Source organism: Paenibacillus sp. EB106-06-01-XG199 (assembly GCF_058791575.1).
In genome coordinates this window covers 317806-375476 of sequence record NZ_JBYTDQ010000004.1, presented here as the reverse complement: position 1 = coordinate 375476, position 57671 = coordinate 317806, and the positions used below count along the sequence as shown (strand labels likewise).

51 protein-coding genes, 2 pseudogenes and 1 riboswitch (1 of these 54 running past the window's edge) are annotated in these 57671 nt (G+C 51.0%); of the genes and pseudogenes, 46 read left to right on the top strand and 7 right to left on the bottom strand.

The window, feature by feature from the left end; genetic code table 11:
* The 10 genes and pseudogenes from AC3WT9_RS16800 to AC3WT9_RS16755 form a co-directional block, all read left to right on the top strand.
* On the top strand, positions 1–1835 hold the 3' portion of the coding sequence (locus tag AC3WT9_RS16800) for a beta-galactosidase (RefSeq protein WP_341090969.1). Its footprint begins 178 nt before the window's first position; only the last 1835 of its 2013 coding nucleotides appear in the window; the start codon falls outside the window, past its left edge; the stop codon is at positions 1833–1835.
* Positions 1836–1914: 79 nt separating this feature from the next.
* A riboswitch (guanidine-I (ykkC/yxkD leader) is annotated at positions 1915–2022 on the top strand.
* A gap of 106 nt (positions 2023–2128) precedes the next feature.
* The gene (locus AC3WT9_RS16795; RefSeq protein ID WP_445745018.1) at positions 2129–2461 is read left to right on the top strand and encodes a DMT family transporter; all 333 of its coding nucleotides are present in this window, start codon (positions 2129–2131) and stop codon (positions 2459–2461) included.
* A gap of 1 nt (position 2462) precedes the next feature.
* Entirely contained in the window at positions 2463–2777 is a 315-nt protein-coding gene (locus AC3WT9_RS16790) for a DMT family transporter (RefSeq protein ID WP_341090972.1), read from the top strand.
* 107 nt (positions 2778–2884) lie between these two features.
* Positions 2885–3748, top strand: a complete 864-nt coding sequence (locus tag AC3WT9_RS16785) for an aldo/keto reductase (RefSeq protein WP_341090973.1) — start codon at positions 2885–2887, stop codon at positions 3746–3748.
* Between the two features lie 207 nt (positions 3749–3955).
* A pseudogene (locus AC3WT9_RS16780) lies at positions 3956–4079 on the top strand (DUF2975 domain-containing protein); the annotation flags it as partial.
* Positions 4080–4313: 234 nt separating this feature from the next.
* Positions 4314–6932, top strand: coding sequence for a phosphoenolpyruvate synthase (gene ppsA, locus AC3WT9_RS16775; protein ID WP_341090974.1), 2619 nt, complete (start codon positions 4314–4316; stop codon positions 6930–6932).
* A gap of 458 nt (positions 6933–7390) precedes the next feature.
* Positions 7391–8839 carry a PTS mannitol transporter subunit IIBC gene (locus AC3WT9_RS16770; RefSeq protein WP_341090975.1) on the top strand — a complete coding sequence of 483 codons (1449 nt, stop codon included), beginning with the start codon at positions 7391–7393 and terminating at the stop codon, positions 8837–8839.
* A gap of 96 nt (positions 8840–8935) precedes the next feature.
* The gene (locus tag AC3WT9_RS16765; RefSeq protein ID WP_341090978.1) at positions 8936–11002 is read left to right on the top strand and encodes a BglG family transcription antiterminator; all 2067 of its coding nucleotides are present in this window, start codon (positions 8936–8938) and stop codon (positions 11000–11002) included.
* A gap of 16 nt (positions 11003–11018) precedes the next feature.
* On the top strand, positions 11019–11453 hold the full coding sequence (locus tag AC3WT9_RS16760) for a PTS mannitol transporter subunit IIA (RefSeq protein ID WP_341090980.1): 435 nt from the start codon (positions 11019–11021) through the stop codon (positions 11451–11453).
* The gene (locus AC3WT9_RS16755; RefSeq protein ID WP_341097589.1) at positions 11453–12598 is read left to right on the top strand and encodes a mannitol-1-phosphate 5-dehydrogenase; all 1146 of its coding nucleotides are present in this window, start codon (positions 11453–11455) and stop codon (positions 12596–12598) included. Before AC3WT9_RS16760 ends, AC3WT9_RS16755 begins: the two co-directional genes overlap by 1 nt.
* A 66-nt stretch (positions 12599–12664) precedes the next feature.
* Here the strand turns inward: AC3WT9_RS16755 and AC3WT9_RS16750 are convergent, their stop codons facing one another.
* The gene (locus AC3WT9_RS16750; RefSeq protein ID WP_341090982.1) at positions 12665–13738 is read right to left on the bottom strand and encodes a M42 family metallopeptidase; all 1074 of its coding nucleotides are present in this window, start codon (positions 13736–13738) and stop codon (positions 12665–12667) included.
* A 152-nt stretch (positions 13739–13890) separates the two neighbouring features.
* Between AC3WT9_RS16750 and AC3WT9_RS16745 the strand changes: the two genes are divergently transcribed.
* From AC3WT9_RS16745 to AC3WT9_RS16670, 16 genes are all read left to right on the top strand, one after another.
* A complete protein-coding gene (locus tag AC3WT9_RS16745; protein ID WP_341090984.1) occupies positions 13891–14061 on the top strand; it encodes a hypothetical protein in 171 nt (56 codons plus the stop codon).
* A gap of 134 nt (positions 14062–14195) precedes the next feature.
* Entirely contained in the window at positions 14196–14693 is a 498-nt protein-coding gene (gene spoVAC / locus AC3WT9_RS16740) for a stage V sporulation protein AC (RefSeq protein WP_445744956.1), read from the top strand.
* 3 nt (positions 14694–14696) lie between these two features.
* Entirely contained in the window at positions 14697–15731 is a 1035-nt protein-coding gene (gene spoVAD, locus AC3WT9_RS16735) for a stage V sporulation protein AD (protein ID WP_341090985.1), read from the top strand.
* Entirely contained in the window at positions 15731–16087 is a 357-nt protein-coding gene (gene spoVAE, locus AC3WT9_RS16730) for a stage V sporulation protein AE (protein WP_341097591.1), read from the top strand. The genes spoVAD and spoVAE overlap by 1 nt, the downstream gene beginning before the upstream one ends.
* A gap of 255 nt (positions 16088–16342) precedes the next feature.
* Positions 16343–17299 carry an AAA family ATPase gene (locus AC3WT9_RS16725; RefSeq protein ID WP_038587881.1) on the top strand — a complete coding sequence of 319 codons (957 nt, stop codon included), beginning with the start codon at positions 16343–16345 and terminating at the stop codon, positions 17297–17299.
* Between the two features lie 2 nt (positions 17300–17301).
* Positions 17302–18549, top strand: a complete 1248-nt coding sequence (locus AC3WT9_RS16720; protein WP_341090987.1) for a DUF58 domain-containing protein — start codon at positions 17302–17304, stop codon at positions 18547–18549.
* Positions 18546–20780, top strand: a complete 2235-nt coding sequence (locus tag AC3WT9_RS16715) for a DUF4129 domain-containing transglutaminase family protein (RefSeq protein ID WP_341090988.1) — start codon at positions 18546–18548, stop codon at positions 20778–20780. Before AC3WT9_RS16720 ends, AC3WT9_RS16715 begins: the two co-directional genes overlap by 4 nt.
* 87 nt (positions 20781–20867) lie before the next feature.
* A complete protein-coding gene (locus AC3WT9_RS16710) occupies positions 20868–21395 on the top strand; it encodes a YqeG family HAD IIIA-type phosphatase (protein WP_038587886.1) in 528 nt (175 codons plus the stop codon).
* Positions 21392–22519, top strand: a complete 1128-nt coding sequence (gene yqeH / locus AC3WT9_RS16705; protein WP_038587889.1) for a ribosome biogenesis GTPase YqeH — start codon at positions 21392–21394, stop codon at positions 22517–22519. The genes AC3WT9_RS16710 and yqeH overlap by 4 nt, the downstream gene beginning before the upstream one ends.
* 20 nt (positions 22520–22539) lie before the next feature.
* Entirely contained in the window at positions 22540–23430 is an 891-nt protein-coding gene (gene aroE, locus AC3WT9_RS16700) for a shikimate dehydrogenase (RefSeq protein WP_341377733.1), read from the top strand.
* A 37-nt stretch (positions 23431–23467) separates the two neighbouring features.
* The gene (yhbY, locus tag AC3WT9_RS16695) at positions 23468–23761 is read left to right on the top strand and encodes a ribosome assembly RNA-binding protein YhbY (RefSeq protein ID WP_038587894.1); all 294 of its coding nucleotides are present in this window, start codon (positions 23468–23470) and stop codon (positions 23759–23761) included.
* Between the two features lie 75 nt (positions 23762–23836).
* Positions 23837–24439, top strand: a complete 603-nt coding sequence (locus tag AC3WT9_RS16690) for a nicotinate-nucleotide adenylyltransferase (protein WP_341090993.1) — start codon at positions 23837–23839, stop codon at positions 24437–24439.
* Positions 24411–24986, top strand: a complete 576-nt coding sequence (gene yqeK / locus AC3WT9_RS16685; protein WP_076110520.1) for a bis(5'-nucleosyl)-tetraphosphatase (symmetrical) YqeK — start codon at positions 24411–24413, stop codon at positions 24984–24986. Before AC3WT9_RS16690 ends, yqeK begins: the two co-directional genes overlap by 29 nt.
* Positions 24986–25333, top strand: coding sequence for a ribosome silencing factor (gene rsfS, locus AC3WT9_RS16680; RefSeq protein ID WP_038587902.1), 348 nt, complete (start codon positions 24986–24988; stop codon positions 25331–25333). Before yqeK ends, rsfS begins: the two co-directional genes overlap by 1 nt.
* Positions 25330–26262, top strand: coding sequence for a CvfB family protein (locus AC3WT9_RS16675; RefSeq protein ID WP_492407754.1), 933 nt, complete (start codon positions 25330–25332; stop codon positions 26260–26262). The genes rsfS and AC3WT9_RS16675 overlap by 4 nt, the downstream gene beginning before the upstream one ends.
* A 51-nt stretch (positions 26263–26313) precedes the next feature.
* Positions 26314–27084 (top strand): class I SAM-dependent DNA methyltransferase, encoded by a 771-nt coding sequence (locus AC3WT9_RS16670; protein WP_492407753.1) that lies wholly within the window; start codon positions 26314–26316, stop codon positions 27082–27084.
* A gap of 115 nt (positions 27085–27199) precedes the next feature.
* Here AC3WT9_RS16670 and AC3WT9_RS16665 read toward each other — a convergent pair whose 3' ends face one another.
* A complete protein-coding gene (locus tag AC3WT9_RS16665; protein WP_038587909.1) occupies positions 27200–27358 on the bottom strand; it encodes a hypothetical protein in 159 nt (52 codons plus the stop codon).
* Between the two features lie 141 nt (positions 27359–27499).
* A complete protein-coding gene (locus tag AC3WT9_RS16660; RefSeq protein ID WP_341090997.1) occupies positions 27500–28456 on the bottom strand; it encodes an ArsR/SmtB family transcription factor in 957 nt (318 codons plus the stop codon).
* A 359-nt stretch (positions 28457–28815) separates the two neighbouring features.
* On the opposite strand from AC3WT9_RS16660, the gene arfA reads away from it, so the two are divergent.
* From arfA to AC3WT9_RS16625, 7 genes are all read left to right on the top strand, one after another.
* Positions 28816–30333 (top strand): arabinosylfuranosidase ArfA, encoded by a 1518-nt coding sequence (gene arfA / locus AC3WT9_RS16655; protein ID WP_492407752.1) that lies wholly within the window; start codon positions 28816–28818, stop codon positions 30331–30333.
* A gap of 100 nt (positions 30334–30433) precedes the next feature.
* On the top strand, positions 30434–31681 hold the full coding sequence (locus AC3WT9_RS16650; protein ID WP_445744957.1) for an extracellular solute-binding protein: 1248 nt from the start codon (positions 30434–30436) through the stop codon (positions 31679–31681).
* An 82-nt stretch (positions 31682–31763) separates the two neighbouring features.
* Positions 31764–32642: a carbohydrate ABC transporter permease gene (locus AC3WT9_RS16645; RefSeq protein WP_038587920.1), complete on the top strand. Its 879-nt coding sequence runs from the start codon at positions 31764–31766 to the stop codon at positions 32640–32642.
* A gap of 78 nt (positions 32643–32720) precedes the next feature.
* Positions 32721–33611, top strand: coding sequence for a carbohydrate ABC transporter permease (locus tag AC3WT9_RS16640; RefSeq protein WP_144024305.1), 891 nt, complete (start codon positions 32721–32723; stop codon positions 33609–33611).
* Between the two features lie 32 nt (positions 33612–33643).
* Positions 33644–35122 (top strand): alpha-N-arabinofuranosidase, encoded by a 1479-nt coding sequence (locus tag AC3WT9_RS16635; protein ID WP_341377736.1) that lies wholly within the window; start codon positions 33644–33646, stop codon positions 35120–35122.
* A gap of 55 nt (positions 35123–35177) precedes the next feature.
* Positions 35178–36140 carry a glycoside hydrolase family 43 protein gene (locus AC3WT9_RS16630; RefSeq protein WP_076110527.1) on the top strand — a complete coding sequence of 321 codons (963 nt, stop codon included), beginning with the start codon at positions 35178–35180 and terminating at the stop codon, positions 36138–36140.
* 385 nt (positions 36141–36525) lie between these two features.
* Positions 36526–37092, top strand: coding sequence for a histidine phosphatase family protein (locus tag AC3WT9_RS16625; RefSeq protein WP_341091004.1), 567 nt, complete (start codon positions 36526–36528; stop codon positions 37090–37092).
* Between the two features lie 42 nt (positions 37093–37134).
* Here the strand turns inward: AC3WT9_RS16625 and AC3WT9_RS16620 are convergent, their stop codons facing one another.
* Positions 37135–38337, bottom strand: coding sequence for a chromate transporter (locus AC3WT9_RS16620; RefSeq protein ID WP_341377737.1), 1203 nt, complete (start codon positions 38335–38337; stop codon positions 37135–37137).
* Positions 38338–38884: 547 nt separating this feature from the next.
* Entirely contained in the window at positions 38885–39412 is a 528-nt protein-coding gene (locus AC3WT9_RS16615) for a hypothetical protein (RefSeq protein ID WP_341377739.1), read from the bottom strand.
* Positions 39413–39654: 242 nt separating this feature from the next.
* Between AC3WT9_RS16615 and AC3WT9_RS16610 the strand changes: the two are divergent.
* Positions 39655–39852: pseudogene (locus AC3WT9_RS16610) on the top strand (YhgE/Pip domain-containing protein); the annotation flags it as partial.
* Positions 39853–40246: 394 nt separating this feature from the next.
* Positions 40247–41644, top strand: coding sequence for a transcriptional regulator (locus AC3WT9_RS16605; protein WP_341377741.1), 1398 nt, complete (start codon positions 40247–40249; stop codon positions 41642–41644).
* A gap of 116 nt (positions 41645–41760) precedes the next feature.
* Here the strand turns inward: AC3WT9_RS16605 and AC3WT9_RS16600 are convergent, their stop codons facing one another.
* Positions 41761–42735 (bottom strand): aldo/keto reductase family protein, encoded by a 975-nt coding sequence (locus AC3WT9_RS16600; protein ID WP_341377742.1) that lies wholly within the window; start codon positions 42733–42735, stop codon positions 41761–41763.
* A gap of 147 nt (positions 42736–42882) precedes the next feature.
* Here AC3WT9_RS16600 and AC3WT9_RS16595 point away from each other — a divergent pair, with 147 nt between their 5' ends.
* The 10 genes from AC3WT9_RS16595 (at position 42883) to AC3WT9_RS16550 (ending at position 55442) form a co-directional block, all read left to right on the top strand.
* Positions 42883–43545, top strand: coding sequence for an SGNH/GDSL hydrolase family protein (locus tag AC3WT9_RS16595; RefSeq protein ID WP_341091012.1), 663 nt, complete (start codon positions 42883–42885; stop codon positions 43543–43545).
* Positions 43546–43925: 380 nt separating this feature from the next.
* Complete coding sequence (locus AC3WT9_RS16590) at positions 43926–44129, top strand: hypothetical protein (RefSeq protein WP_341091014.1); 204 nt, start codon at positions 43926–43928, stop codon at positions 44127–44129.
* Entirely contained in the window at positions 44072–44329 is a 258-nt protein-coding gene (locus tag AC3WT9_RS16585; protein WP_341091015.1) for a hypothetical protein, read from the top strand. The genes AC3WT9_RS16590 and AC3WT9_RS16585 overlap by 58 nt, the downstream gene beginning before the upstream one ends.
* Positions 44283–46109, top strand: coding sequence for a sensor histidine kinase (locus tag AC3WT9_RS16580; RefSeq protein ID WP_341377743.1), 1827 nt, complete (start codon positions 44283–44285; stop codon positions 46107–46109). The genes AC3WT9_RS16585 and AC3WT9_RS16580 overlap by 47 nt, the downstream gene beginning before the upstream one ends.
* Positions 46099–47727 (top strand): response regulator, encoded by a 1629-nt coding sequence (locus AC3WT9_RS16575; RefSeq protein WP_341377744.1) that lies wholly within the window; start codon positions 46099–46101, stop codon positions 47725–47727. Before AC3WT9_RS16580 ends, AC3WT9_RS16575 begins: the two co-directional genes overlap by 11 nt.
* A gap of 222 nt (positions 47728–47949) precedes the next feature.
* Entirely contained in the window at positions 47950–49323 is a 1374-nt protein-coding gene (locus AC3WT9_RS16570) for an ABC transporter substrate-binding protein (protein WP_341091020.1), read from the top strand.
* A 100-nt stretch (positions 49324–49423) separates the two neighbouring features.
* Positions 49424–50326 carry a carbohydrate ABC transporter permease gene (locus AC3WT9_RS16565; protein ID WP_341091021.1) on the top strand — a complete coding sequence of 301 codons (903 nt, stop codon included), beginning with the start codon at positions 49424–49426 and terminating at the stop codon, positions 50324–50326.
* A gap of 13 nt (positions 50327–50339) precedes the next feature.
* Entirely contained in the window at positions 50340–51176 is an 837-nt protein-coding gene (locus AC3WT9_RS16560) for a carbohydrate ABC transporter permease (protein WP_038587977.1), read from the top strand.
* Positions 51177–51277: 101 nt separating this feature from the next.
* Positions 51278–52279, top strand: a complete 1002-nt coding sequence (locus AC3WT9_RS16555; protein WP_038587980.1) for a glycoside hydrolase family 130 protein — start codon at positions 51278–51280, stop codon at positions 52277–52279.
* A 7-nt stretch (positions 52280–52286) separates the two neighbouring features.
* The gene (locus AC3WT9_RS16550; RefSeq protein ID WP_341377745.1) at positions 52287–55442 is read left to right on the top strand and encodes a glycosyl hydrolase; all 3156 of its coding nucleotides are present in this window, start codon (positions 52287–52289) and stop codon (positions 55440–55442) included.
* Here the strand turns inward: AC3WT9_RS16550 and AC3WT9_RS16545 are convergent.
* Entirely contained in the window at positions 55402–56217 is an 816-nt protein-coding gene (locus tag AC3WT9_RS16545; RefSeq protein ID WP_341091025.1) for an AraC family transcriptional regulator, read from the bottom strand. The genes AC3WT9_RS16550 and AC3WT9_RS16545 overlap by 41 nt on opposite strands.
* A 143-nt stretch (positions 56218–56360) precedes the next feature.
* Here AC3WT9_RS16545 and AC3WT9_RS16540 point away from each other — a divergent pair, with 143 nt between their 5' ends.
* Positions 56361–57647, top strand: coding sequence for a Gfo/Idh/MocA family protein (locus tag AC3WT9_RS16540; protein ID WP_341377746.1), 1287 nt, complete (start codon positions 56361–56363; stop codon positions 57645–57647).
* Positions 57648–57671: the final 24 nt, after the last annotated feature.

Here is a 57671-nt window from a genome sequence, read left to right as displayed (position 1 = left end):
TGCTGGATGCGATGCATGCCGCAGGAATCTCCGTAATTGTCGGGACACCAACCTATGCCGTTCCCACATGGCTGGTCAAAGAGCATCCCGGAGTGCTGGCTGTAACGGCGGACGGTCCCGGCCGGTATGGCGCACGGCAGATCATGGATATAACGAACCCGGTCTACCTGTTCCATGCGGAGCGGATCATCCGCAAGCTGATCGGCAGGGTCAGCAAGCATCCGGCGGTCATCGGCTACCAGACAGACAACGAGACGAAGCACTATGGGACAGCCGGAGAGAATGTGCAGCTGCTGTTTGTTAAGCATATGCGGCAGAAGTATGGAACACTGGATGAGATCAATGACCGGTTCGGGCTGGATTACTGGAGCAACCGGATTAACAGCTGGGAGGACTTTCCGTCCGCTGTCGGCACAATCAACGGCAGCCTGGGTGCGGAATTCGCCCGTTTCCAGCGTGGTCTGGTGAAAGCGTTTCTTGCCTGGCAGGTGTCGCTGGTGAACGAGTACAAGCAGCCGGGACAATTCGTCACACAGAATTTTGATTTTGAATGGCGCGGCTATTCGTATGGCGTACAGCCGTCCGTGGATCATTTTGCCGCGGCTGAAGCCTTCGACATCGCCGGAGTGGATATTTACCATCCCTCGCAGCATGAGCTGACCGGAACGGAAATCTCCTTCGGAGGGGATATCGCCCGTTCCCTGAAGCGCAGCAATTATCTTGTACTGGAGACGCAGGCCCAGGCATTTCCCCACTGGACACCCTATCCGGGCCAGCTGCGGCTCCAGGCCTTCAGCCATCTCGCCTCCGGGGCAAATATGGTGGCTTACTGGCATTGGCATTCCATTCATAATTCGTTTGAGACCTACTGGAAAGGGCTGCTCAGCCACGACTTCAAGCCGAATCCGGTATACAACGAGGCCAAGACTATCGGCCGGGATTTTGCCCGCTTAAGTCAGGCGCTGGTGGACCTGCGCAAGGATAACAAGGCTGCGGTAATGGTCAGCAATGAAGCCCTGACTGCGATGGAATGGTTCAAGCTGCCGGATGGCAGGAACTACAATGATGTGGTTCGCTGGCTTTACGATGAGCTGTACCGGATGAATATTGAATGCGACTTCATTCAGCCCGGCTGTACCGAGCTTTCGAGGTATAGCCTCATCATTGTTCCGGCACTTTATGCGGTTCCGGATGAAGCGCTGCTGCGCTTAAATGAATATGTGCGTGAGGGAGGCCATGCCGTCTATTCCTTCAAATCCGGCTTCGCGGATGAAGCTCTCAAAGTGCGCACGGCGGTGCAGCCGGGCATCATCAGCGAGGCCTGCGGAATCAGCTACAGCATGTTTGTGACTCCGCATGAGGTGACACTGCGCAGCGAAGCTTTGGATACCGGTGCGGCAGATCCAGCGGTGAATACATGGATGGAGCTGATTACACCAGATACGGCGGAGGTGCTGCTCCGTTATGAGCATCCTCATTGGAGCGAATATGCGGCCGTCACCCGCAACAGGTTCGGAAACGGTACGGCAACCTATATCGGCTGCATGACAAGCAGCGGGCTGGCGGGCAGCATCCTGAAATCCGCTGCCCAGGAGGCCGGACTATGGGGGCCCGATCAGGAGCTTGCTTTTCCGCTGATTGTCAAGACAGGAGTGAACCGGCAGCAGCAGAGGGTGCGCTATTATTTCAATTACAGCGATGAGCCGGTGTCTATGGTGTACCGGCATGGCCCGGCAGCAGAGCTGTTGTCCGGAAAAGAGCTTCACCCTGAGGAAAGGGTTGAGCTTGAGCCTTGGGGTGTGCGCATCCTGCTGGAGCATTCAAGCGGACAATGAGACCGGACGCGGCCCCGGGAATAATAGAGGGTTGCTTTTATCGGCGGTATTTGCTAGTATTCAATGTAACTTAATCAGATGTTTTGTTTTCTAGGGTTCCGCAGTTGCTACAGGCTGGTCTGGTCCGAGGGAAAACGCATGTACAACGATGTACATGTCTACACGGAGGGATAAAAGCCCGGGAGGTATCGTCAATTAGACGATGGCCTTCCGGGCTTATTTTGTTTCCGCGGTTAAGAGTTTTGTATCATAACTATTTAGGGGAAGAGGAGGGAATGGCAGTGAATAATAGTATGGCATGGATTAAGATTGCAGGCGCTGCCTGCTTCGAGGTCGTGTGGGTCATCGGGCTCAAGCACGCTTCGGCTCCGTGGGAGTGGCTCGTTACGGCAGTGGCCATTATCATCAGTTTCTATACGATCATCTCGGCGAGCAGCAAGCTGCCCGTAGGTACGGTCTATTCTGTATTTGTCGGACTCGGCACAGCCGGGACCGTCCTGGCGGATATCCTCTGGTTTGGTGAGCCGTTCAAGCCGCTGAAGCTGGTACTGGTGCTGATTCTGCTGGCGGGGGTTATCGGGCTGAAGCTTGTGACCGGTGATTCTAAAGAGAAGGAGGTGTCCTAAAATGGCTTGGTTAATGCTGATTGCTGCCGGGTGCTGTGAAATGTTCGGTGTGGCAATGATAGGGAGGCTACACCGGGACCGCAATTGGCAGGCGGTTGCCCTGCTGGTTCTCGGATTCGGAGGCAGCTTTCTGCTGCTGTCGCTGGCCATGGAAAGTCTCCCGATGGGTACGGCCTATGCGGTATGGACAGGGATCGGTGCTTCCGGTGGAGCGATTCTGGGCATGCTGCTTTATGGTGAAGCCCGGGATTTGCGGCGGATTATGTGTATTATTCTGATTCTCGGAGCTGCAGTCGGCCTGAAACTGGTAGGCTGACGACGCTGATATGTTAAAGAAATAGACACCTGTACGATGTTTCGAATGATGTAACATGGTAAGTATAGTAAGTAGTACTTAATCCATCGTATAAGGAGACTTCCACTATGAATGAAAATATCCCCGGGCGGATTAAACTTCCGGACGGAACAGACTTGCCGAGAATCGGGCAGGGAACCTGGTGTATGGGTGATGATGCTTCCAGACGTTCCGAGGAGATAGCTGCACTGAGGCATGGGGTAGAGTTAGGCCTTAGTGTGATAGATACGGCAGAAATGTACGGGGACGGCCGATCGGAAGAGCTTGTCGGCGAAGCGATCCGGGGGATCCGTGACAGCGTATTTCTGGTCTCCAAGGTGTATCCGCAAAACGCAGGCAAGAATCAGCTGGCCCGCAGCTGTGAGGATAGTCTGAAGCGGCTCGGTACGGATCATCTGGATCTGTATCTGCTGCACTGGCGGGGGAAGATTCCGCTGGAGGAGACCGTGGAAGGTATGGAGGAACTGGTGGCTGCCGGAAAAATAGCCCGCTGGGGCGTGTCCAATCTGGACACGGACGATATGCGGGAATTGCTGCGCATCCCCGGAGGCAACCGCTGCGCTGTCAATCAGGTTCTCTACCACCTGGGTTCCAGAGGTATTGAGCATGAACTGCTGTCCTGGCAGCGGAGCCACAAAATACCCGTAATGGCCTACTCTCCGCTGGCACAGGCAGGCACGTTGAGAAAAGGGCTGACGGAGAATGCTGCGGTGCAGGAGGTTGCCCTTAGACACGGAGCGACACCGCTGCAAATTTTGCTGGCCTGGAGCATCCGGGAAGGCGACGTAATCGCTATTCCTAAAGCATCGACCCCTCAGCATGTGGCCGAGAATGCGGCAGCAGGGGAAATCAAGCTCAGCACCGATGAGCTGTGGCAGCTGGACGAGGCTTTTCCGCAGCCGGCTTGGAGAGTTCCACTGGATATGATCTGAAACCATCTAAAGGGGCTGCCCCGAAAGCGGATATCCTACGAGCGGAGACAGCTCACATTCTTTCTCAAAACCGTAATAGTCAACAGAGCAGCGATCCTCCTGTTATTGGAGGATCGCTGCTTTGCGGTGCGCCTCATCGTTTGTTGAATAAGTTGTTAATTTAACATTTTAAAGTAAAGCATTTCTTAGTAATGAGAAATTACCTTCACAATCGGTACCTTGTACCTGATAGGTATGCCACTCTACTATCTCATGGGAAGGAGAGTTGATCCGCCAAAGACTTTTACAAGAAGCTATTAATATTAAATCAGAAAATGATTTAACGGTCTGAAGTGGGCATAGGGTTCAACTGAACACAAAAAGAGATGACCCTGATAATTTCAAGGATCATCTCTTTTTTAGAGAAAACAATTGAACACAAAAAAACACTATGATATAATCGATAGCGTTATTGACAAATTACAAAAAACAAAATAATTAATTATTAACCTTACTTTTATAGTACATCTAGAACTTTGATTTGTCAATGATTTTTTTCTGAACTAATGGTTAGGAGAGATGTTGAATGAATTCACTGGTTCTCGATTTTCAAGAAATGGATAACACTCAGCTTTTGCTTGTTGGCGGAAAAGGGCTGCAATTAGGGGTATTATCCAAAATGGAAGGAATACAAGTGCCAGAAGGGTTTTGTGTTACAACAGTGGGATATCAAAAAGCCATCGAACAAAACGAAAGGGTTCATGCTTTGTTAGATCGGCTAACTACGCTTAAAGTAGAAGATCGGGAACAGATTGATGAAATCAGCAAGAAGATTCGACAGGCCATTATGGAAGTAGCCATTCCTTCCGATGTTGTGAATGCAGTTGTTTACTATCTCTCCAAGTTTGGCGATGAATATGCTTATGCCGTGCGTTCTAGTGCGACTGCTGAGGATTTGCCGTATGCTTCTTTTGCTGGTCAACAAGACACCTATTTAAATATTATCGGCAAAGAATCCATCTTGGAGCATATCCGCAAATGTTGGGCTTCTTTATTTACGCAACGCGCGGTAATTTACCGAATGCAGAATGGATTTGATCACAGCCAAGTTTATTTATCTGTTATCGTTCAAAGGATGGTGTTCCCGCAGGCTTCTGGGATTTTATTTACCGCTGATCCCATTACCTGCAACCGGAAGCTGCTCTCTATCGATGCCAGTTTCGGACTTGGAGAAGCGCTGGTCTCCGGCTTGGTATCTGCCGATTGTTATCAAGTACAGGATGGGGTAGTCGTCAGCAAGAGAATAGAAACCAAAAAAATGGCTATTTATGGACGAAAAGAAGGCGGTACAGAGACCAAGCAGCTCGATCCTGATCAGCAAAAGACGCAAACCCTTACGGATCAACAAACTTTGCAGCTGGCACGCATTGGAAGACAGATCGAAGAACATTTCGGCTGCCCCCAAGACATCGAATGGTGTTTGGCTGAGGATACATTTTATATTGTCCAGAGCCGGCCGATCACCACTTTATATCCCATTCCTGAAGCAAATGACCAGGAGAATCATGTGTATGTATCTGTCGGCCATCAGCAAATGATGACTGATCCTATTAAACCGCTGGGGATATCTGTTTGGAAGTTAACAGGTAACGCACCCATGTTTAGAACTGGTGGTGGAAGGCTGTTTGTGGATATCACGAAGGGCCTGGCTTCACCGGCTGGCAGGCAAAATTTATTGGATGTTCTAGGGCACTCCGATCCGCTCATAAAAGACGCGCTTATTACCATCATAGAGCGGGGAGATTTTATTAAATCAGACCCATATGACAAAAGCGAACCGGGGCCCGTTAAAAGCCATAAGGGGATGTCATCTGCGGATATTCTAGAAGAAGCAGGAAATAACCCGGGAATTGTTGCTGTTTTGATTAAGAGCAGTGAGACATCGATATCAGCGTTAAAACATAATATCCAAACGAAATCAGGATTGGATGTATTTGATTGTATCCTGGAAGATATGCAGCAACGGAGGCAGCGAGCGTCCGATCTGAAGAATTTGAATGTGGTTATGGCCGGCATGCATGCTTCAGCATGGATCAATGAAAAAATGAATGAATGGTTAGGTGAAAAAAACGTAGCAGACACACTTTCCCTGTCTGTGCCTAACAACGTCACTTCTGAAATGGGTATGGAGTTACTGGATGTTGCAGATGTGATTCGTCCCTATCCGAAAATAATTGAGTATTTACAGCAGGTAAAGGATGATAACTTTTTGGATAAACTGGTTCAATTCGAAGGTGGGCAGCAGGTGCGTGATGTTATTGCAGCTTTTCTCGACAAATATGGAATGCGATGTGCCGGGGAGATCGATATTACAAGAACACGCTGGAGTGAAAAACCAAATATACTGGTACCTATGATCCTCAGTAATATCAAAAACCTTGAACCTGGCGCCAGTAAACGGAAATTTGAGCAAGGGCGACAGGAAGCGTTGAAAAAAGAACAGGACTTATTAGCCCGATTGAAACAATTACCGGGTGGTGAACAAAAAGCCGAAGAGACAAAACAAATTATCGGCCAGATCCGGAATTTTATCGGTTATCGTGAATATCCGAAATACGACATTGTTAGTCGCTACTTCATTTATAAACAGGCTTTACTAAAGGAAGCGGAACGACTCGTGCAAGCCAACCTTCTTCATGAAAAAGAAGATATTTATTATCTCTCTTTTGAAGAATTGCAGGAAACCATACGCACAAATAAACTGGATTACCAAATCATTGACAAACGAAAAGAGGAGTACAGATTATATGAAAAACTAACTCCGCCACGTGTTATCACCTCTGATGGTGAAATCATTACGGGTCAGTACAAACGAGAAAATATCCCCGCCGAAGCTGTTGTGGGCCTCGCTGTTTCTTCAGGCGTTGTAGAGGGGCGGGCACGTGTAATTCTGAGTATAGAAGAGGCTGATCTGGAGGATGGCGATATACTAGTCACCGCTTTTACCGACCCCAGCTGGACTCCATTGTTTTTATCCATCAAAGGCTTGGTTACGGAGGTGGGCGGGCTGATGACCCATGGAGCCGTTATCGCACGTGAATATGGCCTGCCAGCCGTTGTGGGAGTGGAGAATGCGACCAAATTGATAAAAGATGGGCAACAAATTCGCGTGCATGGAACAGAGGGGTATATAGAACTTTTGTAACACATACAGAGCTGAAATATAACCATATAGTTAGGGCTCAGTATGCATGCTAAAGCTTTTATTGGTATCAGAATATGATCGGAAACAACGGATTGGAAATCTAAATAAAGCACACCCTAAACGGGAGTCTTGCAGCTGATGCAGACTTCCGTTTTTTTTGTAAATATAAGGATGTTTAGGCTTCACGCCATAAATTATTTTTGAATTTGCTAAAGAAATGGACCCCATCCCCTGAGGATGGCAGGGCCGTTTTTTTCTTGTGTCCATAAGCCGGATGCATGTCCAAAAGCCTGTAGCAGCAGCTCTTAAATGTTGTCAACAACGTTCATGACGAAACCGTGTTTTCAATTTGATGACAAAGAAAGCGCTTTGATTTACGCTGTGTGCATAGGGGATTACCTTTAAAGAAATCTTAAATAAAGGCATCCCATTTAATTTATATTAAGGGGGCATTTTAAATGGCCACAACGGCAACGACACAAACTTCATCCGGCGGTACAAGGGTGAGAGTTCAACAATTCGGCCGCATGCTCAGCGGTATGGTTATGCCGAATATCGGCGCTTTTATCGCATGGGGTTTAATCACGGCTTTATTCATTCCAACAGGCTGGTTTCCAAATGAAAGTCTTGCAGCTCTAGTAGATCCAATGATTAAATTTCTGCTTCCGCTGCTCATCGGGTATACGGGCGGACAGATGGTACACGGCAAACGCGGCGGTGTTATCGGGGCAGTAGTCACGATGGGGGTTATCGTCGGTTCTTCTATTCCGATGTTCCTCGGCGCTATGATCGTCGGCCCGCTGGCCGGCTGGGTCCTGAAGCAATTCGACCGTGCGGTTGACGGCAAGATCAAAGCCGGGTTCGAAATGCTTGTCAACAACTTCTCGCTCGGCATCATCGGCGGCGGCTTGTCCATTGCTGCGCTGAAGGGAATCGGACCACTGGTCGAAGGCTTGACCAATATCCTCTCGAATGGTGTGGAGTTTCTGGTTAACCATAACCTGCTGCCGCTCGTCAACATCATCATTGAGCCGGCAAAGGTATTGTTCCTGAACAATGCCATCAACCACGGCGTACTCGGACCGATTGCGCTGGAAGAATCACAGAGACTGGGACAGTCGGTACTGTTCATGCTGGAATCGAATCCAGGACCGGGGCTGGGTATCCTGCTTGCTTACTGGCTGGTAGGACGCGGTTCGGCGAAGGCTTCCGCACCAGGTGCAGTTATCATTCACTTCCTGGGGGGGATTCATGAAATTTACTTCCCGTACATTCTGATGAATCCACGACTGATCCTGGCTGTTATCGGCGGCGGCGTGTCTGGAACGTTCACATTGCAATTGCTGGGAGCAGGTCTGGTAGCTTCTCCATCGCCAGGCAGTATCTTTGCTTACTTCGCCATGACACCTAAGGGCGGATATGTGCCAATGCTTGCCGGTGTCATTGTTGCCACAGCTGTATCCTTTGTGCTGGCTACACTGCTCCTTAAGACTGTGAAGAAGAACAACGAAGAAGAGATGAATCTGGAAGAAGCTGCGGCAAAATTGAAAGACATGAAGTCGGCAGGGACTGCAGCGCAAACCGCTGCTGCTGCCGCAACTGTAACTACAGCGGCAAATGTCCGCGGCAAGGCTGATGTGAACAAAATCGTCTTCGCTTGTGATGCAGGTATGGGGTCCAGCGCGATGGGCGCATCCGTGCTAAGAAAAAAACTGCAGGCTGCCGGAGTCAATATTACGGTTGTCAATTCCGCAGTCAGCGAAATTCCTGCGGATGCTGATATCGTGGTTACCCAGAAAACACTGACGGACCGGGCGGTTGCCAGCAATCCGAAAGCAGAGCATATCTCCATCGACAATTTCCTGAAGAGCCCTAAATATGATGAGCTTGTGGAACGTTTAAAGTAAATGGAACAAGCATAGAAATGATGTATAACGCTAACTCAGGAGACGCTGGCCCGCAAAGCCGGCGTTTGTCTCCATTTAGGGCGGGGGTACACGGTTATGAGAAAAGTTACCGCGAGGCAGCGTCAAATCATCTGGCTTCTCTTAGGGGTCAGTGAAGAGATTACTGCCGCCGAAATCGCCGAGAGCACCGGTGTGAGTGTAAGAACGGTTCACCGGGAGATGGAGGACATCGAGCTTACGCTGGCGGATTTCGGTCTGGATTTGATCCGTAAATCAGGAAAAGGAATTCAGTTGAGCGGCCCGGCGGCCGGTCTTACCGAGCTGCGCCTGTTTTTACGGGAAGAGAAGCCAGCGGAACATTCCAGCGAGGACCGCAAGGTGTATGAGCTCTGCTCCTTGCTGGAGGCAGAAGAGCCAGTGAAGCTGTTCACACTGGCCCACTGGCTCAAAGTTACGGTGGCTACAGTGAGCTATGACTTGGATGAACTTGAGCCTTGGGTCCGCAAGTTCGGCCTGCAGCTGGTCCGCAGGCGGGGCTATGGTGTTGAGATTACCGGCAGCGAGATTGATAAGCGCAGGGCGATTGGCCGGCTGGCCGCTGAGCATCTGGATCTTTCAGATCTGGTGGGGCATAATCCGCAGCCCGCGAGCAGTCCGGTTTTCCGGATTCTTCTGGATGCGGTAGGCAAAACCAATCTGATGGATGTGGAGAACACGCTGTGGGATATGGAATGGAAATGGACGGCGGAACTGCCGGAAATCGTTTATATGGAAATGCTGCTTGGCCTCGCGGTAACCACCAGACGGATTGAGATTGGCCGGAGTATCGACAACGGCGGGGAAGCAGGATATCCCCGAATGTCCGATCACCGCCATATTGCCGCCGCCGAGCAATTTGGGCAGCGGCTGGGCCAGGCACTGGGAGCTGAGATACCGCGGGCAGAGGTTCTATATATAGCCGGTCTGTTCGACAGGGTCCAGGAATCATTCTCCTCAGCCGGATTCGCCTACGGTGATATTGAGCTGATGGAGATTGTATATAAGCTGACGGAGAACGTGGTCAAACGGACGGGAGTTCCGTTTCAAAGCGACCGCTCCCTGCGGGAAGGGTTGCTGGAGCATATGGATCCGGCTTTCAAGCGGCTCCGGGAGGGAACCCGTATCCGCAATCCGCTGCTGGGTCCCATCCGTAAGGATTATGAATATTTGTTCCAGATTGTGAGGGCCGCGGTGGAGGAGCTGGAGCTGGAGCTGGACATCCCCGATGAGGAAATTGGATTTCTGGTCATGCATTTCGGCGCTTCTGTCGAACGTCTGAATCAGCTCAGGCGGGGCGTCCGGGCAATTCTGGTCTGCGCCAGCGGTCTCAGTTCTTCCCGGCTGCTGGCTACCCGGCTGGCCAAAGAAATGCCGCAGATTGAAATTCTCGGCAATATTTCCTGGTACGAAGCGGCGCGGCTGCCTGAGGTTGACTACGATCTGATTATTTCAACGATTGATTTGCCGCTCGACAAAGACCGCTATATCAAAATTAGTCCTCTGTTGACAGGGGAAGAAATAGAAAAACTGCTGAGTTATATCCAGAACACCACGCTGAGAGAACGGGATAGTGTTCCGCAAGGCGAGTACGACAGAACAGCGAGTGAAGAGCATTCCCTGGAGCGGTTGAAAAGCTACCAGGGCATGCTGGATGAAACGGTCAGCCTGCTGGAGCGGTTCCGCTTCTATCCGCTTGATAATAGCGGGATAACGCTTCCCGCAACGATTTCGGCGATGCTCGATTTTCTGGATGGCAGCGGGGTGGTCGGTGATGCAGATATCCTGCTGGAGCGGCTGCTGGAACGGGAAAGGATGGCCAGCCAGGTCATTCCGGACACTGGGCTTGCGCTGTTTCATGCAAGAAGCAGCCACATCCTGATGTCTTCCCTGACGCTGTACCGTCTGCGGCAGCCGGTTGTTCTGGATGGGGGTACCGAGGTCAGGGTCATCCTGCTGATGCTTGCACCGCGCAAGCTGTCCAAGGAAAGCCTGGAAGTGCTGAGTGAAATCAGTGCAATGCTGCTTAATTCCGAGCTGGTGAAGCTGCTTGAGGAGCGCACGGAGTCCGAGATCAGGCGATATCTGTCGTCAGAGCTGCTGCGTTTTTTCGAAAATAAAATGTGAAAGCGAGAGAAACCATATGAGTATACTGTCAGAGAATAAAGTGATTATGAACGGTGCTGCCAAAGATAAATACGAGGCGATCACCATGGCCGGAAGACTGCTTGTGGATGCCGGACATGTAACGGAAGAATATGTGCCGAAGATGCTTGAGCGCGAAGAGGTCGTTTCCACTTATATGGGCGAAGGACTGGCCATTCCCCACGGAACCAAAGAAGCCAGACCCTTCATTAAATCTACCGGATTATCCATTATCCGCTTTCCGGATGGTGTTGATTTTGGCGGAGATGAGCCGGCCTTTGTTGTGATCGGCATTGCAGCGGCAGGTGACGGGCACATGGAGATATTGACGAATGTGGCGATGATCTTCTCGGAAGAGGATGCTATTGAGCGGGTCATGAATGCGCCAACCCCGGCCGATGTGATCGCCATCTTTGAAGGAGGCCTGGAATGATGAAGGCTGTTCATTTCGGTGCCGGCAATATCGGCAGAGGTTTTATCGGTCTGCTTCTGTCGCAGGCAGGCTATGAGGTCACCTTCGTCGATGTGAATGAAGCCTTCGTCACACAGCTTCAAGAACGCGGGGAATATCCGGTGATGCTGGCCAGCGAGGGTCGGGAAACGGTGATCGTGACGAACGTGACTGCACTAAGCAGTGTAACCCATGCCGAAGAAGTTGCCGCGGCCATTGCCGGAGCGGATCTTGTTACGACAGCGGTTGGAGTATCCATCCTGAAGCATATTGCAGGGGTGCTGGCTGAGGGGATCGGCAGACGGCTTGCAGGTTCCACCGCTCCGCTGCATGTCATCGCCTGCGAGAACGCCATCGGCGGCAGTGCGCAATTGAAAGAGCTCGTATACGCCAAGCTTGATTCAGAAGTCCAGGCCAAAGCGGATATATCCGTAGCTTTTCCGAATGCGGCTGTAGACCGGATTGTTCCTTTGCAGCAGCATGAGGATATCCTCAAGGTAGTGGTAGAGCCATTCTATGAGTGGGTGGTAGAGTCTTCTCAGATGCTTCCGGGTTACCGTCCGGTAGAAGGTGTTCACTATGTAGATAATCTTGAGCCTTATATTGAACGCAAATTGTTTACGGTGAATACCGGGCACTGCTCGGCAGCGTATCTCGGGTACCTGCGCGGATACGGGACGATCCAGCAGGCCATGGCGGATGAGGGTTTGACCGGGCTTGTGCGCGAAGTGTTGGAGGAGACAGGGGCGGTGCTGGTTCAGAAGCACGGGTTCGACGCGGAGCAGCATAGCAAGTATATCGACAAAATACTGGAGCGCTTCCGCAATCCGGCTCTGACGGATGAAGTTAGCCGTGTAGGACGTTCACCGATCCGCAAGCTGTCGCCGAATGACCGGCTGGTATCGCCGGCGCTCCAGGCTTTTGACAGAGGGCTTGAATACACGGCCCTGACCCGCTCCATGGCGGCAGCACTGCTGTTCAACGTGAGCGATGATCCGGAAGCGGTTGAGCTTCAGGCGGCTGTCGCGGAGCTTGGTGCGGCAGCGGCAGTTACGAAATATACCGGTCTGGCCGCAGATCATGCGGTGCACCGGTCGGTGATGGCAGAGTATGACAAACTGAAATAACGATGAGGGCATCATAAAAAGCCGCAGGGGAGGTCATATCCCCTGCGGCTCTTCGTCTAACTTAGCTTAGCTGTTCTCAATAATGGTCTGCAGCGTTGTGCGGTCCAGTCCTTCCACAAGCTTGATCAGCAGCTCTTTGGCGGCATCATAATCATCGCTGTGAATGATGGAAGAGGACGTGTGGATGTAGCGTGAGCAGATTCCAATCACTGTGGACGGCACGCCAATTCCGCTGACATGCACCTGTCCGGCATCGGTTCCGCCTTGGGAGACAAAATACTGGTATTTGATCCGGTGGGTATCTGCCGTATCCTGAACGTATTCGAGCAGGCCGCGGTGGGTTATCATCGTCGGATCGTAAATGCGCAGCAGCGCGCCTTGGCCCAACTGGCCGAAGGCCTGGCGGTCGCCGGTCATGTCGGCGGCGGCACTGGCATCCAGGCCGAAGAAGATGTCCGGCGACAGCAGGTTAGCTGCTGTGCGGGCACCGCGCAGGCCTACCTCTTCCTGGACCGTAGCGCCGGCGAAGACGGTGTTCGGCAGTTTTCTGCCGTGCAGCGCTTTGACCAGCTCAATGGCAAGGCCTAAGCCATAGCGGTTGTCCCACGCTTTGGCCATGATTTTCTTCGGATTGGCCAGCGGGGTGAACGGGCAGATCGGCAGAATCTGCTGCCCCAGAGCTACGCCATAGCTCTGGGCTTCTTCCCGGCTGTCTGCACCGATATCTATGTACATTCTGCGGATGTCACCGGTTTTGTTCCGTTCGTCCTCACTCAGCAGATGGATTGGCGTACTGCCGACAACGCCGGTCAAAGTCCCTTTCGGTGTAATGATCTGCAGCCGCTGTGCAGCTACGGCTGAAGCCAGCCAGCCGCCAAGCGGCTGAAAGCGGATCATTCCGTTGTCCGTGATGCCGGTGACCATAAAGCCCACCTCATCAAAGTGTCCGGCTACCATAATCTTGGGGCCGTTCTCTTCACCGCGCAGGACTCCGAACAGGCTGCCGAGGCGGTCCTGGACGAACTCTTCGGTATACGGTGTCATAGCATCCTTGACAAAGGCACGCAACTCGCGCTCAAAGCCCGGAGCTGCGGGGAATTCAGTCAATGTTTTGAACAGATTGGTCGTTTCTTGATTCATATACATATCGCTCCTTTACTATTGTCTAGTATGAACATTGTCGCGCTACTTGTCCATGTCTTCAAAGGGGTAAATGAACACTGGGCGCCACCTTTGCGAATAATATGCAGTAATGGCTCTGCAGGCAGGAGCCGGGAAAGGGAGCGAGGAAGATGAGGGTGGCAGAAAGCAGGTCAGCGGACAACCCGCAGGGCTTCTACGGTAAAGTGAATGCCCGCGGGGTGCCGAGAAGATACCTCCGCCGGTATGGGCCGGAGCGCGAAGCTGTGCTGATTTTGATTCTGTTTATATTGCTGATTGTAATACTGTTGTATTTTACCTGAACTGGGGAGACATAACGAAGCCGCTTACGGCGAACAATAAGGAAAAACTTCTAAGCGAAGAAAAGTCCGAGGGGAAATGTCCGCACTCACTGGTTCAGCCCTCCCCTCGCATACATTCCAGGAGGTGTCCTCATTTGCCGGCCAAAACTCGAAAGTCCGGTGTCAAGCTCCGGCTTGACACCATGACCCCACAGGATTATGAGAAATTGTCCAAGCCGTATGTGCCCAGTCGTCCTGTGTTCAAAAACTGCATCCGGGCTTTTCTGTCGGGCGGTTTGATCTGCGTAATCGGACAAGGCATCACGGAGGCTTTTATGGCGATATTCGATATGACCTCCAGGGAAGCCTCAAGCCCTACCGTTGCGGTTTTGATCCTTATCTCCGTAATCCTGACCAGCTTCGGTGTATACGACAAAATAGCTCAATGGGCAGGAGCGGGTTCTGCAGTTCCGGTCACCGGCTTTGCCAACAGCATGTGTTCTGCCGCGCTTGAACACCGTGCGGAAGGACTTGTGCTCGGGGTCGGCGGCAACATGTTCAAGCTGGCTGGTTCTGTTATTGTATTCGGTGTCGTCGCGGCCTTTGTGGTCGGGGTAGTTTATGCCATTATGGGCTGGGGAGGTTCTCACTAAACTATGAAGCAGCTTGGCAGCCAGACCTGGCAATTTACTACCCGTCCTGTCATTCTCGGTTCTTCCGCAGTAGTAGGGCCGGAAGAAGGGGAAGGCCCTTTAGTTTCCGATTTTGATTTTATCTATGACTCGCTCAAAATGGGTGAACAGACATGGGAGAAGGCAGAACGAGCCCTCTTCGAGAAATCGTCCAAGCTGGCGCTGATGCATGCGGGACTCGAGCAGGAGAAGCTGGAGTTCTTCGTCGGCGGGGATTTAATGAATCAGATTATCAGCAGCTCGTTCGCAGCCCGAAAGCTCGGTGTACCCTATCTTGGCGTCTTTGGCGCATGCTCCACTTCCATGGAGAGTCTCGCCATCGCTTCGATGATCGTGGATTCCGGCGGGGGCAAATACGCGCTCGCGGGAACTTCCAGCCATAACTGTACCGTGGAGAAGCAATTCCGCTATCCAGTCGAATACGGCTCCCAAAAGCCGCCGACGGCCCAGTATACCGTAACCGGTTCGGGCTGTGCCATTGTCGGCCGCAATGACGGCTCCGCTGCGGGCCCTTATGTTGTTTCGGCAACCCTTGGACGCATTATGGATATGGGGCTGACGGACCCTTTTAATATGGGCACAGCCATGGCTCCGGCCGCCGCGGATACGATAACTGCACATTTTCGCGATACGGGCTTGTCCCCGGGCCATTACGATTTAATTGTAACCGGCGATCTGGCTTCCGTCGGTTTGCCTATTGCCAAAGATTTGCTGGCCAAAGAAGGCATTCCCATGGAGCAGACGACATTTGATGACTGCGGGCTGCTCATTTATGATCGCGACAAGCAGAAATATGTCATCGCCGGAGGGAGCGGCTGCGGCTGTTCGGCGGTGGTCACCTATGGACATATTCTCAAACGGATGAAAAAAGGCGAGCTGAAGCGGGTGCTGATCGTGGCAACCGGAGCGCTGCTTTCGCCGCTGTCCTATCAGCAGGGAGAAAGCATACCGTGCGTGGCACATGCTGTAGCGCTGGAGAGCGGAGGTGAAGGAGCATGATGATTTATGTATGGGCATTTTTGATTGGAGGCGCCATCTGTGTCATCGGGCAGCTTATGTTCGATGTGCTGAAGCTGACACCGGCTCACACGATGAGTACGCTTGTCGTGTCTGGAGCGATCGCTGACGCGTTTGGACTGTATGACCCGCTGGTGAAATTTGCCGGAGCGGGGGCTAGCGTCCCTATTACCAGCTTTGGTAACTCGCTGGTGCACGGAGCACTAACGGAACTTGAGCGGGACGGCTGGGTCGGCGTGGTGACGGGGATTTTCGATGTGACCAGTGCGGGGATTTCATCAGCTATTGTATTCTCATTTCTGGCAGCCGTGCTTGTACGGCCTAAGGGGACGCATTGATCAGCTGAAAACTATAGGTTTTCTTTTCCGGCCGCCACATTGGCGGTCTTTTTTTGGTCTGTCTGAATAGAAAAACGGATTCGGTTTATAATCATTTCTATAGGAACAATATTTTTCCTTCTATATAATAGAGAGATTTCCTTGTCCATGGTTTGGTGTATCTTTAATTTCCGGGCTGCAATAATGTACTTTGGGACCCATAATCATGTAAAATATATGTATTGCGCTTATTCTGACATAGGAGGTTTACTATATATGCCCGTACGTCAAGAATCAATTCACATCATGAAGGCTGTCCGCCATAATTTGGAATCCTGTATACTCGGCAAAACATTTGAAATAGAGCTACTGCTTACGGCGCTGCTGGCCGGTGGGCATGTCCTGATCGAGGATGTTCCGGGAACGGGTAAAACCCAGCTCATTCGGGCGCTCTCCAGATCAATGTCCGGGGAGTACCGCCGGATTCAGTGCAATCCCGATATTCTCCCTAGTGATATAACGGGGGTATCGGTCTATCATCCGCGAGATGAGATGTTTCATTTCCGTCCCGGTCCCGTGATGACGAATATTCTGCTCGCTGACGAGATCAACCGTGCCACAACCAAGACGCAATCTGCGCTGCTTGAAGTAATGGAAGAACGGAATGTAACCGTCGACGGAGAGACGTATCCGCTGCCGCATCCGTTTATGCTCTGTGCGACTCAGAACCCGATTGATTTCGAAGGCACCTACACGCTGCCCGAAGCACAGCTTGACCGTTTCATGCTGCGTATCAGCCTTGGCTATCCCGATGCGGTTACCGAGAAGAATCTTCTGATGAGCCATCAGGAGGGACAGCCGGTGGACAGGCTTACCCCGGTAACAGGCATGGAACAAATTGCGGCTATCCAGGAAGAAATCCGCGAAATTTATATCAGCGATCCTGTGCTGAACTATTTGCTGGATATTGTCCGCCAGACCAGAGAGCATCCGCTAGTCCTGCTTGGTGCCAGCCCCCGTGCTTCGCTTTCATTCATGATGGCCTGCAAAGCCTATGCTTTCCTGCAGGAGCGCGATTATGTCCTTCCTGATGATGTGAAGATTCTTGCTCCGTATGCGCTGGGACACCGCATTCTGCTGCGTCCGGAGTCGCGGCTGGATAATATCAGCGTAGATTCCTTGCTTCAGAAGCTGCTGCAGAGCATACATGTGCCTGTGACGATGAGGCAATAATGATGAAAAGGTATTTGTCCGGAGCGGCAGCTGTCATTCAGCCGGGGAAATTCGCCGGCATCCTTGCGATCTGGGGCATCACGCTGCTCTACGTACTGTTTCAGGGCGGCAAAACATCATTCATGCTGTTTATAATGGTATCTGTACTAATGATATATCTGATGATAGGAGGCTTAGGCGGAGTACGGCGGGCCAAAGGCACGCGCAGCCTGTATTCCGAATTGGACAAGCCTGATCTGCTCTATGCGGGGGGCTTTCTGCGGGTAAAGCTGGACGTTACAATTCCAGGCTTTTTGCCTCTGCCGTATGTGGTGGTGAGAGAGATTCTGAAGCGCCATAACGGCGAATCCTGGGTATTTGAGGAGAGCATGGTTCCCAGCCTGAGAGGGCAGGGGGAGCTGCTGTTTCAGACGCCGGCACTGGAGCGCGGCCGCTATACGTTCGAAGGAACGGATATCCTGAGTGAGGATATCTTTGGCCTGGTGGAGCATAAGGGCACCTTTATGGCCGAAGGGCAATTCCGCGTACTGCCCCGTGCGGTATTCGTGCCGCGCTGGCAGCTTTATGAGCGGAAGTCACGGCTGGCGGGGCAGCAAGCCTCGCTGCTCCATTCCCGGAGAGAGACAACGCAGATCAACGGGGTCCGCGATTACGTCTATGGCGACCGGTTGACGCGAATCCACTGGAATGCAACCGCCAAGACGGGTAACTGGAAATCCAAGGAATTCGAGCATGAATCCGTACCCAAGACGATGATTGTGCTGGACGGCAGCGCCATGGTATATGCCGGCTCGAACCAGTTTGAGCTGGCGGTGTCCATTGCCGCCTCCCTGCTCGGCTTTGGGATCCGCGACCGGATCGGCATCGGTTTATGCTGTCTGGACAAGAACACCAAGATTTTCATGCCTGCCGAGGGCGCTGCGGAGCGGCAGAAGATGATCCAATATTTGATTGACATTAATGCGGAAGGCCGGGGGCCGCTGGTTCCCAGGCTGGACAAAGGACACCGTATGTTTCCCAAAGGTTCCTATCTGGTATTGATCAGTCCGCAGAGCGGACAGCCTGTACTGGATGTGATGCGCTGGGCGGAGAGCCGGGGAATGACGCCTTCCCATATTCATGTGCGCAATCCTGCAGCGGTCAACCGCGGCGTAGAATGGATGGATGTGCTGAAATCCCGCGGGGCAACCGGCTATAGCGTAAGTTCGCTTCAGGAGCTGCCCTCAGTGCTCGGAGGTGATAAAGTATGATGAGACGCTGGTGGAGCGGGATGAAGTCCTCATGGCATTACTCCTTCAGTCTGCTATGGCTGATGGTTATCGCCCTGCAGTGGCTCACTTATACAGAGCCCATCTGGCTGAAGGCGACCACTGCCGCCGTACTGCTGACCTTGGCTGCGGCGGGGGTTATTGAAATTCTTTTACCTGTTAAACGGGGATACCGGCTGATTCTTGAAGTTTGCGCCATGCTATATTTCGTGTACAGGGTAATTCTGCGCTACGAACTCTATGTTCCTGATCCCTGGCTGCCTTCGCTGCGCGACCGTCTGTCTGACATCGCCATAAATATGGTTCCATATCTATGGTTTGCTGCGGGTGCGCTGGCCTTGCTGCTCCTGTCATCGTGGTGGGTCTCCTCCAAGGCGCGGATTCTGCTGTTTATCACCACGAATATTGTAGCCTTTGCGGCACTGGATTCCTTCACTTCGGCCGTACTCTGGCAGGAGGTCGCCTGGACGGTGTTCGCGGGGATGGGCTGGCTTGTTACCCAGCATTTGAGAAGCTTTCAATTGCATTATCCCCGCGGCTGGACTTATCTGCTGAAATATCCTTTCAAGATCTTCATTAATATCGCCATCATTTTCTCCTTTGTCATTATTACAGGTGTGAACATGCCAGAGGTGCGGCCGACACTGACAGATCCTTATACCGCCTGGCATAAATGGAACGGCACCGGATTATCGGCAAGCTCCGGCACATCGGGAACAACAAATGCCGGAACCAGTGATGCTTCTGCAGGAAGGACTACTTCGGGTTATAGTATGAACGACGATAATCTGGGCGGGGGCTTTAACTATGATTATTCGCCAGTCATGACAGTGACCTCGGATATACGTTCCTACATGCGGGGGGAAACCCGCAGCGTATATTCCGGAAAAGGATGGAGTGATGACGACCGGCTTACACGCGGTCCGCTGTCCGGGGCAGCCGTAGGCAAAGAGCTGGACAGGGAACCCGGCTCCAAGGTGGAGACGCAGACCCTGCAGCAGACGGTAAAGCTGCTTGGGAACATTGATTATCCGGTATTGTTCGGAGCCTATTCCATTGCGAAGGTCGATTCCATAGACGGCAAGGAACAGAGCAGCCGCTTATTATGGAGAAGCACAGACAGTGAAATGCTGTGGGATACGGATGGGAACAGCGGAAACTATCCCCAGACTTATGTGCTTACTTCGGAGGTCCCAGTCGTATCCGTGCAGGAGCTGAGCAAACAGACCTTCGATCAGCTGTACACCGGCCAGAATAATACGCAATACCTGCAACTGCCCGACAATTTTCCAGAGCGGGTCACAGAGCTGGCAGAGACAATAACCGCAAGCGCGAAGACCCCTTATGACAAAATTGTGCTGCTCCAGCAATATCTGCAGCAAACCTATCCCTACTCGAATCAGCCGGATCTGTCACGCGGCAAAAGCAAGGATTTCGTGGAGAGTTTCCTGTTCGAGATTATGGAAGGCTACTGCGACTACTATTCCACCGCACTCGTGACCATGGCGCGTTCGCTGGATATTCCGGCACGCTGGGTCAAGGGATATGCACCCGGTGAACAGGCACAGCTGCCGGACAGTCTGGCCCAGCAGGGATTATCCAATAATAATTATACGATTACGAATGCCGATGCCCATTCCTGGGCGGAAATCTATTTCGGTGAATACGGCTGGATTCCGGTCGAAGCGACCCCGGGCTTTAATGTCCCTCTTCTGACACAGAGCGAAGAGCCTGAGAGTAAGGAAGATATACAGCCGGAAGAGGATAAACCTGAGCCTGAACAAGAGGTGGCAGATCCCGGCAAAGCCGGTGGAAGCCTTCATGTGGGCGTATGGGCCGTATCGGCCGCTGCGGCAGTGCTGCTGCTGTGGGGAGGTTATCTGCTCTGGCATTACCGCTTCAGTCTCCGGTTCCTGCTTGGGCGGCTGCGCAACGGCAAACCGTTGTCTCCGGTGCAGAAAGTTGTGGCTGAAACCGAGCGGTGGGTAAAGTATGCCCGCAGAAAGGGCATGCTTAAAGAAGAGCACGAAACGCTTCGTGAATCGGTGGCCCGCTGGAGCCGTGAACGTCCGGCAGCTGCAGAAAGTCTGGCGTCGCTGCTGCAAATGTTCGAGAAGGCGAAGTACAGCCCGGATGTTATAGAAGACAAAGATTGGCGCAGCGTGTATACTGAAGCTTTGCGGCTGCACAGTCTCTTGAAATCAGATAAATAAACGTGGCAGTCCTAACATCGTCGCAGATTCATTTGCGAAGCGCAAAGAGTATGATATAGTTTTTCGTATGAAATCGAGGTGAACGTATTGTTTGAAAGGTTGGTTCCAAAACTCCGGGTGAATACGGTATTTGATATTGGGCTGGAAGAGCTGTACAGCCGGGGATACCGTGGTATCATTACGGATCTGGATAACACGCTAGTCGGCGCCAAAGCGCCTCTGGCCACTCCGGAGCTGCTGTTATGGTTCGAGAAGGTGAAAGAGCTGGGCTTCAAGCTGATCATTGTGTCGAACAATAACATGGACCGGGTGTCACGCTTTGCAACGCCGCTTAATATTGAATTTGTACATCAGGCCCGCAAGCCGATCAATACGCCTTTCGTGAAGGCGATGAAGCTGATGGATCTGAAGCCGGAACAGACGATCGTAGTTGGCGATCAGATGCTTACGGATGTATTCGGCGGCAACCGGCTCGGCCTGTATACGGTACTGGTGCTGCCCATCTCCGTGAAGGATGAAGGTATTGGAACTAGAATTAACCGCCGGATCGAGCAGATTGCCCTGACACGGCTTCGCAAGCAAGGATTGTGGCATGAGGAGGATAAACCCCAATGAATCAACAGAATGAAACACAGCGCCCTGTAAAATGCAGCGGCTGCGGCATTAAGCTGCAGACCGAAAAGAAGGATCTCCCGGGTTATATTCCGGAGGTTGCATTTGAACGGGAACCGGTTATCTGCCAGCGCTGTTTCCGCATCAAAAACTATAATGAAGCTTCTTCGGTATCCGTCGACCAGGATGAATTTCTTCACCTGCTCAGCGGAGTGGGCGAGAAGAACGCGCTTGTTGTGCATATTGTCGATCTCTTCGATTTCGAAGGCAGCCTGATTTCCGGCCTGCAGCGTTTTGTCGGCAATAATCCGGTTATTCTTGCAGTGAACAAATGTGATTTGCTGCCCAAGGTAACGAACTGGAACAAGCTGCGTAACTGGATGCAGCAGCGCTGCAAGGAGCATGGACTGCGGACTGCGGAGATTATACTCTGCAGCGCGAAGCGCAATCAAGGGTTCGAACGTTTGCTGGAAGCAGTGAATGAGCTTCGCGGACAGCGTGATGTCTATGTCGTTGGGGCAACCAACGTAGGCAAATCCACGCTAATTAACCGGCTTATTTCCGATTACAGCGATCTCGAGCAGGAACTGACGACCTCGCGTTATCCGGGAACGACTCTCGATACGGTCAAAATCCCGCTGGATGACGGCCACTATATCATTGATACTCCGGGAATTGTATATCCTTGGCGGTACAGTGAACTGGTGGAGCGCAAGGACCTCGGTGCCGTTATGCCGGAAAATCCGCTCAAACCTGCGGTATATCAGCTGAATGAAGGCCAGACGCTGTTCTTCGGCGGTCTGGGGCGTTTTGATTTCATTCAGGGTGCCCGGCAATCCTTCACCTGCTTCATCAGCACTACGCTCAAGATTCACCGTACGAAGCTGGAACGTGCGGATTCCCTGTATCAGGATCACCGTGGTGTGATGCTGGCTCCACCGGTAACTGCCGACATGGACAAGCTGCCGCAGTGGCAGCGTCATGAATTCCGAATCAGCCGGGGCAGCCAGACCGATCTGTTCATCTCCGGCTTGGGCTGGATCAAGGTGAACGGAACCGAAGGTGCCGTTGTGGCCGTTCACGTTCCGCGCGGCGTGAAGGTGGTTACCCGCCCTTCGCTGATCTGACGAAGGGTGGGGGATTGCCTGTGACAAGTGCAAACGGAAATGACAGAAATACGGATCTGCTGCTGGGGGTTATGGGTGATCCGATTGCCCAGTCTAAATCCCCGATCATGCACGGGGCCGCGCTGAAAGCGCTGGGCATACAAGGGGCTTATGTCCCCTTGCATATTACCGGAGATCAGCTTGGCGATGCGGTGCAGGCCATCAAGATCCTCGGCTTTCGCGGAGTCAACGTAACCATACCGCATAAGGTTGCGGTGATGGAGTATCTGGACAAGCTGGATGAAAGTGCGGTTGCTGTAGGTGCAGTGAATACAATTGTCAATGACAACGGGGTACTTACCGGATTCAATACGGACGGCATCGGTTATGTCCGTTCGCTGAAGGCGGAAGCTGTTCCCGATCTGTCCGGAACCCGTATTCTGGTAATCGGTGCCGGGGGCGCGGCGAGAGGGATTGTCAGCGCTCTGCTGTCCGAAAAGCCATATTCGGTTAAGATCGCTAACCGTACTGCCGGGAAGGCCGGGGAACTGGCGGCATTATTCCAGGGCCGGGGCAAGGTTGCCGGAGTGGGCATGGATGAAATCACGGAAGCGGCTAAGGATGCGGATATTGTAATCAATACCACATCTGTTGGAATGTATCCTCATCCGGATGACCTGCCGATGGATCCCGGACTGCTGCGTGAAGGAATGGTCGTAAGTGATCTTATCTACAATCCGCTGCGTACCCGGCTGCTGCTCGAGGGCTTGAATCGGGGCTGCACAATCCATGGGGGGCTGGGAATGTTCGTATATCAGGGAGCCTATGCGCTGGAGTATTGGACAGGGAAGGCTGCACCCGTGGATATTATGCGGCAGACGATTATCGACTGCCTCGGCGGCAGTGCCAGTGAAATAGATCCGCAAGTTTAGGGTAATAATATATGTTAATTAAGGGGTTTGTTCATTTATGTTAACTGGAAAACAAAAACGCTATCTCCGCTCTTTGGCTCATCATCTTGACGCTGTCTTTCAGGTCGGCAAAGGCGGTGTGAACGACCACCTGGTCCGTCACATAGAAGAAGCTATTGAAAAACGCGAGCTGATGAAGATCAGCGTGCTTAACAATAATGCGGATGACCCGAAGGAAATCGGTGCTGCTCTGGCTGAGCAGTCCGGCTCCGAGCTGGTGCAGGTTATCGGCAAGACCATCGTTCTTTACAAAGAGTCACGCGACAACAAAACGATTGAGCTTCCACGCTAGGCAAGCTGCGCCTTGCGGCTGTCTTGCAGTCACATGGAGTCATTTCGCAGGAAGATAAGAGGAGGTAGGCCTCTCTTGAAAATTGGAATAATGGGAGGAACCTTTGATCCTCTTCACATAGGACATATGATGGCGGCGGAAGCTGCGAGGGACACCTATTTGCTGGAAGAGGTCTGGTTTATGCCTTCGCATATCCCGCCCCATAAGCATGAAGCCGGAGCTTCGGGTACAGACCGGCTGGCGATGGTGCAGTGTGCGGTCGAGGACAATGAGTCTTTCCGCACGCTGGATTGGGAAGTCCTCAGAGGCGGCGTTTCCTATACACTCGAGACCGTGCGCAGCTTGCAGCAGGAATACCCGGACCATGAGTTTTATTTCATCATTGGTGCGGATATGGTGCAATATTTGCCGAAATGGCAGGGGATTGAAGAACTTGTGCAGCGTCTGGCCTTTATCGGTGTGGGCCGTCCGGGCACTCCGCTGGATCTGGCAGCGCTGCCCGGCTATATCGCTGACAAGGTGCTGCTGGCGGACATGCCGCTGGTGGATATTTCGTCCACGATGCTCCGGGCGCGCTCCGCTGAAGGAAAATCAATCCGTTATATGGTACCGGACAAGGTTTTCGATTATGTGCAAAGGAGTGGATTGTATGGCCTACAGCCGGGAAGCGCTGATTGAAGCGGTCTCTTCGCAGATGCCAGATAAGCGCTGGCAGCATACCCTTGGCGTAATGGAATCCTCAGTGAAGCTGGCTGAGCGCTATGGAGCTGATCCTGCCCGTGCGGAGACAGCAGCGATTCTGCATGATGTAGCCAAATATTGGCCTGTGGAGAGAATGAAGGAAATTATAGAGCAGAATGGTCTGCCCTCCGAGCTGTTATCCTACGATAAGCAGCTGTGGCATGCGGAAGTGGGGGCATTTGTAGCGGAACGGGATTATGAAATTACCGATGCCGAAGTGCTGGGAGCCATACGCTATCATACTTCGGGCCGTGAAGGCATGAGCCTGCTCGAGAAGATTGTCTGTCTGGCCGATTATATCGAGCCCGGACGGGATTTTCCCGGTGTGGACGAAATACGCAGGCTTTCCAAAGTAAGTCTGGAGGAAGGGCTGATAGCCGGATTTGATTCGACGATCAGCCTGCTGCTGCAGAAACGCCGGATTGTGTTTCCGTTAACGGTGCTGGCGCGTAATGATCTAGTAAGAATACTGGAGGATAAATAATGAGTGTACAATCAAGCAAGCTGCTGGAACTGACTTTAAAAGCTGTGGAAGATAAAAAAGCGATGAATGTTGTTGCGTTGGATCTGCGCAATGTTTCCCCAATCAGTGATTATTTTGTGATCTGTCATGGTAATTCCGATACCCAGGTGCAAGCGATTGCCACCGAAGTACGCAAGGTTGTTCATGAAGCAGGCGGTATGATCCGCGGAATCGAAGGTATGGACGCGGCACGCTGGGTGCTGATGGATCTTGGTGATGTTGTTGTGCATGTGTTCCACCGCGATGAACGCGAATATTACAACATTGAGCGCCTGTGGTCTGACGCCAAGATTGTGGAGAACGTATGAGTCTGATTGCCGGAACTGTAGTTAAACTGGATGTACTCCGGGAAGTATCGCCTTACGGCTACTTCCTGGGTGCCGGTGATCAGGATGTTATGCTGCATTATACGGAGCTGGTTGGCAGCAAGCCCAAGTCGGGCGATAAAGTGGAAGTATTCATCTTCTTCGATACGGAAGACCGGCTTGCGGCAACAATGAAGAAGCCTTTTCTGACACTTGGTGAAATGGCACTGCTGGAAGTCGCGGATATTCATCCCCGTCTTGGCTGCTTTCTGGAAATGGGACTTGGACGCCAGCTTCTGCTGCCGATCCGCGAGCTTCCTGAACTGATCGAGCTGCGCCCTCAGGTTGGTGACAAAGTATTTGTTATGATGGAGCACGACAAACAGGGGCGTCTCCGCGCCAAGCTGGCCGGTGAACAGGAGCTTGCTCCGCTGGCGCTTCCTGCGCCAACCTCATGGATGGGGCAAATGGTAACCGCAAGAGTGTACAAGCCGCTGCAAATGGGCACCTTCGTGCTTGTGGACGGCGGAGTGTTGGGCTTCGGCATTATCGGAATGGTTCATTCCTCGGAACGCAGCCGTCTGCTGCGTCTGGGCGAGCAGTTTGAAGCCCGGGTCTCACATATCCGCGAGGATGGCCGGGTCAACCTTTCCATGACCCACCGCAAGGAAGTGGGACGTGATGTGGATTCCGCTGCCTTGCTGGACTTTCTGAATTCCCGCCCGGGCGGTGCCATGCCGTATTCGGATTCTACGCCTCCGGATATTATCAAGCAGCGCTTCGGCATCAGCAAGTCGGCCTTCAAACGGGCGATGGGCAAGCTGATGAAGGAAGGCCTTATTACCCAGAAGGAGAATTGGACCTACCTTGCAGGCAAGGAAGACACAGCTCCGGATGAGAATCAGGGCGATGAAGGAACAACGGAGAAATAAGCGGTTATGACAGTATTTGATTACAGGTAATTATAGAAAGCGGTGTGCGCAGTGTCTTCCTATGGGAAATTTGCATATGTATACGACGAGCTTATGGCCGATATGCCATATCCGGATTGGCTGGAGTTTGCGGAAACCGCCTGGAAGCTGCACGGAAAGCCGCTCACCGTGGCCGAACTCGGCTGCGGAACCGGCAGCATTACCATTCCGCTTGCCGCATCAGGGTATCATATGACGGGCATTGATCTCTCTTCTGACATGCTGTCTGTGGCGCAAAAGAAGCTGGAGGAGCATCCGCAGGGCCGCAGGTTCCTGCGGGAGGGCAGTGTGCGCTGGGTAAGGCAAAATATGAAGGAATGGGAGCTGCCGGAACCGGTGGAATCCGTTATTTCTTTCTGTGATTGCCTCAACTATGTGCTGGAAGAGCAGGACGTTCAAGCGGTTTTCGCCAGTACCTTTGCCGGTCTTAAGCCGGGAGGAACCTTTCTGTTTGACGTGCATCATCCCAATACATTGATCCGTTACGAGGAAGAGCAGCCCTTTTTCATGAATGAGCCCTCCATATCGTATATTTGGACCAGTGAGCTGGATGTGCCGCGGCGGGAAATTGAGCATCATCTGTCTATCTTTGTTCGTGAAGAGGAACGGGGTAATCTGTACCGCCGCTTTGAGGAGACTCATGTGCAGCGGGCTTATGATCCGGAGTGGATGACAGCGGAACTGCTGAAAGCCGGGTTCAGTGATGTGAAGACCTATGCCGACTTCGAATGGGTAGAGGCGGATGACAGTGCCCAGCGGCTGTTTTATGTAGCAGTGAAATAAACCATATGCTTATGTGGGTCCTTGCCCGGAGGGTGAGGGCCTTTTTGCGCTAAATCCGGTTGTTCCTATAAGGAACCGGCCCGTACATAAGCAAGGGCCGGCATCTTCCAACCTTTTACCGGTGCTCAAACAAATCGATCGCGCCTAAGACAATATGCGCCAGACCAAAGCCAAGCACGCCGGTTGCGGCCAGCTTGTATTTGCTTCCCAGAAAAGCTGCGCCGGAAGCGGAAACTACGGTACCAAGAACGGCAGGGATCAGACCTTCACGCATATGAAACACTCCTTCTCGGTGGTATGGGAGACATCGGTTAGTGTGGGTTAAGCCGATAACAATTATACAGGCAAAAAATGCTCACATAGACATAAAAAAAGACCATCTTCTGGCTAGCCGCCGGGGATGGTCCTTATGTGCTTACTCGCTTGTTGTCATGGAAACACAGCTGCCAACTTCTTCAACCTCATGTACATTATAAAGCACGCGGGCCATCAGATCCTGGCTGTAATTGCCGAAATGCTTGCCGTAAATGGTCAGTCCGCGTTTGTTGACCGGCTTGTCGGTAACGGCAATGCGGAAGGTCAGCTCGCTTTTGTAGTCCAGCTTAATATCATCAAGGGTAATATCCGAAATGCGGCAGCCGTCGATAAAGCTTCCTTCATTGTTAATCCGGATCAGCTTGAGCATCCCGTATTGATTCAGGTGAGGAGGCCACCAGTCTGGATTAAAGGTACCGCGCTGATCCCCGAAGTCTCCGGGACTGGTCCAGTAACCGATTTCGATGCCGTTTACATAAAAGTAGAGGTCTGAAGGATAGTTATCGCTGAAACCGGGGGCCTCTGAGCCAATTTCCATGGAGAACTGAATTTCACGGAAGGTCTGATTGGCCTTAAGATAGTTCGGAATGCGGTATTCCAGGAATCCTTCAGCCATCCAGATAATCTCCGAATCAATCCGTTGGGGATCTGCGAAATAGCGCGGCTCGTCGAAGTCACCGATAATGCTGTCCTTGGTGGCCAGCCCGCAGGTAGGAACAGCCTGATAGTTGCTGTAATGGCCAACCTGAATCTCAACTTCATACAGGTTGTCGACATCCTTGCTGCGGAGATCAACCATCAGCTTATCTTTATTAAGGTAACAGACTTTCTGAATGCCATGTTTGCCTACAGAAGTATTAATTTCGATCAGGCCGCTTTCTTCCAGCTTCTTGATATGCATCGTGATGGCGCCATTGCTGAGATTCAGCTTCTTGGCGATTTCATTCAGGTTAAGTGCTTGATTGGTGGCAAGCAGCTCAAGGATCTGGATGCGAATCTCGGAGCTCAGTGCCTTGAAAATATCAATGCCACTCATTAAATCTTTAATATAAATCATTGTACAATACCTTCCTCCGCGGACGTCATGAAAGACTATTTTATAAAATTATAAACTAATTGAGGTAAAAAGGAAAGACTTCTTCCTTTATTTGTGTAATACAATTAAATTTAAGTCATTTTTTAAGCTAATTAGTCCTTTGATTCACATATTCATAAAGGTACTTTAGTGATATAAGATGAAAAAGACCTATTATTTTCTGAAAGTAGCCTTTAATTGATTTTATTTTGGATACATATAAAAAGGTTTATACTTTTATGTTTACATGAGGGCTTATATATGTTATTTTATATCTGTAAGCGAATACATTCAAATGTTTTTTAATTAATTAATAAAAATGTGAAATGGAAGTGATGAGATTGTCGGCAGACACACTAAGAGCGACGCTTATCGCCGATAAGTCCTTTGTTATCGCTGAAGTGGATAAACGGATTTACGGCTCCTTTATTGAACATTTAGGCCGTGCAGTATATGGCGGAATTTATGAGCCTGGTCATCCCAGCTCCAATTCTCGTGGCTTCAGAGGTGATGTGAAATCACTGGTCAAGGAACTGGGTGTACCGATTATCCGTTATCCCGGAGGGAATTTTGTATCCGGCTACAATTGGGAAGATGGCGTAGGTCCTGTAGAACAGCGTCCGAAGCGGCTGGAGCTGGCCTGGAGAACTATTGAACCTAATGAGGTAGGTACGAATGAATTCATGAGCTGGGCCAAGGAAGTAGGCTCAGAGGTGATGATGGCTGTCAATTTGGGTACGAGAGGTATTGATGCCGCACGTAACTTGCTGGAGTACTGCAATCATCCCGGCGGAACCTACTGGAGTGATTTGCGCCGCAATCATGGTGTGGAGCAGCCGCATAAGATCAGAACCTGGTGCCTCGGCAATGAAATGGATGGACCCTGGCAGATCGGCCAGAAGACAGCTGTAGAATATGGCAGGCTGGCTTATGAAACCGGCAAGGCGATGCGCTTGATAGATCCGGATATTGAGCTGGTTTCCTGTGGAAGCTCAAGCTCAGCGATGCCGACCTTCCCGGAATGGGAAGCGGTAACTTTAGAACATACTTATGAAGTAGCCGATTATGTTTCCCTTCATCAATATTATGGGAACCGGGACAACGATTCTGCCAATTTCCTGGCACGCAGCATGGACCTGGAGCATTTCATCCGCACCGTAACGGCCACCTGTGATTACATCAAAGCCAAGAAGCGCAGCAAGAAAACGATGTATCTCAGTTTTGACGAATGGAATGTCTGGTACCACTCCAATGAGTCGGATACGAAGATTGAGCCTTGGACAGTAGGTCCGCCGCAGCTTGAGGATCATTATAATTTTGAAGATGCCCTGCTGATCGGCAGTATGCTTATTACCTTCCTCAGACATGCGGACCGTGTGAAGATGGCTTGTCTGGCACAGCTTGTAAATGTAATTGCACCCATTATGACAGAAGCGGGTGGAGCAGCCTGGAAGCAGACAATCTTCTATCCATACTTGCATACCTCCAAATACGGGCGCGGCGTTTCGCTTCAGCCGATTGTCAATTCGCCGAAATATGACGCTCAGGACTATACCGATGTTCCATATCTCGACAGTGCCCTTGTGTATAATGAGGAAGCCGATGAGCTAACGATCTTCGCCATTAACCGGCATTTGGAAGAAGCCCTGCATTTAAAATGCGATGTGCGCGGATTTGAGGGCTACCGGTTAATCGAGCATATTGAGCTCCATCATGAGGATCTGAAAGCGGTTAATACAGCCAAGGAAGAGCATGTGAAACCAAGACAAGCAACCGGAACCGAATGCAAGGATGGTTTTGTAGAGACTCTGCTGTCCAAGGCCTCATGGAATGTGATTCGTTTAGGCAAGGTGAACTGATTTGGGATTTTGGAGTTCCCTGACAGGCTACAAACTGAGTTCATTGTTTGCAAAAACATTTTTGTAGATGATTTACTAATTTAATTATTAGGAGGAGAAAGTGTTGAAGAAAAAGTGGGGTTTTTCGGCATTAGCACTTGTTCTATCATTATCGACGGTATTGGCAGGCTGCGGGAAGGATGATTCAAAGACAATAACCTTCTGGACGCCGCTGACCGGTGATGACGGTGCCTATATGGACCAGCTTGTTAAAGATTACAATGCTACCAATCCAGAGATAAAGGTGAAGCATGTAATTACCGCGGATATGTATACCAAAATTTCGACGGTTCTGAACTCCGGAAAAGGCGTGCCTGACTTGGCCATTATCCACGCTGACCGTGTACCGGGTTATGTGAAGCAAGGAACACTGGAGCCAATGACTGCAGTAACAGCAGCTCAGCCTGAAATTAAACAAGACAATTACCTGCCGCAAGCGTGGTCAACAGGTACAATAGATGGAACTCAATATACAGTGCCTCTCGATATTCACAGTAATGTTATGTACTACAATAAAGATTTGCTTAAGAAATATGGTGCGGAATCCTTCCTCGACGACAATGTGGTGACGATAGATGAAATGCTGTCGCTGAAAGGCAAATTGGCTGAAGGCGACTTTGTGGTCAACGATGCCCTGCTGGGCTGGGTTATCCTCGGGCAAGTTCAGAACCTTGGCGGAGATATCCAGGAGAACGGAAAACCTGCTGTAAACACACCGGTGATGAAGCAAGCTTTTGAAAATGTTAAAAAGATCAACGATGCCGGTCTGATGACACCGTTTGGTGAAGACGGATACCTGATGTTCCAATCGGGCAATGTATTGTTCTCCACAGACGGCACATGGAGCTCCACAGCGCATGCCGGAGTTGAAGGCCTTAATTTCGGAGTAACCAACGTATATTCCAACACGGCTGACAAGTTCACGAACAGATCCTCTTCGCACTTGTTCTCCATGTTCAAGAATAAAGACAGATCTGAAGAAAAGGTAGCCGGAATCGGTAATTTCCTGGAGTTCATCCGTCAGAATTCCATTGAATGGGCCAAAGCCGGACAGACCGTAGCAAGTAAAAAAGTTATTGAGAGCCCTGAGTATAAGGATTACATGCAGTCCTTCTTTACTTCGAATGAGAAAGAGATTGAATCCCTCTACATCTACACTTATGAATACTACCCATATATCGCAGAAGCAGTGGATACGTATTGCGGAGATATCGTCCGCGGCAATGTAGATATTGATGAAACTCTTCAGACCATGCAGAAATTTGTAGAAGATAAAATCGCTGAAGGCACAAGCGGAGCAGCGAAGTAACAAAAGGAAGCGGAAATGAATGCATAAAGCAATGTGCCGGAATACGGCACATTGCTTTATGCCAAAGGAGAAAAGAATGCCTATGAAAAAGAAACTTAATTTGGCGCCTGTTTTCTTTGTAGGTCCACATGTCATCTTATTTGCTGTATTTATTTTACTGCCCACGATCTACGGGATTTACGCTTCCTTTACCAAATGGAATCTAATGAATGATCCGGTCTGGGTAGGTTTAGACAACTACAAGACCATTTTGTTTGACAACAGTTCCACCTTTCATACCCAATTCAACAACGGGCTTAAGAACACATTGATTTTTGTGCTGCTCAGTGTTCCGCTGTTGATTGTGATTCCGCTGCTTGTTGCCGTTGCACTGGAACATAAGAAAGTCAAAGGGAAAAGCCTGATCCAGTCCATCATCTACATTCCGGGCCTTATTTCCATATCTGCAGGCGCGCTGATCTGGCTGCTGCTCTTTAACAAGCAGCTCGGAATGGCGGGGAATGTGTTCGGCTCAGACGTATCCTGGCCGGCCAATCAGCCATATGCGTGGATTATCATTATTATCATTACAGTCTGGGGCGGCGTCGGGGGCAATATGATTATTTACCGTGCCTCCATAAGCGGTGTGGCACAGGATCTGTATGAATCGGCGGAAATAGACGGGGCAGGACCTGTCCGCAGATTCACGAGTATTACATTGCCTTCCATTCGTTTTCCGCTCATCTATACCTTTGTCATGACTACTGCCGGAGCCTTTAACGTATTCGGGCAGCCGCTCATGATGACCGACGGCGGACCACGGCAGAGCACGCATGTACTCATGATGTATATTCGTCAACTGGCGTTCGGCAACGGGGAATCCATTGCGGGAATGGCATCGGCGATGGCGGTGTTGCTGGGACTTATAATCCTGGTCATCTCGGCTCTGCAATATTATGTGATGAACCGGAATGCAGCTTAACACTCGATAAGACAATGGACCAGCAATGGAAATTGAAAAGGCAGGTGTACCCGTATGTCAAACCAAGCGGCACAACAAATGGATAATAGTCCGCTTCTTAATGGACAAAACGCTGGGAAAAGAAAAGGCTCCGGCATCAGTATCTCTAAATATCTCTCCTATCTCTTCTTAATTATTCTCTGCATTATTTGGATCGTTCCTGTGATCTTCGGAATCACTACCTCCTTCCGGTCGCAAACCGAGGTGGTCAGCTCCGGGTTCAGAATGTTCCCGAAAGAGTGGATTTTTGACAACTATATTGCGATTTTGGAAAACACCTCTACCGCACCAATCTTGCGCTGGCTGATGAACTCACTGCTTATTGCCACAATGCATACTCTTTTGGTGGTTGTGGTAATCTCCATTACCGGTTACGGCTATTCGCGGATGAAATTTAAAGGCAGAGACACGCTCTTTTTCACCCTGCTCGGTATTTCGTTCTTCCCGGGTGTCGTGAATCTGATTCCTTCCTACAAAATTATAGATGCTCTGGGCTGGGTTAATACCTCCTGGGCAATGGTAATCCCCGGACTCGCGGGTATGGGGAATATCTTTTTGGTCAGACAGTTTATGAACGGCATTCCGAAGGAACTCGACGAATCGGCCCATGTCGATGGTGCGAGCCATTACAGAATTTACATGTCGATTATCGTGCCGCTGATCAAGCCTGTATTGATCGTGTGTGCCCTGTTCTCGTTCACCGGATCCTGGAATGACTTCCTGTGGCCGGTAATCGTATTCACGGATGTTGACAAAATGCCGGTTACTGCCGGACTGTTGTTGCTGCAGGATATTTATGGGAATTACCGGATGATCGGACAGCTTATGGGTTCGGCGATTCTCGCTATTATTCCTACGCTGCTGCTGTTCGTGTTCGCCCAGAAATACTTTGTACAATCGATTAATTTGAATTCAGGGATAAAGGGCTAAATAAAAAAACATTAGCCAAGGAGAGAGAAACTATGACTGCAAAGCTTGTGATTCACGCTGACCTGCCCAAAAGCAAAATCAACAAAAATATATATGGGCATTTCGCAGAACATTTGGGCAGATGCATTTACGAAGGTCTGTGGGTAGGCGAGGATTCGCCGATTCCCAATACGGACGGCATCCGCAATGACGTCATCGAAGCGCTGAAGAAACTGGACATTCCGGTGCTGCGCTGGCCGGGTGGCTGTTTTGCCGATGAATATCACTGGAAAGACGGAATTGGACCGAGGGAAGGCCGCAAGCGGATGGTTAATACGCACTGGGGCGGTGTAGTGGAGAATAATCATTTCGGCACCCATGAATTTTTCCGCCTGTGTGAGCTGCTGGATTGCGAACCGTACATTTGCGGCAACGTAGGCAGCGGTACGGTTCAGGAAATGTCGGAATGGGTCGAGTATATGACCTTTGACGGCGAATCGCCAATGGCGGACTGGCGCAGGGAGAACGGAAGAGAACAGCCCTGGAAGCTTAAATACTTCGGTGTCGGCAATGAGAATTGGGGCTGCGGCGGCAATATGCGTCCCGAATATTATGCGGACCTGTACCGGCGCTATCAGACCTATTCCAGAAATTACGGGGATAACCGGCTGTACAAAATTGCCGGTGGAGCGAATGTGGACGACTACAACTGGACGGAAGTATTAATGCGGGAAGCCGGCCGTTTCATGGATGGCCTCAGCCTGCATTCCTATACCATTCCCGGCAGTTGGGAAGAGAAACGCCAGGCGCTCGGGTTCGACGAAGCTGAATGGTTCGAAACGATGCAGAAGTCACTTCATATGGATGAGCTCATTACCCGACATTCGGCCATTATGGATCAGTATGACCCGGAGAAGCGGGTAGGATTAATTATAGATGAGTGGGGGACCTGGTTCTTGAGCGAGCCCGGAACGAACCCGGGGTTCCTGTATCAGCAGAATACTTTGCGAGATGCGCTGGTAGCAGGCATCCATCTCAATATTTTTCAGAATCACAGCAGCCGGGTGCAGATGGCAAATATTGCGCAGATGGTAAATGTCCTGCAGGCGCTGGTCCTGACCGAAGGCGATAAATTACTGCTAACCCCTACGTATCATGTGTTTGAGATGTATAAGGTGCATCAGGATAATGAATTGCTCGAGGTTGCCTTTGAGAGTCCGCAATACACCAGCGGCGGGGTTACTATTTCACAGCTTAGCGTATCTGCTTCACGTGACGGGGAAGGCAAGATCTATGTGTCAATCTGCAACTTGAGCCATGAGGACGGTGCAACTCTCAGCTTTGGTATCGGTGGCGCAGCACCAACCAGGGTAACCGGGCAAATTCTGACGCATCCGGAGCTTGGTGCACATAACACGTTCCAGACGCCAGACAAGGTAGCGCCGTCTGTCTATGAAGCTGCAGCTTTGGAGGATGGACTGCTGAACTGTGTCCTTCCGCCTGCGTCTGTAGTTGTGCTTACTTTGGAGTAGAGAAGCAGCGAATTCATTCTTTATATTTACTGATCAGATCAAAGGAGAAACCATTATGAACACAAATAGAGAATACAGCAATCCGCTTGTGGAACAGCGCGCTGATCCATGGGTGTATAAACATGCTGATGGCTATTATTACTTCACCGCCTCCGTGCCGGAATATGACCGGATCGAGGTGCGCCGGTCAGAGACCATTGAAGGACTTACTGAAGCCGTGCCGGTTGTAGCCTGGCGGAAATATGAGACGGGACCGCTAAGCGCGAATATATGGGCGCCTGAAATTCATTATATTGACGGGAAATGGTACATTTATTTCGCCGCTGCCCGCACAACCGAAACGAACGAGGGCTTGTTCGACCACCGTATGTTTGCCCTGGAGAACGAATCGGCCAATCCGCTCGAAGGCACATGGGTAGAGAAAGGCCAGGTGAAAACAGCCTGGGAGTCCTTTGCCCTGGACGCGACTACGTTCCAGCACAAGGGAGTACTGTATTATGTATGGGCGCAGAAGGACCCTGAAATTCCAGGGAACTCCAACCTGTACATTTCCGAAATGAGCAACCCCTGGACCTTGACCGGTCCCCAGACCATGATTGCGACACCTGAGTATTCCTGGGAGAAGATTGGCTTCAGTGTAAATGAAGGCGCAGCGGTACTGAGACGTAACGGCCGCATATTCATGAGCTTCTCGGCCAGTGCTACCGATTACAATTACTGCATGGGCCTGCTGTATGCCGATGAAGACAGCGATCTGCTGGATGCTGCATCTTGGACTAAACATCCCGAGCCTGTGTTCAAGACCAGTGAAGAGAACGGACAATACGGTCCGGGACACAACAGCTTCACTGTGAATGAACAAGGTGAAGATGTGTTGATCTACCATGCCCGCAATTATAAAGAGATTACCGGCGATCCGCTTTATGACCCGAACCGTCATACCCGTGCACAGGTGCTGCATTGGAACGAAGACGGCACACCAAACTTCGGCCTGCCCGTGAAGGACAGCAGCAAGTAAGGTTGTGAACTGAGCAACTGCAAACCAACAAAGAGTCCAGGAATCCCGTATATCAATGGGGACCTGGACTCTTTGCTGTTGGTGTATTCACTTATAAAATCCGGAAATCGTGTAGTTATCTAGTGGATTTTGAATTTATGCGCATAACCGAAGCATTAACGTGGAATGGCCACAAATGAGGAAGCTTTCCGCGTGTGATCGTTCCACAAACGGGGAAGTGTTAGCTTAAAATGAACCATGATTTGGCTAAAGGAGACTCTTTGTTCAATAAACTGATGAAAGCAGCCGGTAAAAACGGGTTGCTTTCGTTTCGTTAAGGGGCAGGATTGCGTAGTACAGGGAGCGAATAGATTAATACAAAAAACGGATGTATGGAGGATTTTTAATGACGCAATTTTATCTCATTCGCCATGGTGAACCTCTATGGGACATAAATGAACATTACAAATTAAAGGGACATGGCCGGGACATGGTTCCTCTTACGAATAAAGGGGTTAACCAAGTATATTTGACAGCAAAGGATGAACGTTTAAAAGAAGCTGAAATTGTTGTCTCTTCCCCTTACCCAAGAGCACTTCAAACGGCCGCTATTTTATCAAAGGAACTTGGTTTAGAAATAATGGTTGAATTCGATTTAAGGGAATGGCAACCTGACTTAACATTTGAATATGATTCATTGGAGAGGCTTAAAGAACTGGGGGATGATTATGATGCTAATCATGGAGTCTATCCTCCTGGGGTAACCAAGCCTTGGGAGTCCAAAGAACTACTGAAGAACCGCATGGAGAAGGTGATTAACAAATATCTTGAATTTGAAAAGGTGATAATTACTGGACACGGCATGGCTTTTCGTACCTTGGTAGGAGAGGTAGGCGAAATTCCACATGCTTCAATTATTGAGTATTATAAACAAAGCCACGTCGCTTTACCCCTAACGGGAGACATTAGTTGAACAAACACAACTCGGCAGCCGTCCAAAAGGATCGGCTGATTTTTATTCAAGATAACTAATGAGTATTCCGCCGATAGCTCCTGCAATGACAACCATCCAAGGCGGTGTCTTCCAAAAAACTAGCATAATAAAAAGTATTGAGGCAAGAGCGAAATCAACAGGTGCCAATATTGAACTTGTCCAGATTGGATTATAGAAAGCAGCTAATAAAATGCCTACCACGGCAGCATTTACACCGACCAATACGCCTTGAATCTTCGGTACTCTTCTGAGCGAATCCCAGAAGGGCAAGGCTCCAACGACTAACAAAAAAGCCGGCAAAAATATAGCGAAGGTAGCCACAATAGCCCCTAACCAACCATTGATAATGGCTCCCAGGTAGGCAGCGAATGTAAATAATGGTCCTGGCACAGCTTGGGCAACACCATATCCGGCAAGAAAGTCCTCCTTTGATAACCAGCCGGTTGGTACTACTTCTCTTTCGAGAAGAGGAAGGACAACGTGTCCTCCACCAAAAACTAGAGATCCAGCCCTATAAAAGCTGTCAAAAAAAGCAAACCAATGAATCGAAGTTATTTCTCTTATTAGCGGTAATATAATTAATAAGCCGAAAAATAATACAAGGCAGATTACAGCGAGCGAACGTTTAATAGGAACTTGGACTTTTGGAAGATCAGGAATATTGATATTTTTGTAGAGAATCAAACCCGCTATGCCTGACACAATCATAATGGCAACCTGGCTAAACGCCGTTTGCCATAATAAAGCAATTGCAGCAGCCAATATAGCGATTGTTACTCTATTTCGGTCAGGAGTAAGTTTTTGTCCCATACCTAATATCGCTTGAGCCACAATTGCCACCGCGACTAATTTCAATCCATGGATCCATCCGGCGCTTCCGATATCAAAGCCTTGCAGCAAAAAAGCAAACAGCACTAAGGCGATAACGGAAGGAAGGGTAAATCCAACCCATGCAGCTAATCCTCCCAATAGTCCGGCACGCATGACCCCAATGCCGATTCCGACTTGGCTGCTCGCAGGTCCAGGAAGAAATTGACAAAGTGCAACCAAGTCGGCGTAGCTCCGTTCATCCATCCATTTTCTTCGCTTAATATACTCGTTGTGAAAATAACCAAGATGAGCAATGGGACCGCCGAAGGATGTCAAACCTAGCTTTGTGGAGACCAATAATACTTCCATTAACGATCTAGGCTTACTTTTATTTTGTGATAATTCATTGTCCATTGCTGATCATTGCCTCCATACTTATTTTATTTCTTATAAAGCTCATACATAATCTATAATCCGTCCTCATTATTTGTTTTTGTTATCGATTTTCGATATCAGCGTATCAACTTTGCGTAATATATGCAATATCATTTCACCAGAGGTAAACGTGAGAGAGGTGAAGTGTGGTCAAACTACAAGTTTCTTAGAAGGTCCTTCGGTAATTAATTTTGATTATTTGTTTCCATTGACGGTTATCTAAAATGTCTTATCAGAAAATGCATTGTTGGCTATTATAGGGAATTATTTAAAGGTAACTTTGTTGCGGAGGTAAAGATTATTTAAATAATATGGAGAATAACAGTAAAAGCTTTGGAATATATAAATCAGCAAACTTTATGGTCAATACCACAAGATAAACTTAATGCAGCAATCTCAAAAGCAAACGAATACGTACTGCAACTCTCAACTTAAAACTATGGGTCGCGCGCTAAAAAGGCGTACCAAAAAGACGGTGTCTGCCCGGATGGCGACACCGTCTTAATTTGTACGATTATAACAACGGTTATGGAATATATTGCTGCACGATTGAAGTTACTTGACCGTCTTCGATCGTGAGATGGTATGGAAATTGGCTTAAGTCGATAATATCGGTCTTGGTGAATTCCTTCTGGAACTGAGGTAGAGAAATTCCCTCGTTCCAGTTGATATCCAGATCCTCGATCGTTCCGGTATGATCATAGATTTGCATGGTTACGCCGGCATTATCGGCTACCGGATAAGAGGTTAGCAAATCACTGTCGTTAACGATATAATATCCGTCCGGTGCGCCTCCCAGCTCGGCCGCACCATCCGGCTCCCGGTCGGCGAACACCCGGTTGGCGTCCGCGCCTTCAAACCATTCGATATCGTCCGCATTAAGCATCAGCTTGCCGTCTACGATTTGCAGATCGTGAATATACGCTGTGAGATGCTGAATCTGCCCGCCGCTTTGTGCTTCCGCACGTGTTCCTGCTGTGCTTGCCGTTGTTGCAAGGGAAAGAAACAGCAGGACCAGCAAAGGCAGTACATACTTGGAGTTTTTCAATAACATCTTTTCATTTCCCCCTTGGCTTAAATATGGCTTGTGAATAGCCTATATACCTCTTTACCCTTCGCTATAGTTCTCAAACGGGTATGTACCTCTATTAACGTAAATTAGCAAGAAATGTTGCAAAAATTTTGCTTAGGTCTATCAGAACTGCCGAAGATGTGATAAACGGCAGCGGATTTGTAAAAAGCTTCATGCCGGGACATATTAAAATATCCAAATAACGGCTTGGGGGTGACTGGCGGATGGCAGAAATATGGTGGATCTATTTAAATGATTGGCGCAACCTGTTCAGGATTCCGGTGGCGGTGCTGCTGATTGCAGCGCTTATTGTGCTGCCCTCTGTGTATGATTGGGTAAATGTAGCCGCAGTATGGGACCCCTACAGCAACACCTCCGGCATCAAAATCGCCGTGGCCAGTCTGGACAAAGGGGCGGAGCTGCAGGGGAAAAGCTTCAGGGCATTTCTTTCAAATCCTGAATCCTTTTATGCCGTTTACCTATGCGATCAGTCTGCTGCGGGAAGCGGTTGGGGGGGTCTTCCTGAGGTGGTCCTCCGGGATGCGTTGGCTCTGCTGCTTTTCGGCGTGCTGGCATTACTGCTGGGGCTTACGCTGCAGAAACCGCTTGAACGCTTTATCAGCAAAGCCGCAGAACAGGCTGAGAAGTCCAAGCTGATCTCTTGATGTAAGGAATTAGAAGATAAGAGCTTTTATTTCCATCTGTCAACCACTTTTGAACGTGCCAATGGATGTTGACCTATGTAATATTTACACCTATTATGTAGGAATATCTGGATTATTGTTCAAATAATTGGATTTGAGAGGTGGAGTTTGTTTGGAGCCTAAGATTACGATCCAAGGGGAACTGGACGCTTTTCTCAAAAGGGAAGGCAAAACCATTAATCAATTTGCTGGAATATCCGCTGTCAACTCCGGAACGCTCAGCAGCATTATCAATGGCAACCGCCCGATTGCAATGCAGCAGCTGGACCGGATAACTGCCGGAATGGGTCTGCCTGAAGGTGCGTTTTATGAAATGTATATAGATGAATGCATTATTCATTCCACGCCGGACTGGCGGCGGCTGGGCCCGTTTCTGCACCGCTGCGCCGAGCTGGACAAGCTGGAATGCATCCGGCAAGTGGTACATAATCTGATGGATAATATCTCCTATGCTCAAGCGCTGTTTGACACGGCGGAGGAATTTTACAGGAATGACAAAAAAGAAGCTGCGGCGCTGCTGTATGAAGGCGTAGCGGAGAGCGAGAAGTATCAGCATTCCGAACGGCTGGCGCTCTGCCAGTACCGCTTGTTCACGATCGCTTTGGGTGACAATCAGGATATCAACCTGCAGGCTGCCATGCAATTTGAATATTTTGTCGAACGGCTGGATGAGGCCGATCAGCTTGATGCGCTGCACGCGCTGGCGAATATTTATATTTCCCTGCACCGCTGGAGCAAAGTGAATATTCTGGCTGAAGAAATGGAGCGCAAAGCCTCCATTCAATACCAGAATCAATACCTGGTGACCAAACAGCGTGAGACGCGTAAGGAACCGGCAAGACCAATCTGCTTCTACATCCTTTACGCTTATCTGCTCCGTTCGGCGGTATGCCATGAACGTGGCGAATACGAACGGGCTTTGCATTATGCTTCACTCTACGCGGACTCCGCCTGGGTGCGTGAGGACACGGATAAAGTCCGGGAGGTGAAGGCGCAGTTTCAGGAATGGGCGATTGCCAATTCGTATCTCCATCGGTTAATGGCTGGTCAAATGGATGTGCTTACAGAGTATGTCGAGTTCATTGCGGCCCGGGAAAATGAAATTCTTCCGGCTTTAATGAAAATTATGCAGGCCGCCAACCGCTATCAGTTCAATGTGGATGGAATTATCGAACGTTTTCAGGATCAGCTGGATTTCAAAGAGCTGCGGAGCCGAATCGGCATTATTAATTCAAGGGTTACCTGGGATGAATATACAGACCTTCTCTGTGAGGTGGCCGCCTATTACTTTAATGCACAACGATATGAGTCGGCTATTCATTATACGTTAAAGGCATTGGAGTATTCCGCTAAAATAAATGGTGATGCATGTGTTCTCCGGTGCGTGAGATTATTTGAAGAATGCAGGCATCTGGCCACTATAGAGGACGAAAAGAAGTATAAAACACTAATCAGCGGGGCAGGACGGATGAATGAAAAGAAAGGCAGCTTGATGCCTGTTCACTATTAGTATGGAAAGGACTGTCTCTTCCGTAGAAAACTCTGCGGGTAAGACAGTCCTTTTTTGGAAAAATAATTTATATGCTTCACGCTGTAATTTATCCTTCTATTTCTCGCTCAACTTCCCTATCTCGCCGGTGCGAAACCGGCCACCTGGCGGAGCAGGCCGTCGATGGTCTCCAGCGTTTCCTGCTGGAGAAGAATGCCGGAGGCCTGCGCATTCTCTTCAACCTGGCCTGGCTTGCTGGCTCCGATCAGTGCAGAGCTGACACCTGGCTGGCGGAGTACCCAGGCCAGCGCCAGCTGTGAGAGCTTCAGGCCGAGGCTGGCCGCCAGGTCATCCAACTGGGCAACGACGCCAAGGACATCGTCGCGCAGATAGCTGCGGATGACGCCGTTCACTGAATCGTCTGCGCCGCGTGTCCCGGCCGGAGGCTGTTGTCCCGGCTTGTATTTGCCGGTCAGAATACCCTGGGCGAGCGGCGAGAAGACGACTTGTCCCAGTCCTTCCTGTCCCGATATCTCAAGCACCTCTTCTTCGATATAACGCTCGAACATATTGTAGATCGGCTGATTGGAGGCCAGCGGGCGGAGATTCAGCCTGCGGCTGATGCCTCCGGCACGGGCGATCTGCGCCGCGCTCCATTCGCTGACTGCGGAATAGAGGATTTTACCTTGGGCTGTAAGATCATCCAGCGCGCGCAAGGTTTCTTCCACCGGCGTATCCTTGTCAAAGCGGTGGCAGAAATACACATCAATGTAATCGGTTCCGAGACGCTTCAGGCTGGCCTCGCATTGCTCCATAATATGCTTGCGGGAAAGCCCCCGGTCGTTCACCCCATCTCCCATCGGGAAAAACACCTTGGTGCTGAGCACATAATCCGACCGCTGGTAGGAGCGGAGAGCTGCGCCAATCGCCTTCTCGCCTTCCCCGAGGTTGTAGGCATTGGCGGTATCGAAGAAATTGATACCACATTCAAATGCTTTAGCCACGCAGGCATCCGCTGCTTTCTGCTCTGCGGCTGTTCCGTAAGTAAGCCAGCTGCCCAGGCCGATCTCACTGACCTTAAGACCTGTATTGCCTAATCTTCTATACTTCATTTGGATTCCATCTCCCTTCATGTCATTTGTTAAATTCTACCACATAGCTGGACGGCATCACAAATCATTGAAGAATTAGCTTCAATTACGGTAGAATCATAGATAGTGCCAAATCTATCTAATTATAATAGTTGAAGGGTGAACTGGATGTCTATTTCATTTGCTAAGCCAAACACAGTTATTCTGTTTCAGGGAGATTCCATCACCGACGGCAACCGTGGCCGCGATAACGATCCCAATCATATTCTGGGGCATGGCTATGCCTACATCATTGGCGGCAAGCTGGGCAATGAGCTGGCTGAGCAGCAGCCTATGTTCTACAACCGCGGAGTGAGCGGTGACCGGATCTCCGATCTGTATGCCCGTTGGAATGAGGATGCGTTCTATCTGCAGCCGGATATTCTCAGCATCCTGATCGGGGTCAACGATATTTGGAGAATGATGAAGGGCGAGCCGGGCGGCTGCACCGACCGCTACGAACGTGCTTACCGCCATGTGCTGGAAGAGACGCGCGAAGTGCTGCCGGATACGAAGCTGGTGCTGGTCGAGCCGTTTATCCTGAATACCGGAGCACCCGCGGAAGACTGGAGTGGATGGTCCAAATGGATCAGCCATTATCAGGGGGTTGTCCGCGAGCTTTCACAGGAGTTCGGCACCGTGCATGTTCCGCTGCAGGAAGCTTTCAACGCAGCAGCGCAAAGAACGGATGCTGCCTATTGGTTGTGGGATGGCGTTCACCCGACGACTGCCGGGCATGATCTGATTGCTAGGGAGTGGCTGAAGGTTGTGGAGAAGAGCGGGATATGCTAGGCCTGCTCAGAAGAAGTTTTGCCCGTGAAATAGAGCTGTTGTCCGCATAGGACGGTATGCTCTATTTTTTTTGGAAGCTGGACATTTATTTTTCTCAACGTTCAATAGGTGCAGTGATTTCCAATTGTATGAAATAAAGAGGAAACAACAATGGTATTCTTTTTATGTTGACCTCAAAAGAATGTGGAGTAAGATGGGTAATGCGAGAAATCACTGATTTTCCAGGTTGTTATTACTGAAGGAGAAGAAGGAACTGAAACGGCAATGGCCGGAGAACGGACTTTAAATATTGTATGCCACGGACACAGTGTGCCGTCTGGATATTTTGCCACCCCCATTGTTGATACCTTTCATGCTTATCCCCATTTGCTGATTATGGATTGAATGACCGAGGCATTGGACTGGACGCTGCTGCCGATTCGTGGAAAGCGATGATCGAAGCCTCTCTTGAACAAGGAACCAAAGTCATCCTGTTGACACCCACCTGGGATCGGTCGTATGGTACAGGAAACGAAGCTGGCATTCCTTGCTGGAGCACGCCGGGCAGATCCGGCAGCTCGCTGAAGAATACAAGGTCGGATTAAGTGACAGCTTCGCCGCCTTCCAGACCTACATCGACGGCGGAGGCGAACTCGAAGATCTGCTGTCCTATGTGAATCATCCCAATGAACAGGGGGCACCGGCTGCTAGCCGGCGAACTGGCGAAATTTCTGCTGTAGGAAGGGGCGGGTGCCTCCATGAAATCCCTGAGAAGGTGGGGCGGGCTGATCCGGGAGAAGCTTAGCGACAGATTTTATCAGATATCGATCAAACAGAGAGTGCTGTTCTCTTTCATTCTGTTGATAACGCTGTCAATCAGTGCGATGGGATTGTTAACCTACCGGATTGCCGGGAAGGAAATTCAGAACAACGCCTTTGAGACCAGCAGGGAAACGGTGGACAAGACCATGCAGCTGCTCGATTACAGACTGAATGATGTGGCCATGTCGGTACAATCGCTGATGCTGAGTGATGCCTACAGGCAGATGATGATCGATGTTCAAGCTCATGATGTGAAAAATTACTATGTCCATTTGTCGGAAATGCAGTATGTACTCTCCCAGGCCACCTTCAATGAACCGATTATTGAGAACGTTCTTATTGCAACGCCAATCGGCGATTTCTACTCGACAACGCAAGTGCGGACGCAAGATCATTCATTTTACGGCTCGGAGCTGTACGACAACAGTAAAAAAAATCCCGGCGGTTATTGGGCCAAAGCCCATTACGACCGGCTGTTTACAGGCAATCAGCGTGTTGTTTCTTTTGTGGTGCGGGGAATATATGAGCAAACGCCGATTACGAATGTGTTCATCGTCGTCAACCTCCGGGAGAACCGGATCACCTCGCTGCTGAATCAGAACAGCTCCGGCAATGACCGGGAATACCTGCTGCTGAACAAGGAAGGCGAAGCGGTGGTGCAGAGCGGCGGGTTCACCCGCGAGGAGCCGCCGAAGGACCCGGCATTTCTGCGTGACAGCACCACTGGCAGCGAGGGGAATTTCTTTTACCCTTTTGACGGAGAAGATTATCTGGTCAACTATAAGCAATCGACAATTGCGCCGAACTGGATCCTGGCCGGGATACAGTCCAAGGATCAGCTTCTCGGACAGCTGAAGGGTGTGCAGCGGACAATTCTATATGTCATTCTGGTGTTTCTGCTGACCACATGGTTTTTCTCGAACAAACTGACAGCCGCCCTCCTTAAGCCGCTCTTCAAGCTGAGCAGACTGATGCGCAGGGTGGAGGAGAACCAGCTAAGTGTGTCTTTTGAGAGCAAATATAATGACGAGATTGCCCAGGTTGGCTTCCAGTTTAACCGGATGATGACCGAAATCAAAAGCCTGATCGAGGATGTGCGGCAGAACGAAGAGGGCAAACGCCATGCCGAAATCCGGGCGCTGACAGCCCAGATGGAACCGCATTTTCTCTACAATACGCTGAATACGATCTACTGCAAATCGGTGATGGGTGAAAATGACGATGTAAACGAGATGATTCTGGCCTTGTCGCAAATGTTCCAGCTGGGCCTCAGCGGCGGCAAGGATCTGATTCCGCTGGAGGACGAGCTTTCTCATGTGCAGCAGTATTGCGCCATCCAGCAAAAATGCTATGAAGATCTGTTCCAGTACAAGGTTGATATCGGAGAAGAAGAGCTGTTGTCCTTCCCGGTCCCCAAGATCCTGCTGCAGCCGATTGTGGAGAACAGCATCCAGCACGGCTTTGCGGACCGCCGAAGGGGCGGTGTCATTCAAGTGCGGATTTCCACGGAGCATTCCATGCTGCATATTGTGGTGGAGGACAACGGCAAGGGAATGGATGTTGTGAAGGTGGAGCAAGGAATGCACAAACGTGAAGTTTCCAAAAAAGGCTATGCACTGGTCAATATCAGGCATAGGCTGATGTTATATTACGGCGGTGAGGCGCGGATGGAGCTGTCCGGTGAACCGGGCGCTGGCTCCCGCACTGATTTATGGATACCCCTCAGCCCGCTGAGGGGGGAGGGAGGAAGCTATGGAATATAGAGTGCCTAGGCTGCTCAAAATTTGTGTTATCGATGATATCCGAAGTGTGGTGGATATGATTGCCCGCAAGCCGGACTGGCAAAAGCACGGCATTGAAGTGGCGGGGACCGCGCTTGATGGCGAAGAAGGACTGCAGATGATCCGCGGGTGCAAGCCTGATATCGTGCTTACGGACATCCGGATGCCGCGCATGGACGGGCTTGAGATGACCCGGGCAATTCTGGAATTTGCCCCCCAGTGCAAAATCATTATCCTCAGCGCATATTCAGAGTTTTCTTATGCGCAGCAGGCGATCCGCCTCGGGGCAATGGATTTTGTCAAAAAGCCATTTTCACTCGAAGAGATTGTGAATGTGGTGCTGAAGGCCAAAGCGATATGCCTGCAGGAGCGTGAGGAGCAGGAGAAAATCAGGGAAATGGAAGCCAAAATCAAAGAAAGTCTGCCGATTCTCCGCCAGGAGTATCTGACCTTTCTGATGCAGCATCAGACCACGGAACATAGTGCGAAATCCCGCTGGGAGTATTTGGGGATTCCGCTGAATCAGGAGAATTTCATCGTTTTTATCGCGGAGATTGATCATTTTGCCGAGAAGTTCGGCAGCCAGCCGGTGCAGGAGATTGAGCTTGTCCGCTTCAGCCTGCAAAATATACTGGAGGAGACGATACGCTCCCGGACGCAGGGGATTATCTTCCGGGAGGCAACGAACCGTTACGTTTGCGTGATGAACGGGGAGGATCCCGGTACTGCCGAGCAGATTGCGGAGGCTTGCTGTGTCAATATCAGCCGGTATTCCCGGTGTACGATCTCGATGGGAACGGGGCTTTGCGTATCAACGGTACATGAGCTTGCGGATTCCTACGCACAGGCGCTCAGCGCGCTGGCTTATCATTTCTATACAGACGGAAATGCTGTGTACAGTTATTCGAGTATCGTCCATAAACCCCGTTCCGTGAACAATTATTCCGTTGCCGCTGAACAGGAATTTCTGTTCGCGCTCCGTTCGGGCAACCGCGACAAAAGCCAGCAGGTGCTGCGGCATATTTTTGACGAACTGCTGCAGTTGGACCCGCTGCCCGAGCCGCAGTACGTAGAGAACATCGGTTATGAGCTGGCGTTCAAAATCTGCCGGGTTATGCTGGAACTGTTCCCCTACGAGAAGGTTCAGCCACTAGAGCAGCAGGTGAACCGGCTGAGGAACCGGCATTCCCCTTCTCTGCAGGAGATACGCACGCTGCTGGAAGGGCTGTGTGCGGAAGGCTGCCGCTGGATTGAAGAGGAGCGTTCCATGGAGTCCACCCTGATTATTCATCGGGCTAAAGCGTATATCTGTGCCAATCTCCATACCAGCCTGACACTGGAGCAGGTGGCGAAGCAGATCAATTTGAGCCAGGGATATTTCTCTAACCTGTTCAAGAAGGTAGCGGGCATTTCCTTTCAGCAGTTTGTCACGCATGAGAAGATGGAGAAGGCTAAAAGTATGCTGATTGAAGGCATGCAGGTGCAGGAAATCGCCATAGAGCTGGGCTACGAGCACCGCCGTTATTTCAGTGAGGTGTTCAAGAAGTCCACCGATATGACACCTTCGGAGTTTAAAATATCTTATCTGGGCAAAGGTTGATGCCGGGTGAATCGCGTCTGCTTGCGTAACCTGGCCTCAACATATTTGTCAACACCACGGGGATGAACGATCTGCTTATACAGCGGAGGTTCATCCCCGTTTGGCATTATTTCAGCAGAAAGCTGCCCTTAATGTGGGCTTACCCGCATTATGCAGATTATGGAGCTGCCCTATAATCAAGGTGTAGGGAATCAGTATTGAAATATAAGGGGGCTAACAGCAATGAGGAAACAACTGCTTCTGACTGCATCAAGCGTAGTATTGGCATTCGGCCTGACCGCATGCGGCAATTCCGATACCACGGATAAATCCGGAGAGACAGGCGGATCAGCACCGGGAGAAAAGACCAAAATCAGCTATTGGACGGGAGACCGCCATGACGCCGAATTTGTGAAAGAAAAGGTGGCCGAGTTCAATGAAACGAACACCGACGGCATCGAGGTGGAACTGGTCGTCAAGGGTGATGATTTCGATACCGCACTAGATCTTTCATTCCAGACCTCAGACGCCCCGGACATCATCCGGGTGAAGGAGAATACGATTGGCACCTTTTATAAAAAGGAATATCTGGCTCCGATTGACGAGTACCTGAGTGAGGAGCTGAAAGCGAAATTTCCGGAAATGGTCGATCTGAACACATTTGACGGCAAGCGCTACAGCCTTCCCAACTATGGAACGACGATGCGTCTCATCTATAACAAAGACCTGTTCGCTAAAGCGGGCATCCAGAACCCGCCAACGACCCTGCAGGAATTGGTGGACACCGCCAAAAAGCTGACCGAAGCGGGGAAAGCGGATGGTGCGTATGGCTTCGCCCAGAACTTTAAGAATCCACCCAGTGCGCTTGGACGCTCTTCACGGGTCATTGCTGAAATGAGCGGTTATGGCGGGTTCGGGTATGACTTCAAGACGGCCAGGTTTGACTTCAGCGGCTTCAAGCCGATCATTGAAGCTTTCAAGCAAATCAAGGATAACGGGAGCATGCTGCCGGGTGTTGAGTCGCTGGATATTGACCCGCTGCGGGCACAGTTTGCCGAAGGCAAGATTGGAATGTATCTGAGCTTCTCCTCGGAGCCTGGCGTATATAGCAAACAGTTTCCGGCCAAAATCGACTGGGCTGCGGCTCCCGCTCCAACGATTGACGGCAATGTGAAGGGGGCTTCCGGTTTCCTCGGTGGACAATGGCTTGCGCTGAGCTCCAAATCGGAGCATAAGGATGCCGCATGGAAGTTCATGGAATTCATGTACAGCGATCAGATGCTTACAGCGTATCAGGAAAACGGCTACGGTATCTCGATGGTGCCTTCCATCAGCGCCGCAGCAAAGACCCCGGAGGTCAACGGAATCGAAGGCTTCCTGCCAAACAAATATGACGGCGTATGGCCGGTCTATCCTACTGTTGCGCCGGAGGGCATGAAATCGGATGACGCGTTCTTCAAGTACATGCTGAACGGCGGCGATCTGGATGCTATCATCACAGATCTGAACAAACGGTACAATGCGGCGCTTGACGATGCGATGAAGAACGACGGTCTGAAAGCCGAACCGGACGCTGGTTTTGACCCGGCTCAGCTTGGCGGGAAATTCGCCAAGTAAGTCCAACGCCATGAAGATGTAGAGATCGGATAAGGAGGGGGAGGCTCTCCCCATCCTTATCTATATACAGCAAGACAGGAAAGGAGTCTGAAGAGATCCTATGCGCAAAACCAAAAACGCTGTTTTTGCTTACAGCTATCTGCTGCCCAGCGCACTGCTCACACTGGTGCTGGGCATCTATCCGATTGCCTGGGCATTCCGCTATATGTTCTACAATTACAAAGGTTATGGAACGGCCCGCTTTATCGGTTTAGATAATTTTACCCGGATTCTGCAGGATACCCAGTTTTGGGACTCGGTTGTCAACACTTTTGTATATGCGGGAGGCAAGCTGCTGCTCTCCATCCCGCTTTCATTGCTGCTGGCTGCGATTCTGAACCGCAAACTCAGAGGCAGACAGGTACTTCGGGCTATCTTTTTCATGCCTACGGTGATCAGTACGGCTGTCATGGCCGTGGTCTTTTTTACCATATTCAATTCTTACAACGGAATTCTTAACCAGTTCCTGATCAAATTTAACATTACATCCTCCGGCATTGACTGGCTCGGTCCGAAACATGCCATGCTTACGGTCATTCTTGTCGCTGTGTGGGGCGCGGTGGGCAATTACATGCTGCTGTTTCTGGCCGGACTGCAGAATATACCCGAGGATGTTTATGAGAGTTCCTCTTTGGATGGAGCCAATAAAATACAGCAGTTCCGGTTCATTACTCTGCCGATGCTCGGTCCGGTCCTGCAGATGGTCATTATGCTGGCGATCATCAATGCACTGAAGGGCTATGAGAGCATTATGGTGCTGACGGAAGGCGGACCTGCGGGCAAGACGGAAGTGATGTTCCTGTACTTGTATAAGCTGTTCTTTCCTGTCGGCGGCGGCGCAGCCTCAACCCAGGTGCAGGAGTTTGGATACGGCAGTGCGGTCGCGTTCGTTTCTGCGCTTATCGTAGGGATGATTTCCATCATTTATTTCTATGCGTCCCGGCGAATGAATCGGATCGATTGAGGAGAGATGTGACATGAGAACCAAAACGGTATTGGGAAAGACGTCATTATGGTGCTTTTTGCTGGTGTTCGCCTTTATTACTTTAATTCCTGTCGTAATAACTATTCTCGGCTCGTTTAAAACGAACAGTGAGCTGACTACGGGTGCGACCTTCCTGCCAAGCAAATGGCAGTTTTCTAACTACCTGGAGGCCTGGAAGCAAGCTAATTTCTCCACGTATACGATGAACAGTCTAATTGTGTCCCTCTCGGTGGTAGTGGGCACTCTGGTGGTCTCCTCCATGGCAGCTTATGTGGTGGACCGTCTGGAGTTTTTCGGCAAGAGGATCTATATCGGTATGCAGTCGTTCACGATGTTTGTTGCCGTCGGCGCGGTAGTGCTGCGCCCGCAGTTCGATCTGATGGTGAAGCTGCATCTGCACAGCTCCTTATGGGGAGTCATACTGATCCTAATTTCCGCGCATGCTTCAATCTTCTTTATCCTGCTCAGCTTTATGAAGGGCATTCCCCGGGAGCTGGATGAGGCCGCGCGGATCGACGGCAGCTCGCTTGGCCGCACCTTCTGGACCATCATCCTGCCGCTGCTTGGCCCCGGCCTCGGCGTCGGCGCGTTGTTCACCTTCCGCGGCGCCTGGAATGAATATCTGCTGCCGCTTGTATTCACGATGACGAAGCCGGAACTGCAAACGTTGACTGTCGGCCTGGCCAACCTTAAATACGGCATTTCCGCCGCTTCGCAGACCCACTATATGATGGCGGGGGCCTGCTTGTCCATTCTACCGATTCTGGTGGCCTATGTGTTCGCCAACAAGTCCTTTATGCAGATGACGGCGGGGTCCCTGAAAGGATAGGAGCATTCCTTCCGGACAAATGGCACTATCTCGAAACTACGTCTAACAATGTGTTTAATACTACTTTTGATACATCAAGCAACAACCAGGAGGTTTACATTATGACAGTTCAGGTACCAACAATCCTTACATCCAGTCCGCTGATTCAGCGCTACCCTGGCAATCCGGTGCTCGATGCTGCGCGTGTACCCTATCCTACCGCACTTGTATTCAACGCTGGAGTGACCAAATTCAAAGGCAAGTATGTGATGGTCTTCCGAAATGACTATGGTTCCCTGAGCAATCAGACCATTGAGCCGCATCATACGACAGACCTCGGGATTGCCTTCAGCGAGGACGGCATCCACTGGGAGGCCAGTCCGAAGAAATGCTTCAGGCTGCATGATGAGGAAATCATCCGGGCCTATGATCCCCGGCTAACCGTCATTGACGGACGCTGCTATATGTGTTTTGCGGTGGATACGAAGCATGGCATCCGTGGCGGCATTGCGGTGACGGATGACTTTGAGGAATTTGAGATCCTCAGCCTGTCGTCGCCGGATTTGCGCAATATGGTGCTGTTCCCCGAGAAGATCGGCGGAAACTATGTCCGCCTGGAACGCCCCTTCACCGTGTACAGCCGGGGTGGCAAGGACCGTTTTGACACCTGGATTGCTGAATCCCCCGATTTGAAATACTGGGGGAATGCCGATCTGCTCTTTGGGGTAGAGCATGTGCCATTCGCCAATGACAAGGTGGGACCGGCTGCGCCTCCGGTGAAGACGGACAAAGGCTGGCTGACGACCTTCCATGCGGTGGATGTGGATCCTTCCCGCGGAAAGCATGGCTGGGAGCCTACCTGGAAGAAACGGTATACGGCAGGCATCATGCTGCTTGATCTGGAGAACCCGAAGCGGATTATCGGCATGAGCAAGGAACCTTTGCTGGCGCCGGAGGCCAGTTATGAAACCGACGGAGGTTTCCGCAATAATGTTATTTTTCCGGGCGGGATGATTCTGGAAGAGAGCGGCGAGGTCAAAATCTACTACGGCTCAGCGGACACGATTGAATGTCTGGCAACCGCGCATGTGGATGATCTGATTGCGCTCTGCTTGAAAGGCTGATTGGCCGATGACGAAGATATGGAATCATCTGGAGAATCCACCGGCGGAGTACCGCCCGCTTCCCCTCTGGTCCTGGAATGACAGGCTGGAGAAGAAGGAGTTGGAGCGGCAGATTGAAGAGATGCATAAAGTCGGCATTGGCGGTTTTTTCATGCATGCCCGCGGCGGGCTGCAGACGCCTTACATGAGTGAGGAATGGATGGACGCCATCCGTATCTCCATTGAGAAGAGCCGTGAGCTGGGGATGCACGCCTGGTTCTATGATGAGAACGGCTGGCCCAGCGGCTTCGCGGGGGGAGCGGTTCCAGCCAAGGGACTGACTTACCAGCAGAAGAGGCTGGTTTATGAGCAGGCTCCCTTCCAGAGTGCGGCGGAGCGGATGATTGCCTGTTATGCCCGTGGAGCAGAAGGGCAGGGGTACATTCTTCTGGCTGCGGATGAGGAGGCGAATGCCGACCTGCGCATCTGCTATGAGGTGAATCCGTATTATACAGATACGCTTAGTGAAATGGCTGTACAGGAATTTATCACGACGACCTACGAACGGTATTGGGAGCAATTTGGCGCAGATTACGGGGCGGAGCTGCACGGTGTGTTCACCGACGAACCGCAGTTTGGACGCGGCGGACTTCCCTGGTCCTTCGAGCTGGAGGAGCGCTTCGCCTCCCGCTGGGGTTATGATGTGAAGGAGATTCTTCCCGCCTTGTTCCTGGAAACGGAAGGCTGCCGCAAAGCCCGCTATGACTATTGGGAAACTGTGACCTTTATGTTCACCCAGGCGTATGCTAAACAAATCGGCGATTGGTGTGCGGATAAAGGCTGGTCAGCGACGGGACATGTTGTCGATGAGCAGGAACTGATGCATCAGGTGACCTCTGTCGGCGATCCCATGGCCTTCTATGAGCATTTGCAAATTCCCGGATGCGACTGGCTGGGCCGGTTCGTCGGCAGTGATGCCCTGGTGCCGAAGCAGGTGAGCTCGGTGGCCCGTCAGCTGGGCAAAAAACGCGCGATCACTGAGAGCTACGGGTGCTCGGGCTGGAACATCAGCTTCGCCGATCTGCGGAGGATCGGGGAATGGCAGTTCGTGCACGGCATTAATCTGATGTGCCAGCATTTGCAGGGCTATACGCTGCGGGGCCTGCGGAAGCGGGACTACCCGCCTTCCTTGTACTACCAGCAGCCCTGGTGGGAGGGCTACAAGGGCTTTAATGACTACTTCGCCCGGCTGTCCCTGCTGCTGGCGGAGGGCAAAGGCCGGGCGGAGGTGCTGCTGCTGCATCCGGTGCGCACAGCCTGGACCCTGCAGCGCGGTGCTGACTCTTCGGCGGTGATTCCCTTTCATGAGGCATTCGCGCAGCTGTCCCGGTGGCTGTGCCAGAGCCTGATCGAGCATGATTACGGCAGCGAAAGCATCCTTGCCGGCCATGGCCGGGTCAGCGGCGGCTGTTTGTGGGTTGGTGAGGCAGCATACCGCGTGGTCATTGTTCCGCCAAGCCTCACGCTGGATACGGCAACTGCTCAGCTGCTGGAGCAGTTCGTCTCCCAAGGCGGCCACTTGATAGCCTTCGACCCCTATCCTGTGCTGGTGAACGGGGAGCCTGATGGCGGGCTTGCAGACCTCATGCAGGCTGCGGTCCATCCCGGATGGAGCCGTGATGAGATTAGCCACGCCGTATCCGCTGCTTCCCGGCCGTTCCTGCACATTACGGAGGAAGACGGAACGGCAATTGCGGTGGATACGCTTAATGTGCGGACACTGGAACTGGAGGGCGCGGTGCTCTGTTATATCGTGAATTCCGGTGAGAAGTCCTATCCGATGTTGCATATGGAAGTGTCCAGGCCCGGCACCGTTTCACTGATTGATCTGGAGACGGGGAGCCTTCACGCGCTCAGACAGGAGGTCCGGGAGGATAGTGTCCGGCTGCGGCTACCGCTGTATGCCGGAGGTTCCTACATGCTGAAGCTCGATCCGTTGCCGGAAGCAACTGTTGCGGCTGGGAAATTAGGTTCAACGGTGGAAGAGGAAATAACAGAAGAAACAGAGCTGCCGTATCCGCCTAGCAGAGTGGAAGCATGCACACGGCTGGAACTCGCCCCGGAGTGGGATATTGCCTATGCGGATCTTAACAGCTTAACGCTGGACTCCGCCCGGCTGCGGGTGGAAGGCGGAGCATGGTCGAAAACGCAGCCGGTGATTTTCATACAGGAGCAGTTGTTGGCTTATGACCGGTCTGTTGCGTTTGAATTGGAATTTGTTTTTCAGGTGGCCTTTGATCCTAAGCGTCCGCGGGAGCTGTATCTGGTGCTTGAACAGCCTGAGGAAATGGAAATCCTGTTGAACGGAAGTGCAGTCTCCAGTGTAAGCTGCGGCTGGTGGAGGGATTCTTCCCTGCAGAAGATTGATATAGTAGGGTTGGCCATCCGGGGCAGCAATGTCATTACCCTGAAGGGGATGTTCAGGCATTCTGCCGAGCTCAACGACAAGCTGGAGCGGGCCAAGCAATTTGAAGCCGAAGGGAACAATCTGACGCTGGACCAGGAAATAGAAAGCATCTATCTGCTGGGCTCCTTCGGTGTGGAAGCTGCGGAGCTTTTTGAAGAGACCGAACGCAGGGCGCTATGGACCGGAGGACCCTTTACACTGACTGAAGCTCCAGAGCGGGCATGCACCGGCGATCTCGCACAGCAGGGATTTCCGTTCTTCGCGGGAAGCATTCATTTATTTCAGACGTTTGAACTGGGGGGAGAAGAAGCAACCGGAGCTCAATGGACCTTTCAGTTTCACTCTGCACCGGATGCGGTTGTAACCAAGCTGTTCATTAACAGGGCCGAGGTACGAACCTTCCTGTGGGAACCGTATGAAGCTGATATTACCGCTTATTTGCAGCCCGGAGTAAATGAAATTGTACTGGTGCTGACCGGCAGCTGCCGCAATCTGCTGGGACCCCACCATCATATTAAAGGCGAAGTATACAAGGTAGGACCGGACAGCTACAGGGATAAGCCGGGCTGGACAGACAAGGATTTGAAACCGGACATCCATGTGTATCAGGACAGATATTGTTTTGTGCGTTTTGGATTGGCGGCGGCTCCCGCTATTCTTGGGGATACAAATGACATCAGCGGTTTTGCTTGCGGTATTGCAAAGGCGAGCGTTTAACAATTTGTTTAAACACACGCCCGAAGTGGGCGATGCTGTCAAAACCGGTCTCCTCGGCAATCTTTGTGACTCTGTCATTCGTATCCCGCAAACGGCGCTGCGCCTCCTGGACACGGACCGTATTGAGGTACTCGACAATGGTGAAGCCGGTGGTTTGCTTAAATAGGCGGCAGAGATAGGTGCTGCTGATAAAAAAGGTATCCGCCAGCTCCGTTATCGTCAGCTTCTCGGCGTAATGGGTCTGTAAATATTCGATAATCTCATAGGTTTTGCGCTGTTTGTCATTGTTCACCGGAACGATGCTGTCCGGAGCCCGCTCCCGGATCCGGTTCATCCCGATGAGCAGCTGCAACAGCAGGGTCTGCATAAAGGGGATGTGCTGCGCCCGCTCCGCCTTCTGTTCCTCCAGCATGGCGAAGAGAAGGTTCTCGATCATCCCCTGTTCATGCGCATCCGGGCGCAGCAGCAGGCATTGTCCACTGAAAAAGGGCAGCTCCAGCTGGAGTTGCTCCATCAGCCTGTTAACAAAGTCATGCCGGAAATTGATCAGGATCCGCTCATGGCGGCTTGTTCCTTTGGCTACAGTCCTGTGAAGCTCGTTGCGGTTAATAAAGATCAGATCGCCGCTGCGCAGCGCATATACCAGATTGTTGATGTAATAATTGCGCTCTCCCGCAAGCAGATAATAAATTTCATAGCTGTCGTGATAATGGTCGGAATCCATACTGAAGGCTCCGGCCCTTTTAATTTGTTCAATCATGAAAAGGGGTTCCATTTTTCACGCGCCTCCTCTATAAGAAGCTAAAATATGCATAGTATCACTAAAAAATGCTAAATAATGCTTAGAAATAGATGTATTTTATACTATACACTATATTCAGAAAGCGCAACCAAATCAATGGCGATGGAGTGATAATAATGATCAGCAAAAAGTATGCATTTGTCGGTACCGGCGGCCGGGCGGAGTTTTTTTACGGGGAGATCACGAGAAACTACCGGGAGACGGCTGAAATCGTCGGCTTCTGTGATGTAAACGCGGCAAGAATGGCTTATGCCAACACCCTGCTGGTGGAGAAATACGGATACCATAAGGTTCCTGTGTACAAGGCGCATGAATTTGACCGGATGATTGCGGAAACGCAGCCCGATGCCGTGATTGTAACCAGCATTGACCGCACACATCACCGCTATATCATCCGCGCCATGGAGCTTGGCTGTGATGTGATCTCGGAGAAGCCGATGACGACGGACGTAGAGAAATGCCAGGAGATTCTTGAGGCGATCGAACGCACCGGGCAGAAGCTGCGGGTGACCTTCAACTACCGCTATGCACCGCATAATACCAAAATCCGCGAGCTCTTGATGGAAGGGACTATTGGTGAAGTGCTGTCTGTCAACTTCGAGTGGCTGCTGAATACACAGCATGGTGCGGACTATTTCCGCAGATGGCACCGCGATAAGCGCAACAGCGGCGGCCTGCTGGTTCACAAGTCTACCCACCATTTCGATCTCATGAACTTTTGGCTGGACTCTAAGCCGGATACAGTATTTGCAATGGGCGATTTGCGCTTTTATGGCCGGGAAAATGCCGAGAACCGGGGAGTAACCGAATTTTATCAGCGGGTGCACGGCAGCGCAGCAGCGCAGAATGATCCGTTTGCCCTCCATCTCAAAGATAACGAGCAGCTGAAACGGATGTATTTGGATACTGAGCAGGAAGACGGGTATTTGCGTGACCAGAGCGTGTTCGGAGATAACATCAGCATTGAGGATACGATGGGTGTAATGGTCAAATACAAGAATAAGACGATTATGAACTATTCGCTTAATGCTTATCTGCCGTGGGAGGGCTTCAATGTAGTGTTCAACGGCACCAAGGGGCGGCTGGAGGTCAAGGTCGTAGAACAATCCTATGTCAATGCCGGAGGCGGCAAGGAACTGGAGGGGGCGGTAAAAGATAAGCAGATTACTGTCTATCCGCAATTTGCTGCACCGTATGAAGTGGAGATTGAGGAAGGCATCGGCGGTCACGGGGGAGGCGACCCGGTGATGCTGCGGGATATTTTTGAACGGCACGCCGAGGACCGGTTTCGGCGTGCAGCCTCCCATATGGATGGAGCCTGGTCGATCATGACAGGAATCGCCGCCAACCGCTCCATGGCCACCGGGCTGCCGGTGAAGGTAGACCAACTGATTCAGCTGTAGCTCCCCCGGTGAAGGTAGACCAAT

What these genes read in the sequence shown, in the direction of transcription:
- AC3WT9_RS16795 (WP_445745018.1), top strand. Translation starts at nt 2,129, where the DNA reads ATGGCATGGATTAAGATTGCAGGCGCTGCCTGCTTCGAGGTCGTGTGG.
- AC3WT9_RS16790 (WP_341090972.1), top strand. Translation starts at nt 2,463, where the DNA reads ATGGCTTGGTTAATGCTGATTGCTGCCGGGTGCTGTGAAATGTTCGGT.
- AC3WT9_RS16785 (WP_341090973.1), top strand. Translation starts at nt 2,885, where the DNA reads ATGAATGAAAATATCCCCGGGCGGATTAAACTTCCGGACGGAACAGAC.
- ppsA (WP_341090974.1), top strand. Translation starts at nt 4,314, where the DNA reads ATGAATTCACTGGTTCTCGATTTTCAAGAAATGGATAACACTCAGCTT.
- AC3WT9_RS16770 (WP_341090975.1), top strand. Translation starts at nt 7,391, where the DNA reads ATGGCCACAACGGCAACGACACAAACTTCATCCGGCGGTACAAGGGTG.
- AC3WT9_RS16765 (WP_341090978.1), top strand. Translation starts at nt 8,936, where the DNA reads ATGAGAAAAGTTACCGCGAGGCAGCGTCAAATCATCTGGCTTCTCTTA.
- AC3WT9_RS16760 (WP_341090980.1), top strand. Translation starts at nt 11,019, where the DNA reads ATGAGTATACTGTCAGAGAATAAAGTGATTATGAACGGTGCTGCCAAA.
- AC3WT9_RS16755 (WP_341097589.1), top strand. Translation starts at nt 11,453, where the DNA reads ATGAAGGCTGTTCATTTCGGTGCCGGCAATATCGGCAGAGGTTTTATC.
- AC3WT9_RS16750 (WP_341090982.1), bottom strand. Translation starts at nt 13,738, where the DNA reads ATGAATCAAGAAACGACCAATCTGTTCAAAACATTGACTGAATTCCCC.
- AC3WT9_RS16745 (WP_341090984.1), top strand. Translation starts at nt 13,891, where the DNA reads ATGAGGGTGGCAGAAAGCAGGTCAGCGGACAACCCGCAGGGCTTCTAC.
- spoVAD (WP_341090985.1), top strand. Translation starts at nt 14,697, where the DNA reads ATGAAGCAGCTTGGCAGCCAGACCTGGCAATTTACTACCCGTCCTGTC.
- spoVAE (WP_341097591.1), top strand. Translation starts at nt 15,731, where the DNA reads ATGATTTATGTATGGGCATTTTTGATTGGAGGCGCCATCTGTGTCATC.
- AC3WT9_RS16725 (WP_038587881.1), top strand. Translation starts at nt 16,343, where the DNA reads ATGCCCGTACGTCAAGAATCAATTCACATCATGAAGGCTGTCCGCCAT.
- AC3WT9_RS16720 (WP_341090987.1), top strand. Translation starts at nt 17,302, where the DNA reads ATGAAAAGGTATTTGTCCGGAGCGGCAGCTGTCATTCAGCCGGGGAAA.
- AC3WT9_RS16715 (WP_341090988.1), top strand. Translation starts at nt 18,546, where the DNA reads ATGATGAGACGCTGGTGGAGCGGGATGAAGTCCTCATGGCATTACTCC.
- yqeH (WP_038587889.1), top strand. Translation starts at nt 21,392, where the DNA reads ATGAATCAACAGAATGAAACACAGCGCCCTGTAAAATGCAGCGGCTGC.
- yhbY (WP_038587894.1), top strand. Translation starts at nt 23,468, where the DNA reads ATGTTAACTGGAAAACAAAAACGCTATCTCCGCTCTTTGGCTCATCAT.
- yqeK (WP_076110520.1), top strand. Translation starts at nt 24,411, where the DNA reads ATGGCCTACAGCCGGGAAGCGCTGATTGAAGCGGTCTCTTCGCAGATG.
- rsfS (WP_038587902.1), top strand. Translation starts at nt 24,986, where the DNA reads ATGAGTGTACAATCAAGCAAGCTGCTGGAACTGACTTTAAAAGCTGTG.
- AC3WT9_RS16675 (WP_492407754.1), top strand. Translation starts at nt 25,330, where the DNA reads ATGAGTCTGATTGCCGGAACTGTAGTTAAACTGGATGTACTCCGGGAA.
- AC3WT9_RS16665 (WP_038587909.1), bottom strand. Translation starts at nt 27,358, where the DNA reads ATGCGTGAAGGTCTGATCCCTGCCGTTCTTGGTACCGTAGTTTCCGCT.
- AC3WT9_RS16660 (WP_341090997.1), bottom strand. Translation starts at nt 28,456, where the DNA reads ATGATTTATATTAAAGATTTAATGAGTGGCATTGATATTTTCAAGGCA.
- AC3WT9_RS16645 (WP_038587920.1), top strand. Translation starts at nt 31,764, where the DNA reads ATGAAAAAGAAACTTAATTTGGCGCCTGTTTTCTTTGTAGGTCCACAT.
- AC3WT9_RS16640 (WP_144024305.1), top strand. Translation starts at nt 32,721, where the DNA reads ATGGATAATAGTCCGCTTCTTAATGGACAAAACGCTGGGAAAAGAAAA.
- AC3WT9_RS16635 (WP_341377736.1), top strand. Translation starts at nt 33,644, where the DNA reads ATGACTGCAAAGCTTGTGATTCACGCTGACCTGCCCAAAAGCAAAATC.
- AC3WT9_RS16630 (WP_076110527.1), top strand. Translation starts at nt 35,178, where the DNA reads ATGAACACAAATAGAGAATACAGCAATCCGCTTGTGGAACAGCGCGCT.
- AC3WT9_RS16625 (WP_341091004.1), top strand. Translation starts at nt 36,526, where the DNA reads ATGACGCAATTTTATCTCATTCGCCATGGTGAACCTCTATGGGACATA.
- AC3WT9_RS16620 (WP_341377737.1), bottom strand. Translation starts at nt 38,337, where the DNA reads ATGGACAATGAATTATCACAAAATAAAAGTAAGCCTAGATCGTTAATG.
- AC3WT9_RS16615 (WP_341377739.1), bottom strand. Translation starts at nt 39,412, where the DNA reads ATGTTATTGAAAAACTCCAAGTATGTACTGCCTTTGCTGGTCCTGCTG.
- AC3WT9_RS16600 (WP_341377742.1), bottom strand. Translation starts at nt 42,735, where the DNA reads ATGAAGTATAGAAGATTAGGCAATACAGGTCTTAAGGTCAGTGAGATC.
- AC3WT9_RS16595 (WP_341091012.1), top strand. Translation starts at nt 42,883, where the DNA reads ATGTCTATTTCATTTGCTAAGCCAAACACAGTTATTCTGTTTCAGGGA.
- AC3WT9_RS16580 (WP_341377743.1), top strand. Translation starts at nt 44,283, where the DNA reads ATGAAATCCCTGAGAAGGTGGGGCGGGCTGATCCGGGAGAAGCTTAGC.
- AC3WT9_RS16575 (WP_341377744.1), top strand. Translation starts at nt 46,099, where the DNA reads ATGGAATATAGAGTGCCTAGGCTGCTCAAAATTTGTGTTATCGATGAT.
- AC3WT9_RS16570 (WP_341091020.1), top strand. Translation starts at nt 47,950, where the DNA reads ATGAGGAAACAACTGCTTCTGACTGCATCAAGCGTAGTATTGGCATTC.
- AC3WT9_RS16565 (WP_341091021.1), top strand. Translation starts at nt 49,424, where the DNA reads ATGCGCAAAACCAAAAACGCTGTTTTTGCTTACAGCTATCTGCTGCCC.
- AC3WT9_RS16560 (WP_038587977.1), top strand. Translation starts at nt 50,340, where the DNA reads ATGAGAACCAAAACGGTATTGGGAAAGACGTCATTATGGTGCTTTTTG.
- AC3WT9_RS16555 (WP_038587980.1), top strand. Translation starts at nt 51,278, where the DNA reads ATGACAGTTCAGGTACCAACAATCCTTACATCCAGTCCGCTGATTCAG.
- AC3WT9_RS16550 (WP_341377745.1), top strand. Translation starts at nt 52,287, where the DNA reads ATGACGAAGATATGGAATCATCTGGAGAATCCACCGGCGGAGTACCGC.
- AC3WT9_RS16545 (WP_341091025.1), bottom strand. Translation starts at nt 56,217, where the DNA reads ATGGAACCCCTTTTCATGATTGAACAAATTAAAAGGGCCGGAGCCTTC.
- AC3WT9_RS16540 (WP_341377746.1), top strand. Translation starts at nt 56,361, where the DNA reads ATGATCAGCAAAAAGTATGCATTTGTCGGTACCGGCGGCCGGGCGGAG.